This window comes from Sphingomonas sp. Leaf33, assembly GCF_001421785.1.
Taxonomy (GTDB): Bacteria; Pseudomonadota; Alphaproteobacteria; order Sphingomonadales; family Sphingomonadaceae; genus Sphingomonas.
This window is the reverse complement of record NZ_LMLB01000001.1, coordinates 72374-130044: the sequence shown is the minus strand read 5'-3', so window position 1 is coordinate 130044 and position 57671 is coordinate 72374. Positions and strand designations below refer to the sequence as shown.

Here is a 57671-nt window from a genome sequence, read left to right as displayed (position 1 = left end):
AAAACGTCCGCGTGCAGGTGCTGTCGTCGTTCGTCGACGACGATGCTCCTGCCGCCGCCACGCTGCCGGGGACCATGATCGTGAGCGAGCAGGAGCTCGCGGGGATCGTCGGCGAAGAGGAGACAAACGGAATGGAACGCCAGCTCATCACCGGCATCGCCCACGACAAGAACGAGGCGAAGATCACGCTCACCTCCGTCCCCGACAAGCCGGGTGCGGTGGCCAGCGTCTTCTCGCCGCTGGCGGACGCCGACATCAACGTCGACATGATCGTCCAGAACATCGCGCATTCGACCGGACAGAAAGCCGCCTCGACTGACGTGACCTTCACCGTGCCGTCGTCCGACCTGGCGAAGAGCCTGGACGTGCTGGGCCGCGCACAGGCCGACATCGGGTTCGAGTCGCTGGTCCACGACACCCGCGTCGCCAAGATCTCGGTCGTCGGCGTCGGCATGCGCAGCCACGCGGGCGTCGCGTCCAGGATGTTCACGACGCTCGGCGAACGCGGCATCAACATCCAGGCGATCACCACGTCGGAGATCAAGGTGTCGGTCCTGATCCACGAGGACGAGACCGAGCTCGCCGTCCGCGTACTGCACACCGCCTATGGCCTGGATGCGGAGGACGTGGCGGGCTGATCGCCCGCCACCGGCCCATTCCACCAATCGCGGGCCGATCGCCCGGCCGCCTCAGTCGAGGCTTTTCGATGCCTGTTCGAACATGTCCTTCGACAGGCCGGGTGCGGCCAGGATGCGTTCGAGCTCACCGCGCATCAGGCTGGCGCGCTGTGCGTCGAAGCGCTTCCATCGGCCGAGCGGCGGCAGCAGCTTCGCCGCGGTCTGCGGATTGAGCTTGTCGAGCGCGATCAGCTGGTCGCTAAGGAAGCGGTAGCCGCGCCCCGACACGTCGTGGAACGCGCGCTGGTTCGCGCCGAACGCCCCGACCAGCGCCCGTGCGCGGTTGGGGTTGGCGAGCGTGAAGTCGCGGTGGCGGGCCAGGTCCTCGACCATCTGCACCGCGTCGTCGCGCGACGACAGCGCCTGGACCTGGAACCACTTGTCCAGCACCAGCGGATTGTCGGCATAGTGGTTGTAGAAGATGTCCAGCGCCGCCTCGCGCTCGTCCGACGTGCCGCCGACCAGTGTCACCAGCGCACCCTGCCGGTCGGTCATGTTGTCCGCCGCCTCGAACTGCGCGAACGCCAGCGCCGCCGCGTCGCTTGCCCCGGCAGCGGTGATATAGCCGAGCGCGACCGAGCGCAGGCGTCGGCGACCCTTGGCGGCGGGCGAATATTCGAACGCCTGCCCGTCGCAGGCGGCATAGGCGGCGCGCCATTCCGCCTCCAGCGCGCGGCCCAGCTCTGCGCGCAACGCCTCGCGTGCGTGGTGGATGGCGTCGGGATCGACCACCGCCATCTGGTCGCCGACGAAGCTTTCCGACGGCAGCAGCACGGCCTCTGCGATGAAGGCGGCGTCGAGCGCGGGATCGGTCAGCGTCCCCAGCACCGCATCGACCACCGCCTGCGTATCGCCGCGCCCGGTCGCGACCGCGGAGACCAGCGTGTCGAGCATCAACTGCTGCATCGCTTCGTACCGCGCGAACGGATCGTCGTCATGCGCGCTGAGGAACGCCAGGTCTTGGGCCGTCCGGTCGGTCTCGACGATGACGGGCGCGGAAAAGCCGCGGTTGATCGACAGCACCGGGCGTTCGGGCACGGTTTCGAACGCGATCTCGGCCTCGACGCTGTCGAGCAGGAACAGCTGTTCGTCGGTCAGTGCGCGCCCGGTCTCGCCGCCGAACAGCCTGATCCTGAGCGGCAGGACCATCGGCTGCTTGGTCGGCTGGCCCGGCGTCGGCGGCACCCGCTGCGACAGGTGCAGCGTCGCGCGGCCCCCACTGTGCGTCAGTCGCGCGGTAACGCGCGGCGTGCCGGCCTGTGAATACCACAGGCGGAACTGGGTCAGGTCGGCACCGCCGCCCTCTTCCATGCTCGCGACGAAATCCTCGCACGTCGCGGCCTGGCCGTCGAAGCGATCGAAATACAGATCGGTGGCGGCGCGGAACCGATCCGGCCCCAGGATCGTCGCGATCATCCGGATGAGCTCGGCGCCCTTGTTATAGATGGTCGCGGTGTAGAAGTTCGAGATCTCGATATATTCGTCCGGGCGGACCGGATGCGCCAGCGGCCCGGCGTCCTCGGGGAACTGCGCGGCGCGAAGCCCCCGCACATCCTCGATCCGCTTGACCGCGGCGCTCCCCTGGTCGGCCGAGAACCCCTGGTCGCGGTAGACGGTGAAGCCTTCCTTCAGCGACAGCTGGAACCAGTCGCGGCAGGTGATGCGGTTGCCCGACCAGTTGTGGAAATATTCATGCGCCACGACCGCGGCGATGCCGTCGTAATCGTAATCGGTCGCGGTATCGGGGTCGGCCAGGATGTAGCGGCTGTTGAAGATGTTCAGCCCCTTATTCTCCATCGCGCCGAAGTTGAAATCGTCGACCGCGACGATGTTGAACACGTCCAGGTCGTATTCGCGGCCATAGACGCGCTCGTCCCAGCGCATCGACGTCTCCAGCGCCTGGAGCGCGTGGTCGGTCTTGGGCAGGTCGGCTTCGCGAACCCAGATGCCGAGCCGTACCTCGCGGCCCGATCGCGTGACGAAGGTCGATCGGTTCGCGACCAAGTCGCCCGCGACCAGTGCGAACAGGTAGCTCGGCTTGGGGAATGGGTCGTGCCACTCCGCCCAGTGCCGCCCGTCCGCCAGGTCGCCCGCGCCGACCGGATCGCCGTTGGCCAGCAGCACCGGGAAGCGCGTCTTGTCCGCCGTCAGCCTGACGCGGTAGGTCGCGAGCACATCGGGCCGATCGGGAAAGAAGGTGATGCGCCGGAACCCTTGCGCCTCGCACTGGGTGCAGAGCAGCCCGCCGCTCGCATACAGACCCATCAGCTGGGTATTCGTCTCCGGCGCGAGCTCGACGACCGTCTCGATCCGGTGGGTGTCGCCGTCGAGCGGCACGACCAGCGCGCCGTCGTCGAGCACCCAGTCGCTGACCGCCGTTCCGTCGACCGCGACCGACACCGGGGTCAGCGCATCGCCGTCCAGCCGCAGCGGACGGTCGTGCACGCCGTTGCGCACGACGGTCATCACCGCGGTCACGTGCGTCCGCGCCGGGTCCAGGTCGAAATTCAGGTCGATCGTCTCGACCAGCCAGTCGGGGGCGCGATAGTCGCTGCGGCGGATGATGCGCGGGGCGGCGGCGGCGGTGCTCTGGACGTCCATGATGCGGTTCATATGCCCCTTGCGCGCATTTGACAGCCTGCGAATTGCGCGGGCCCCACAAGCGTTGCTACGCAACCGGCCATCGCAATTCTCCCAAAGGACCTGCAAACCTTGGCCAAATCCCGTTTCGCGACCGCCGCGTCGCTGTCGCTCGTGCTCGCCGTTCCCGCCGTCGCCCAGACGGCTCCCGCGCCCGCCGCGGCTACGCCGGCTCCTGCTGCCGCGCCGGCAGTCAACGTGGCGGAGCGCAACGCGATCACCAACGCCGCGCTGTCGCCGGCCGAAGCCGCGATGAAGGCGCACGTCATGTTCCTGGCGTCGGACGCGATGAAGGGCCGCGATGCGGGCAGTCCGGAATACGACATCGCCGCGCAGTATGTCGCGTCGCAGTTCTACGCCGCCGGCCTGCGCCCGATGGGCGACGAGGGCAGCTATCTGCAAAAGGTACCGCTGATCACCGTCAAGGCCAAGGACCAGGGCAGCTTCACCTACCAGCCGGCCAAGGGCGCGGCCGTGCCGATGACCTTCGGCAAGGATTATGTCCCCGGCGCCAATCCGTCGAACCCGGCGACGAAGGTGGACGCGGGCCTCGCCTTCGTCGGCTTCGGCATCGTCGAACCCGGCAGCAAGCGCGACGATTACGCCGGCGTCGATGTGAAGGGCAAGATCGTGCTGCTGTTCGGCGGCGCGCCGGAAAGCCTGCACCCGGAACTGCGCGCACACTTCGGCAGCGCGGCGACCAAGCGCGCGATCGCGATGGCCAAGGGCGCCGTCGGCGTGCTCACCATCGAACCGACGATGGGCATGATCAACATGGCCGCTGCCGGCTACCAGCGCCCGCGCGTGACGTGGGAAAAGGGCGGCATCGGCTTCGATCCCGCACCCGGCGCGCCCGGCCTGGGGCTGATCAGCCAGTCCTTCGCGCAGACGCTGTTCGCCGGCAGCAAGCTCGCCTGGGCGGACGTCGTGAAGGGCGCGGCCTCGGCCGAAACCCGCTTCAAGGCGACCGCGCTGCCGGGCCGCCTGTCGGCTGCGATCAACACCGAATGGACGCCGCTGCCCAGCTCCAACGTCGTCGGCCTGCTACCGGGTAGCGACGCCAAGTTGAAGGACGAGTTTGTCGTCCTCTCCGCCCATCTCGACCACGTCGGCGTCGGTCGCGCGGTGAACGGCGACACCATCTACAACGGTGCCGAGGACAATGCCGTCGGCATCGCCTCGCTGATCGAGGAAGCCAAGAAGTTCAAGGCGAGCGGTACGGCACCCAAGCGCTCGATCCTGTTCCTGGCGGTGACGGCCGAGGAAAAGGGCCTGGTCGGGGCGGAATATTTCGCCAACAATCCGACCGTGCCGAAGGCTGCGATGGTCGCCGACGTCAACCTCGACATGCCGATCATCACCTACAAGTTCGAGGATGTGATCGCGTTCGGCGCCGATCGCTCGACGCTGGGCCCGATCGTCCGCAAGGCCGCCGCATCGATCGGCGTTGGCTTCTCGCCCGATCCGATGCCCGAACAGGGCCTGTTCACCCGCAGCGACCATTATCGCTTCGTCCAGCAGGGCGTGCCGAGCGTGTTCCTGTGGCCGGGCCAGGCGGGTCCGGGCAAGGCCGCGGTCGATGACTTCTTCAAGAACCACTATCACAAGCCCAGCGACGAAGTGTGGCAGATGCCCGCACTCGACTGGAGCCAGGGCGTCCGCTTCGTCGACGTGAACTACGCCATCGCGCGCGAGATCGCCGATGGCGCGGAGCGGCCGAAGTGGAACAAGGGCGACTTCTTCGGCCTGCTGTATGGCGGGTACGGCGCGAAGTAGGTCAACCGGTGCTCCCGCGAAGGCGGGAGCCCAGAGTCCCAGGGTCAGGCCGTCGTTCCGCTTGGCCCTGGGTCCCCGCCTACGCGGGGACACGACGGAATTTTATGCGTCGACTGCGCTCGAGCTGCGTTACGGTTCCCTTCGAATAGGGAGCCCGCATGACCGCCATCACCGCCAACGGCATCACCCTCGAATATGACGACGCCGGCGACCCGTCCGCGCCGGTGGTCCTGCTCATCATGGGGCTGGGCGCCCAGATGACCTTGTGGCCGGTGGAACTGGTCGATGCGCTCATCGCGCGCGGGTTCCGGGTCATCCGCTTCGACAATCGCGACATCGGCCTGTCGACCAAGTTCGATCGCGCCGGCCTGCCCGATCTCGCGCAGCTGATGATGGCGATGATGAGCGGCCGGGTGTTCTCGCCGCCCTATACGCTGGGCGACATGGCCGCCGATGCGGTCGCGCTGCTCGACGCGCTGTCCGTTCCCGCCGCGCATATCGTCGGCGCGTCGATGGGTGGCATGATCGCGCAACTGGTCGCCGCCGAGCACCCGGCGCGCGCTCGCTCGCTCGTGTCGATCATGTCGACGACCGGCAACCCGTCGCTGCCGCCCGCCCGCGCCGAGGCGCTGACGGTGTTGACCGGTCGGCCGATGACCGCCGACCGCGACACGCTGGTCGCACACGGCATCCGCACCGCGCAGGTGATCGGCAGCCCGGCGTATCCGCCCGATCCCGACCGTCTGCGCGCGCGGGTCGAGCGCGAGGTCGATCGTAGCGTCTCGCCCGCCGGCGCCATGCGCCAGATGGCGGCGGTGCTGGCCGACGGCGACCGGCGCGAGCGGCTGCGCCGTATCACCGCACCGACCACCGTCATCCACGGCGACGCCGACCCGCTGGTCCCGGTCGAGGGCGGGCGCGATACCGCCGCGGTCATATCCGGCGCCGAGCTGGTGATCCTGTCCGGCATGGGCCATGACCTGCCCCTGCCGCTGATCGACACCATCGCCGACACGATCGCGGCGACGGCGGCGCGGGCTCGGTAGAGACGGAAGAATGATTCGGGTGCCCGGCAGGGCACACCGAAATCCCTTCTTCTTCTTCGCTTCTTCTGCCCTAAATAGGCGCGAACCTACCGACACAGGGATATCGAGTGGCCGATCCTTACCAGACCCTGGGCGTCGCCCGCGGCGCGAGCGAAGACGAGATCAAGAAGGCGTATCGCAAGCTCGCCAAGCAGCTGCATCCCGACCGCAACAAGGACAATCCCAAGGCGTCGGAGCGCTTCAGCCAGGTCGCGCAGGCGTATGACCTGCTGAGCGACAAGGACAAGCGCGCGCGCTTCGACCGCGGCGAAATCGATGGCGACGGCAATCCGGCCGCCCCGTTCGGCTATGGCCCACGCCCGGGTGCGGGCGCGCGCCAGGGCGGCGGCTTTTCGCCCGATTTCGGCGGGGCGGGCGACACGGGCGAATTCTCCGACATCTTCGAGAGCATCTTCGGCGGCGCGCGGGGAGGCAGTGGCGGTTTCCAGGGCGGCTTCGGCCGGCGTCCGCAGCCCAAGGGCGCCAACGTCCCCTATCGCCTGGTCGTCAGCTTCGAGGATGCCGCCCGCCTGGCCCCCCAGCGCGTTGCCTTGCGCGACGGCAAGACGATCGACCTGAAGCTGCCCGCCGGTGTCGAAAGCGGCACGCAGATGCGCCTGTCGGGCAAGGGCGACGCGGGCCCCGGCGGCAACGGCGACGCGATCGTGACGATCGAGGTCGGCCAGCACCGCTTCTTCACCCGCGACGGCGACGATGTGCGCCTGGACCTGCCGATCAGCCTTGCCGAGGCGGTGCTGGGCGGCAAGGTGCCGGTCCCGACCGTCGAGGGCAATGTGATGCTGACCGTGCCGAAGGGCGCGTCGTCGGGCAAGACGCTGCGCCTGAAGGGCCGCGGCTTCCACAGGAAGGGCGGCGAGCGCGGCGACCAGCTGGTCACGCTGATGATCGAAATCCCGGCGGACGACAGCGAACTGACTGCCTTCGTCGAGGGCTGGTCGGGTCGCACCGCCGGGAACCCGCGCGCCAAGCTGGGCGTCTGATCCCCCACGTGACCGACGTCATCGCCCCCCAGACGCCCGAGGCGCGCGCACATCACAGTGCACGCGCGCGTGCCCGGATGCAGAAGGAGTGGCACAAGCACGGCCCGGGCAGCCGCGCCTGGGAAATCCTGAAGCGCGTGCTGATCGGCGTGTACAACGACGGCTTCATCCACGCCGGCAACATCGCCTATCTGTCGCTGATGACGGTGTTCCCGTTCTTCATCGTCACCACCGCCATCGCCTCGCTCTTCGGCCAGAGCGAGGAGGCGCGCCAGACGGTCGAATCCTTCCTGCACGTGCTGCCGCCCGACGTCGCCGTGATCCTGCGCAAGCCGATCGCCGATGTGCTAACCGCGCGTACCGGCAACCTGCTGCTGCTCGGCGGCATCGTCGGCCTGTGGACAGTCGGCAGCTTCATCGAGACGATCCGCGACATCTTTCGCCGCGCCTACGGCACCGTCTTCGCAAACCCGTTCTGGAAATACCGGCTTGGGTCGGTCGTCGTGATCGTCGGCTCGGTGATCCTCGCGCTCGTGGCCTTTCTGATCCAGGGCGTGCTGACCGCGGCGGAACAGTTCATCTACCAGTTGCTGCCCGTCGCCCGGGGCGTCGCCGGGTGGATCGGCCTCAGCCGTGCGATCCCGGGCCTCGTCATGTTCGGTGCGCTCTACATGCTGTTCTATTCGGTGACGCCGGCCAAGTACCGCTATTCGAACTGCCCGAAATGGCCGGGCGCGCTGTTCACCGCCGGCTGGTGGGTGGCGATGACCGCGTCGCTGCCCAAGATCCTGAGCCTGCTCGGCGGATACGACCTGACCTATGGCAGCCTGGCCGGTGTCGTCGTCATGCTGTTATTCTTCTTCCTGATCGGGCTCGGCATCGTGTTCGGCGCGCATCTGAACGCGGCACTGGCGGAACCGCCCGTTCCTGCGGTAGACGCCCCCGAAACGACGGTGGAAGTGGAAGGGTCGGCAGCGTGACGGGATTGATGCAGGGCAAGCGCGGGCTGATCATGGGGCTGGCGAACGACAAGTCGCTTGCCTGGGGCATCGCCAAACAGTTGAGCGCGGCGGGTGCCGAACTCGCGTTCAGCTACCAGGGCGCGGCGATGGAGAAGCGCGTGCGGCCCCTGGCCGAGGAACTGGGCGTCGCGCGCCTGTTCGACTGCGACGTGTCCGACATGGCGGCGCTTGACGCGACCTTCGACGCGCTGAAGGCGGAATGGCCGACGATCGACTTCGTCGTCCATGCGATCGGCTTTTCCGACAAGTCGCAGCTGCGGGGGCGTTACTACGACACCACGCTCGACAATTTCCTGATGACCATGAACATCTCGGCCTATTCGCTGGTCGCGGTGGCGAAGCGCGCGCGCGAGATGATGCCGGACGGCGGATCGATCCTGACGCTGACCTACTACGGCGCGGAAAAGGTCATCCCGCATTACAACGTCATGGGCGTCGCCAAGGCGGCACTCGAGACGAGCGTGAAGTATCTGGCGGTCGATCTCGGCCGCGAGAACATCCGCGTGAACGCGATCTCCGCCGGCCCGATCCAGACGCTGGCGGCGCGCGGGATCGGCGATTTCAATTACATCCTGAAATGGAACGAGCTGAACGCCCCGATGCGCCGCACCGTATCGATCGACGAGGTCGGCGGCGCCGGCCTGTATCTGCTGAGCAGCCTGTCGTCGGGCGTGACCGGCGAGATCCACCATGTCGACGCCGGCTATAACGTCATCGGCATGAAGGCAGAGGACGCGCCGGATATCGCGCTGGCGTAAATGCCAGTCGTCTTCCGCGACAGCGGTTTTCGCTTCCATTTCTATTCGTTCGAGGGATCGCCGCGGGAGCCGGTGCACGTTCATGTGACCCGACCGGGCGGCACGGCCAAGCTCTGGCTGTTTCCCGAGGTCAGACCCGCGTATAACCGTCGCCTCACCCCCCGCGAACTCCGCACGGTCGAGGAGATCGCCGTCCGCCGGCGACAGGAGATTTTGGATGGCTGGAACGCATATTTCGCCGGAACCGACTGATGTACGTTTCGATGAGGATTCGATTTGGGTCTCGCTCGAGGACGGGCGGACCATCGGCGTTCCGATCGCATGGTTTCCGCGCCTGCTGAAAGGGACACAGGCGGAGCGACAGGATTTCTTCCTGTCGCCAGGCGGTATCCATTGGGAAGGCCTGGACGAGGATATCGCCATCGCTACCTTGCTGGCGGACCGTTGGGAAACCGCACCCGCACGCGCCGCGTGAGCTACGCGATCCGCGCCGCGACCGGTGGGGACGTCGCGGCGATCGAGGCGTTGCTTGCCGCCGCATTCCCGAAAGCCGCCGAGGCGGGGCTGGTGCGCCGACTGTGCATCGATGGCGACATGGTGCTGACGCTGGTCGCCGATGACGAGGACACCGGCGCGCTGGCCGGCATGATCGCGTTCAGCCGGATGACGGTGGAGGTCGACGGAAAGCCGGTTGCTGCCGTCGCGCTGGCACCGATCGCGACCGCCGCGGCGCATCGCGGGCGCGGCATCACCGACCTGCTGATCCGGACGGGCTTGCGCGACCTCCGGTCAGCCGGCGTCGCGCTGTGCTTCGTGCTGGGCGAACCCGATTTCTATGGCCGCCACGGCTTTTCGGCCGATTGGGCGAAGGGCTTCCAGAGCCCCTATGCGGGCGATCATCTGATGGCGGTGCCGTTGCAGGACGGGAAGATGCCCTGCGGCGTGCGCGGAGTCGCGGCGCACGCGGATGCCTTTGCCAGCCTGGGGGAGCACGCATGAGCTACAACAGCTTCGGTCGCGTGTTCCGCTTCACGACCTGGGGCGAAAGCCACGGACCGGCGCTGGGTGTCGTCATCGACGGCTGCCCGCCAGGGATCGCGCTGTCGGAAGGCGACATCCAGCCCTGGCTCGACAAGCGCCGTCCGGGCACCAGCCGCTTCACGACGCAGCGCCGCGAGCCAGACCAGGTGCGCATCCTGTCGGGCGTATTCGAAGGCCGGACGACGGGCACGCCGATCAGCCTGATGATCGAGAATGTCGACCAGCGGTCGAAGGATTATTCGAACGTGGCGCTCGCCTATCGGCCGGGCCATGCCGACTACGCCTATGATGCGAAGTACGGGTTCCGCGACCACCGCGGCGGCGGGCGGTCGTCGGCGCGCGAGACGGCGGCGCGGGTCGCGGCAGGTGCGGTGGCGCGGCTGGTCATCCCCGAGGTGACGATCACCGGTTGGGTCGAGGCGATCGGTGGGGACACGGCGACAGGCTTCGACGCGAGCCAGATCGGCGAGAACCCGTTCTTTGCCGCCGATGTGGCGGCCGCCGCGCGTTGGGAAACGCTGGTGGACGCCGCGCGCAAGTCGGGATCGTCGCTGGGCGCGGTCGTCGCGTGCGAGGCGATCGGCGTTCCCGCCGGGTGGGGGGCGCCGCTCTATGCCAAGCTCGATTCCGAACTTGCTGCCGCCGCGATGTCGATCAATGCGGTCAAGGGCGTCGAGATCGGCGATGGCTTTGCCGCCGCCACGCTGTCGGGCGAGGACAATGCCGATCCGATGCGCCCCGGTGCGGCGGGGCCGGAATTTCTTGCCAACCACGCCGGCGGCATTGCGGGTGGCATCTCGACCGGGCAGCCGGTGCGGCTGCGCGTCGCGTTCAAGCCGACCAGCTCGATCCTGACCCCGGTCGAGACGATCACACGCGATGGCGACGCGACCGAAATCGCGACGAAGGGCCGTCACGACCCGTGCGTCGGCATCCGCGGCGTGCCGGTCGTCGAGGCGATGATGGCACTCGTCTTGGCCGACCAGAAGCTGCTGCATCGCGCGCAATGCGGCTGAGGCGTGCCTGATCGGAGGTAGGCGGACTCTCCTTTTCCTATGCCGCGCGTTGGTTGGCTACGGATTTCAAAGGAGAGTTGAGATGACCAAGATCCTGATCGCCGGTCTGTTCGCAGCCGGTCTGTCGAGCGCCGCCATCGCGCAGACGACGACGCCGCAAACCGCCCCGAGCGGCCAGATCGTCGCGCCGACGCCGCAGCCCGACCCGGTGACGCCGGAACAGCCCGCCCAGCCGATGATGGCGCCGACCGCACCGACGACCGACCCGATGACTACGACGGCACCGACGGATTCGACCACGACGGCGACCAGCGCGCCGACGACCACCGATGATCCGACCGCGGCACCGACCGATGGCGAGAAGCCGAAGAAGGACAAGAAGCGTCCGCGCTAAGCGCTGAGGCCAGAATGCGAAGCCGCCGCGTCGATCGGGTGATCGGCGCGGCGGTTGTCGTTTTGGGGACTGCCGCTCCGCTCGGGAGCACCCGATCGATCAATCGGCAAACGGATCGCGGACCAGGATCGTGTCGTCACGCTCCGGGCTAGTCGACACCAGCGCCACCGGGCACTGGATCAATTCCTCGACGCGACGGATGTACTTGATCGCCTGCGCGGGCAGTTCGGCCCAGCTGCGCGCACCCGCGGTCGTTTCCGACCAGCCGGCCATCGTTTCCCAGATGGGCTCGACCTGTGCCTGGTCGGCGGCGTGTGCCGGGAAATGGTCGAGCGTCTGGTCGCCCAGCCGGTAGCCGGTGCAGATGCGCACTTCCTCGAACCCGTCGAGCACGTCGAGCTTGGTCAGCGCGATGCCGGTCACGCCCGAGACCGCGACCGACTGGCGCACCAGCACCGCGTCGAACCAGCCGCAGCGACGCTTGCGCCCCGTCACGGTGCCGAATTCATGGCCGCGGATGCCAAGCTGTTCGCCGGTTTCGTCCTCCAGCTCGGTCGGGAACGGCCCTGACCCGACGCGGGTGGTATACGCCTTGGCGATGCCCAGCACGAAGCCGACCGCACTCGGCCCCAGGCCCGAACCCGCCGCTGCCGTGCCGGCGACGGTGTTGGACGAGGTGACGAAGGGATAGGTGCCGTGATCGACGTCGAGCAGCACGCCCTGCGCGCCTTCGAACAGCATCCGCCGGCCCTTGGCTTTTGCCTCCGCCAGCAGCTTCCAGGCGGGCTTGGCATAGGGCAGCACGAAATCGGCGATCTCGCGCAGTTCGCCCAGCAGCCGCTCGCGATCGATCGGCGGCTGGCAGAAGCCGGCGCGGAGAGCATCGTGGTGCGCCGTCAGCCGGTCGAGCTGCGGGCCCAGTGCATCGAGGTGCGCCAGGTCGCACACGCGGATCGCGCGGCGGCCGACCTTGTCCTCATACGCCGGACCGATGCCGCGCCGCGTCGTACCGATCTTGCCCGCGCCGCTCGCATCTTCGCGCAGCGCGTCCAGATCGCGGTGGAACGGCAGGATCAGCGGGCAGGTCTCGGCGATGATGAGCGTGTCGGGCGGAATGGCGACGCCCTGGCCGCCCAGTTTCGCGATCTCGTCGCGCAGGTGCCACGGATCGAGCACGACGCCGTTGCCGATGACGCTGGGCGTGCCGCGGACGATGCCCGATGGCAGCAGCGACAGCTTGTAGACGTTCTCGCCGACGACCAATGTGTGGCCGGCGTTGTGACCGCCCTGGAACCGCACGACCATGTCGGCGCGTTCCGCCAGCCAGTCGACGATCTTGCCCTTGCCCTCGTCGCCCCACTGGGCGCCGATCACCGCGACGTTGGCCAAATCCCGTATCCCCGATCTTGGAAAACCGGCGTGCCCCTAGCTTACGGGGGCGTCGGCGTCGAGCGTTTGGCGCACGCGCATGGCCAGCGTGACGACATCGAAGGGCTTGCGCAGGACCTGCGGCGCCACCGTTTCCGCCGCGTCGCCGTCTTCGCGGGTGTAGCCGCTGGTGAACAACACCGGCAGACCGGGACGGTAGTGGCGCGCCGCGGCGGCAAGCTCGCGCCCGGTCATTTCGGGCATCACCATGTCGGTGAACAGCAGGTCGGGCGCGAGGCCGTCGTCGATCAGCCGCAACGCGCTCGGTCCGTCGGGAGCGGCGGTGACGCGGTAGCCGAGTTCCTCCAGCGCCTCGATCGAGAAATTGCGCACGCGCTCCTCGTCCTCGACGACCAGCACCGATTCGCCGTTGCGCGCGCGCGGCGCCTCGGCACCGGTCGGCGTCGGCGCGGTCGGCACCCGGCCGCTGGCGTCGCGCGGCAGCAGCAGCGTGATGCAGGTGCCCTTGTCGGGCGCGGTGTTGAGCGTGATGTGCCCGCCCGATTGCCGGACGAAGCCGAACACCTGGCTGAGGCCGAGGCCGGTGCCCTTGCCGACCGATTTGGTCGTGAAGAAGGGGTCGAACGCGCGCGCCGCGGTGTCGGCGTCCATGCCGGTGCCGGTGTCGGACACCGCGATCATCACATAGTCGCCCGGCGTCATGCCCGCCGCGGCGGCCCGTGCCGAATCGATCGCGCGATTGCCGGTGGCGATCAGCAGGCGCCCGCCGCGCGGCATCGCGTCACGGGCGTTGACCGCCAGGTTGATCAGCGCGTTTTCCAGCTGGCTGCGATCGGTCCGCGCGAACCACGTGCCCTGGGCGACGTCGGTCTCGACATGGATGCCTTCGCCCAGGGTCCGGTCGAGCAGTTCGGTCATGCCGTCGACCAGCTGGCTGAGGTCGATCGGCACCGGATCGAGCGCGGTCTGGCGCGAGAAGCTGAGCAGGCGCTGCGTCAGCGCCGCCGCGCGGGTCGCGCCGTCGCGCGCCGCCTCGACATAGCGGGCGACATCGGTCCGCCCCTGTGCCACGCGGCGTTCGAGCAGGTCGAGTGCGCCGATGACGACCGCGAGCATGTTGTTGAAGTCGTGCGCGATGCCGCCGGTCAGCTGGCCGACCGCTTCCATTTTCTGCGCCTGACGCAGCTGCGCCTCTGCCGCCATCAGCTGTTCGGTGCGTTCGACGACCGCGTTTTCCAGGTCGATCCGCGACCGCGCCAGCACGTCGCGCGCCTCGACGATCTCCTGAATGTCGGTGCAGGTGCCGAACCACCGGACGATCCGCCCGCCGGCGTCGCGCACCGGCAGCGCACTGCCCAGCACCCACCGGTATGTGCCGCTGCGGTGGCGCAGGCGGTATTCGATGCGGTAGGGGTCACCGGTCGCCAGGCTGTGGGTCCATTGCTCCCACGCGCGGTCCTGGTCGTCCGGATGGAAGATGCCCGCCCAGCCCTCGCCGTCGGTCGATCCGTGCGGCACGCCGGTGAAATCATACCAGCGTTCGTTGAAATAGTCGTGAAAGCCATCGGCCCGGGTCGACCAGACCATCTGGTCGATCGAATTGGCGATGGCGCGGAACTTCGCTTCGCTGTCGGCGAGCGCTGCGACCGCGTTCGCGCGATCGACCGCGTCCCAGGCGGCATCGGCCACCGCCTCGACCAGCGATACTTCATCCGCGCTCCAGTAGCGCGGACGGTCCTGGTTGACGTAGACGCCGGCGACCCATCGACCGTGGCGCATCAGCGGCACGCCGACACCGGCGCCCGCCTCCACCTCCATCCGCTCGTCCACGTGCAGCGCGCGCTTCTCGGCGACGTGATCGTACACGACCCGCGTCTCGCCACCGCGATAGGTGTCGAGCACTTTCCGACCTAGCCGGTCGAGCGGCAGCGTGCCGGTCAGCGGCGTCATTGCCTCGCTGGTCCAGCAGGTGTCGAAGCACAGCGTCTCGCCCTCCACCCGGACGAAGCCGACCCGGTCGGCGGCCAGCCGGCGGCCGATCGCGGCGGCGGCAGTGCGCTGGATATCCTCGGCCGAGCCCAGGCGGCGCATCTGTTCGGTCAGGCGATAGACGAAATCCTGCGCCTCGGTCGCTTCGCGCAGTTCCGCAGCGGCGTCGCGCGCCGCGTCCTCCGCGTTACGCCGGGTCGTGATGTCGAAACTGACGCCGGGAAAGCGGATCGCGCGGCCGTCCGCATCGAAGACTGCGCGGCCTTGCGCGACGACCCAGCGCACCGCGCCGCCGGTGCGGACCAGCCGGTATTCCTCTATGAAGGGTGCCCCGCTCTTTAGCGTCGCGTCGATCCCGGCCTGCACGCGTGGCAGATCGTCGGGATGGATGCCGCTGAAGAACTGCTCGATGGCAGCCCCGTCCACGGCCAGCACCGGATCGACGCCATAGAGCTTCGCAAACCGATCGTCGGCGGTGACGCGGTTCGTCACCACGTCCCAGTCCCAGGTGCCGATGCTGAGCGACGAACCGAGCGCCAGCTGCAATCGTTCCTCGCTCTTGCGCAGTGCGTCCTCGGCGCGCGCGCGGTCGGTGACGTCGTTGGCCTGGACGAAGATGTCTGTAACCTGGCCGTCGATCGCGCGGATCGGCTGATAGACGAAATCGAGCTGGCGGATCTCGCCCAGGCCACCACCTGCGGCAAAGATCGGCACCGGCGCGGCATCGGCACTATAGGGCTCGCCCGTCTCCCACACCCGGCGCAATATGACGTCCAGCCCGGTCTCGACGATCTCGGGCAGCGCCTCGACCAGCGGCTTGCCGATGATGTCGCGGCGACCGACCAGCGCGCCGTATGAGTCGTTGGCGAAATCGAACACGAAATCGGGGCCGTGCAGCAGCGCGACGGCGCTCGGTGCCTGATGGAACAGCTCGCGCAGGCGGCCGACCTCGCGTGTGCTGGTGCGTTCGGCGAGCACCAGCCGGGTCGTCTCGTTGCCCTGGTTGAAGATGCCGACGATGTCGCCGTGCTCGTCACGGATCGGGGTCAGGCTGTAGTTGAAGTACGTATCGACCGGCACGCCGTCGCGCAGGAACGTCAGCGGCTGGTCATAGGCGGCAATGCTCTCGCCGGTCGTCATCACCTGGTCGAATTCCGGCCCGACGACATCCCAGATGTCCTGCCACACCTCGGCGGCGGGCTCGCCCAGACACGCCGGATGCCGCTCGCCCGGGATGACCGACCAGGCGTCGTTGTAGAGCAGCCGCATGTCCGGGCCCCAGTAGACGCAGGTCGGGTGGCTCGACGACAGGCAGACGCCCAGCACGGTCCTGAGCGTCGCCGGCCAGCGCTCGATCGGCCCGAGCGGCGTCTGCGACCAGTCCCGGTCGCGGATGCGCCCGCCCATTTCTCCGCCATGATCGAGGAAGCGCAGGCCCATGGTCACGGCTGGTCGGTCACTCATGCGTATCTGTCAACATGGTCATCGACACCGGCCCTTCCTCCGGGCATTGAACGCCTAGAAACAGGAGACGATGCATGAAGGTTGCAAGCCTGAAGCACGGTCGTGACGGCCGGCTGGTGGTGGTGTCGAACGACCTGGCCTGGTGCGCCGACGCCAGCCACATCGCGCCGACGCTGCAGGCCGCGCTCGACAATTGGGACCAGCTGCTGCCCGACCTGCGCAACCTGCAGACCGATCTCGACCACGAAGTCATCCCGCGCATCCGCTTCCACGAACACGACGCGGCATCGCCGCTGCCGCGCGCGTACCAGTGGGCGGACGGATCGGCCTATGTGAACCATGTCGCGCTGGTACGGCAGGCGCGCTCGGCCGAGATGCCCGACAGCTTCTGGCACGATCCGCTGATGTACCAGGGCGGGTCGGACGGCTTCCTGGCTCCTCGCGATCCCATCCCGCTGGCGGACGAGGCGTGGGGCTGCGACCTGGAGGCCGAAGTGGTGGTCGTGACCGGCGACGTGCCGCAGGGCGCCAGCCGCGAACAGGCGCTGGACGCCATCCTGCTGGTCGGGCTGACCAACGACGTTTCCTTGCGCAACCTGATCCCGGGCGAACTCGCCAAGGGCTTCGGCTTTTTCCAGTCGAAACCCGCCAGTGCGTTTTCGCCGGTGTTCGTGACGCCGGATGCGCTCGGCGACTGGTGGCAGGACGGGAAGCTGCACCGCACGCTAATGGTCGATCTGAACGGCCAGCCCTTTGGCCGCGCCGACGCCGGCATCGACATGACCTTCGATTTCGGCACGCTGGTCGCGCACGCGGCAAAGACCCGCAAGCTGGGGGCGGGCACGATCATCGGGTCGGGCACCGTCAGCAACCGCGACGCCGACGGCGGTCCGGGCAAGCCGATCGCCGAGGGCGGGGTGGGTTATTCCTGCCTGGCCGAAGTGCGCACGGTCGAGACGATCCGCGGCGGCAAGGCCGAGACGCCGTTCCTGAAGAAGGGCGACACGGTGCGAATCTGGGCGGAGGATGACAAGCATCACCCGATCTTTGGCGTTATTGAACAGACCGTCGAATGACCCAATCCTCCCCTGGAAGGGGAGGTGGCAAGCCGAAGGCCTGACGGAGGGGTGTCCAGCTATCCGGACAAGGTGACACCCCTCCGTCGCGCTGACGCGCGCAACCTCCCCTTGCAGGGGAGGATCGATTTAGCGGCAGGCTTTCCACCCCATCGCGCCTCGGTTCGCCTGGTCCAGATGGAAGTGATCCCGGTGCGCCGCATTGTAGTCCGGCGACAGCGTCGTCGCGAACAGCCGGCACGCGCCGTCGCGCACCTCACGTAGGAACGCCGCCTTTTCGTTGCCCTTCGGCCCCGACCCGTCCCAATCGCCGACGACGGTGATCCGCGTCCCGTCGCGCAGGACGAAACCGGCGATGTCGATCGCGTCGGCGGTGGCGTGCTGGCTGTAGTCGCCCGAGCTCCGGCCATATAGCCGCCGGCAATTGTAGCTGCCGAAATGCTCGATCGTGCGGACCGGTGACCCGAAATGCGTCTCCGCCGCCGGCTGGATGACGTTCCATTCGAGCATCGCCATGCCGGCCGCGACCGGACAGGCCATGCCGAGCCCGGCGGGGGCATAGCGCAGCGCCGCCGCGCCGCCGGTCGGCCGCACCCCGTCCGCATAGCCACACTGGTCCTGCGCGGGGCGCAGCGGTTCGAGCGCGGTGTAGCGAACGCCGGCCTTGTCCAGCAGCGCGCGGCACCCGCTGAAATCGTCGCCCAGCGCGGCGAGCTTGCGACCGGTAAACATGCCCGGCTTCTCGGCTAGGTCGAGCGGGGTCCACGGCAGGTCCTGCGGCCGCGACTTCACGACCGCATAGATGGCGAAGACCGCCGCCAGGATCACCGCGGCTACCGTCATCGCGACCAGGAACTGGCGCACGCCCTTCACGCGCGCCGGACCGTGTCGGCAGGTTCGGCGGTGACCGGATAGCCCAGGTCGTCGGGGATGCAGAGATGGCGAACGCTGCCCCGATCCTCGAACCACGGGGTGATCGTGCGGACCGCGTGCGCGCGGGCCTGCGTGACTGCGGAGTGGAAGTCGTCGAACAGCGCCAGCCGCTCCAGATTGCGCCGCGTCGGAAAGATGATCGTCGCGCGGCCCGCATCGGCCTCGGCCAGCATCACCGCGGCCGTCGTCCAGACCAGGCGGCTGTTCTCGGTCGCGTCCACGCTCGGCTCGGGCGCGTCGTCGGGCAGGCGCGCGAGGTAGAAGCGCGTGTCGAAGATGCGGTGGCGCATCCCCAGCGGCAGCCAGCGCGCGAACGGGACCAGTTCCTGCGGGTCGAGCGCGGCTCCCGCCGCCTCCAGCGCGGCGCCGATCGTCGAACCATCGTGGAGCAGCCCGCGCAACCGCGTGATCGTCGCTGCGTCACCCGGCGTCACGCCGGGGGCGACGCCCGCCTCCTCGATCGATTCGCGCACCGCGGCGATCCGTCCTGGTCCGTCTTCGTCGTCCAGCCCCAGTTCGGCCGCCAGCGCATGGTCGCCGGGGTCCACGCGCCCGCCGGGAAACACCATCGCCCCGCCGGCAAAGACCATCGCCGCCGACCGCTCGACCATCAGCAGTTCGGGCGGCGCACCGGCGCGGTCGCGAAAGATCACGACAGTCGCGGCGGGGATGGGGACAGGCTCGTCAGTCATGTGCCGGGGCGAACGCTCAAGCGCCCCGAACGCTTCACGCGCGGCGCAACCGTACGATCGCGGCATCGAGGGCGGAGAGGAAGCGCGAGCGATCCTCCTTCGCGAACGGCTTCGGCCCGCCGATCGGGTCGCCCATCGCCCCGGCGCGAAGGTCGGCCATGATCGCCCGCGTCGCGACTGCCGTGCCGATCGAACTGGCGGTGAACGGCTTGCCGGTGGGGGCAAGCACGGTGGCTCCGGCCTTGATGCAGCGGTCCGCCAGCAGGATGTCGGCGGTGACGACGATCGCGCGGGCATCGCTGTTCTCGGCGATCCAGTCGTCGGCGGCATCGAAGCCGTCCGACACGGTCACCTGCCTGACCAGCGGGTGATCGGGCACGCGCATCCGACTGTTGCTGACGATCGCGACGGGCACGTCGGTGCGCCACGCGACGCGGTAGATTTCTTCCTTCACCGGACAGGCGTCGGCGTCGACAAGGATGCGGAGCATGGGGGCGCGATAGGGGATTTGGGGCGGTCGGCAAAGACGCCGAATTCCAAATACCGTTCGTGCTGAGCTTGTCGAAGCACCGTACTTTGTGCCGCAAAGACGCAGTTTGCGGATCGAAAAGCGGTGCTTTTACAAGCTCAGCACGAACGGAGGAGAGCGCAGTCCTTCGTCTCGGGCTTACCCCCGCCGCGGGCCGCGCGCACCGGCGGGCTTTGCCCGGTACGGCGCGCCGCCGCCGGGGCGCTGCTGCGGGCGGTTGGGGCCGCCGCGCTGGCGGGCGCTGCCGCCGGTCTGCGGGGGCGGGCCGTCGCCGGGGATGATGTTGACCTCGTCCTCGCCGGCGCTGCGCTTCACCGCATCGTAGAAGCGGTCGGCGATCGCGCGCGGCACTTGGAAGCTCGTCTCGGTCTGGCCGATGCGGATCGCGCCGATCTCGGCCTTCGTCACATGGCCGCGGCGGCAGATCAGCGGCAGGATCCAGCGCGCGTCGGCGTTCTGGCGGCGGCCGATGTCCATGCGGAACCACACGGTGTCGTCGAAACCGGCACGGTGGCCCTTCTGCTCCAGCGGCGACAGCGCGGTGCGATCGACCAGCTCCTCGGGGACAGGCAGCGCGTTGCGATGTGAGCGGACCAGCGCCGCGGCGATTTCGGCCGGGGTCTTTTCCGCCATCAGCCGCTCGGCCAGCGCGATATCCTCGTCATCCACCTCGACCGGCGCCAGCAGGTCGGCGAGCAGGCGTTCGTGATCCTGCGCGCGGATGTCCTCGACGGTCGGCGGGTCGCGCCACTCCGCGTTGATCCGTGCGCCCTTCAGCATCATGTCGACGCGGCGGCGGCGCGGGTACGGCACGATCAGGACCGCGGTGCCCTTCTTGCCCGCGCGCCCCGTACGGCCCGAACGGTGCTGCAGCGTCTCGGCATCGCGCGGCATCTCGACATGGACGACGAGGCTCAGCGTCGGCAGATCGATGCCGCGCGCGGCGACGTCGGTCGCGACGCAGACGCGCGCGCGGCGATCGCGCAGCGCCTGCAATGCGGAGTTGCGCTCGTTCTGGCTGTGCTCGCCCGACAGCGCGACCGCGGCGAACCCGCGCTCGACCAAACTGGCGTGCAGGTGGCGGACGTTGTCGCGCGTGGCGCAGAACAGCATCGCCGTCTCCGCCTCGTAGAAGCGCAGCAGGTTGATGACCGCGTGCTCGATGTCCGACGGCGCGACCGGCACCGCAACATAGGCGATGTCGCCGTGACCGCGATCCTCGCCCACCGTCGAGATGCGCAGAGCGTCCCGCTGGTAGCGCTTAGCGAGCGCGACGATCGGCTTGGGCATCGTTGCCGAGAACAGCAGGGTGCGGCGGCCGTCGGGCGTCGTGTCGAGGATGCCTTCCAGATCGTCGCGGAAGCCCATGTCGAGCATCTCGTCGGCTTCGTCGAGCACGGCGACGCGCAAAGATCCCAGGTCGAGCGCGCCGCGCTCCAGATGGTCGCGCAGACGCCCCGGCGTACCGACGACGATATGCGCGCCGCCGTTCAGCGCGCGGCGCTCGCGGCTGGCGTCCATTCCGCCGACGCAGGTGGCGATGCGGGCACCCGCACCGGCATACAGCCAGCCGAGCTCACGGCTGACCTGAAGTGCCAGTTCACGCGTCGGCGCGATGACCAGCGCGAGCGGCGCGCCGGCGGGCGGCAGCTTGCCGTCCTCCAGCAGGTCGGGCGCGGCGGCCAGACCGAAGGCGACGGTCTTGCCCGATCCGGTCTGGGCCGAGACGATCAGGTCGCGGCCGACCGCGGCGTCGGCGGTGGCCTCCGCCTGGACGGGGGTCAGCGCTTCATAGCCACGCGCGGTCAGCGCGTCGGCGAGGACGGTAGGAAGATTTTCGAACGGCATTTGGGCAACCTAATTGGAAAGGATCAAAAAGCGCGTGCGAGGCGCTCGGAACCCGTTTCCAAATGGGCTTGCAGCGTCAGGCAGGGCGAGTGCGTCTGTGTCGAGAGCGGGTGGTGGAGCTGAGGGGAATCGAACCCCTGACCTCTGCAGTGCGATTGCAGCGCTCTCCCATCTGAGCTACAGCCCCGCACTCTCGAGCCCGGCTACGCGTTACGCGCTGTCGGGGCCGCTCCCTTAGCCACAAGCGCGCCGCGATGCAACGCCTCTGGTCGCGCGCGCTTTCGACACGGCGCTGCGGTGCTGCACTTCGTCGCGCGGGTACGCCGGCGGCAAGGAACAAAGAAAGCGGTCGTCCTTTAATTCCTCCAGCAGGCATGGCGACGGGCAACAAGCCGGTCGCGTGTATCCGCGAGCAGTGCAGGAGAACCGTATCATGGCGTACGACCGCAATTACGACTTCCCGAACAATTACGACCGCGACCAGCAGGACTATGGGCGCGATTATGGATCGGGTCGGGACTTCACCTATTCCAGCGCGCGCGAATATCGCTCGGCCGGGGAACTTGGCGGTCGTGACGATCGCAATTTCCGTGGCGGCGGCACAGGCTATGGCGGCCGCGACTCGCGCCCCGACAACTGGGGCAACCGCGAAAGCTACGGCGCGGGCAACCGGGATTACTACGGCAGCAACCGCGACCAGGGCCGTGATTACAACCGTGGCAGCTATGGCCAGCAGCGTTTCGGCGGCGGCAACAACGAGTGGCACGGCTCCTACGGCCATGACGGCCATCGCTTCACCGAAACCAGCGACTACGGCCGCGGCAGCTACGGTCGCGATCGCGACTGGAACCAGCATAACGACCGCGGCGGCAACTGGCAGGGTCAGCAGAGCCAGAACCGTGGCCAGAACCGCGACTATGGCCGCGCGCCGCAGGGCTACGACTATCAGGACCGCGGCTTCATGGCGCGCGCGGGCGACGAAGTCCGCTCGTGGTTCGGCGATGAGGAGGCCGAGCGTCGTCGCGAGTACGACCAGCGCTATGACGAGCGGATGGGCAACACCAACGCCTATGGCCGCGACGACGACTACCATAGCTGGCGCCGTGGCCAGATCGATGCGCTCGACCGCGACTACAGCGAATACCGCCGCGAGAACGGCAAGAAGTTCGAGAACGAGTTCGGTTCGTGGCGGTCAAACCGCCAGACCCAGCGCGATTCGCTGAGCAAGGTGACCGAGCACATGGAAGTGGTCGGATCGGACGGTACGCACGTCGGCACCGTCGACAAGGTGCGCGGTGACCGCATCATCCTGACGAAGACCGACGTCGCCGCCGGTGGCCGCCATCACTCGATCCCGTCGAGCTGGATTTCCTCGGTCGACGACAAGGTGAAGATCACCAAGTCGTCCGACGAAGCCAAGAAGCAGTGGAAGGACGAGGAAGAGTCGGGCGCGATGTTCGGCGATAGCAGCGCGACCGACAATCGCGCCAGCAACCGCGACGCCGACGACACCGGCACGACGAATCTGAACAAGAGCTTCTCCGGCACCTACTGAGGTCGGTTAAGCCCAAGGGTTGGTCCGTCCGTCCCAAGCCGGACGGACCGCAGGCGCGGCCCGGGCAGCAATGCCCGGGCCGTTTTTGCGTGCCCGCCGGTGCTCCGCGCAGAGCCCGGAGTCACAAAACCGGGGATGAAGCAGCGGTGTAGCGCGGCCCCAGGCTTGCTTCTGCGCGGAGGCACGGCGGTGTCCGATCACACCCCCGCCGCCCAGCCGGCGACCCCCGCGACCGCCAGCACCGCGGGCGCCACCCACACACCCTTCACGCGCCAAACGACGGCCAGCGTCACGACGAACAGCGTCGCCGCGACCGGCAGCAGGCTGACCCGCGCGACCGTCGCCGCGCCGATCTGAACCAATGTCGCGGCGATGATCCCGACCACAGCCGCCGCGACGCCGGCGAGCAGCCGGTGGAGTGCGGGTCGCTCGACGATCGCCTCCAGCCGCTCGAAGAAGATCAGCGAAAAGGCAAAGGCGGGCAGGAACATACCGAGCGTGATCGCGACCGCGCCGCTCAAACCGCCGGCGACGTAGCCGACGAAGGTCGCGAAGATCACGAGCGGCGCCGGCAGCACGCCCGCCAGCGCGATCCCGTCGAGGAACGTCGCATCGCTCAGCCAGCCGCGCCCCACCGTGTCGGCGCGGACATAGGGAATGGCGGTATAGGCCCCGCCGAAGGTCAGCAGCCCGCCTTTCAGCCCGGCGATGAACAGCGCCGCCGTCGTTACCGCGCCCGTCGTCGTGGTGATCGCCATCGGGGGCGTCGGGAGCGATGCCGTGAACAGTGCCGCACCGATGGCGAGGGCAACGACGCCCGCCACCCACAGCGGCCGTGCCGCCAGCGCATAGGCCGCTCCGCCCGCCGCCAGCAGGATCGTGAACGGCACACCCGCCAGCGTCGCAGCGAGACAGACGCCGGCGACGGCCCACAGCCAGCGATCCTCCAGCACATGCTCGCCGATCCGCACGACCGCGCGCGCGATGATCGCCAGCACCGCCACCTGTACGCCCAGCAGCGCACTGCCGAGCGCGACATGCCCGGCGATGAACGCGGTGTACGCCCAGCCTGCGAACAGCATCAGGACGAAGCCCGGCAGCATGAAGCCCAGGCCGGCGAGCAATCCGCCCAGCCGCCCGCGCGCGACCATGCCCAGATGCACGCACAGCTCGTGCGCCTCCGGCCCCGGCAGCACCTGCAACACCGCCAGCAATCGGTTGAACCGCCCGCGATCGATCCAGCGTTCGCGCTCGACCAGCGCTTCGCGCACCATCGCGCTCTGCGCCACCGGGCCGCCGAACGCCTGAATGCCGAAGCGCAGGAATTTGAGGAACAGGGCGCCCAGGCCGATGGCGGGGGGACGGGCGGTGGCAGTCTCGATCGTCATATACGCTCCCAAAGGCCGCAGGCGCGTGCCGAGGAGCGGAACTTGGACGGCAGGCCGTCTGACCGGGCGTCCGCATGTCAGGCCCGGTGATGCACGCTAGGCGAATCCCGCAACGCCGGTCAATGGCGCCCGACGATTGGATTGGTCCGCGAACCCATGAACGAGCGGGCCTGTCGAAAATACCGGACCTGCGAGGCGTGGGTGCTTCGGAAGGAATGCACGACGGCGCGTCGTCGTATCCTGGTCCGTCTTCGACGCGAACGTCCGCGATCTTGCCGGAGCCGAAACGGAAAACCGGCCGCAAAAAGCGACAGCTATATGTCAGCTATATGCGATTAGCCGGAATCGCTCTCGAAATGCTACGCGATATGGGCCTAATCGCGCACCCCTAAGGGCATTCGTCACACGGCGCTTGCTGCTCAAAGGGGTTCGAAAATGAAGTTCCATCAGGTGGCCGCTGTCGTGGCGCTCCTCGCGCTACCAGCCACGGCTCAGGCGCAGTCGACGGCAAACGACAAAGCGGAGGCAGCGGCCGAGACGGCGCCGCCTCCTGCGCTCACCGTTAGCGGCTCTGCCACGATCGCCTCCGACTACCGCTTCCGCGGCGTGTCGCAATCCGACCAGGAAATGGCGGTGCAAGGCGGGATCACGATTGCGCACGAGACCGGGCTTTATGTCGGCACATGGGCGTCAAATCTGGCGGGCTGGGGCACGTTCGGCGGCGCCAACATGGAACTCGACCTGATCGGCGGCTACAAGGCAAAGCTCGCCGACACCGCCACGCTGGACGTCGGGCTGACCTGGTACATGTATCCGGGTGGCGCAGACAATACCGACTTCGCCGAACCCTATGCCAGGCTGACCGGCACGACCGGTCCCGCCACGCTGACCGCGGGCGTTGCCTATGCGCCCAAGCAGCAGGCGATCGGCAAGTGGTACAACACCGGGACCGATGCCGCGAACGGCGTCTACAACAATCCCGGCGCGAAGGACGACAACCTCTACCTGTGGGGTGATGGTGCGTTGGGCATCGCCGGTACGCCGATCACGGCCAAGGCGCACATCGGCCATAGCTGGGGACAGGACGGCCTGGGCCCGAACGCGACCGCGGTGTCGCCGACGGGCAAATACTGGGATTGGTCGCTCGGTGCCGATGCCACGTACAAGAACCTGACCTTCAACGTCAGCTACGTCGACACCGACATCTCGAACCGGGGGGCCACGTACCTCCGACCCAGCTTCAGCAAGGGCCAGGACGGCAGCGGCAACATCGCCGGCAGCACCGTCGTGGTCTCGCTGACAGCCGCCTTCTGATCAACGGAGGATATCATGCAGGACCTGCTCTGGATCGCGATCATCATCGGGCTGTTCGCGCTCACGCTCGCCTACGCCCGCCTGTGCGACAAGGCGTGAAGGGGGCTCGGCAATGACGCTTGATCTCTGGCTGGCGGCGCTGACCGCGATCGGCCTTCTCATCTATCTCGTGGCGGTCCTGATCCGTCCCGAACGGTTCTGAAAGGAGGCGATCCATGACACTCCAGGGCTGGTTCCTGATCCTCCTGTTCGTCGGCATCCTGCTGGCGCTCACCAAGCCCGTGGGGCTTTGGCTCCACGCGCTCTACGAAGGCCGGCGTACACCGCTGCACGTCGTGCTCGGTCCCGTCGAGCGCGGCTTCTACAAGCTGTCGGGCATCGATCCGAACGCCGAGCAGGGCTGGCGCCGCTATGCGATCCATATGCTGCTGTTCAACGTGGCATTGCTGATCCTGACCTACGCGGTTCTCCGCCTTCAAGGCGTGCTACCGGGCAACCCGCAGGGTCTGGCCGGGCTTTCGCCCGACCTTGCATTCAACACGGCAGTCAGCTTCACCACCAATACCAACTGGCAGAGCTATGGCGGCGAGGCGACGATGTCGAACCTCAGCCAGATGCTGGGACTGACGATCCACAACTTCCTGTCCGCGGCAACTGGCATCGCGCTTGCCTTTGCGCTGTTCCGCGGCTTTGCACGGCGCGAAGCCAAGGCGATCGGCAACTTCTGGGCGGACGTGACGCGGATCACGCTCTATCTGCTGCTGCCGATCTGCATCGTCTACACGGTGTTCCTCATCGCGAGCGGCGTGCCGCAGACGATGGCGGGCGCAATCGACGTCTCGACGCTGGAGGGCGCGCGCCAGTCGATCCTGCTCGGACCCGTAGCCAGCCAGGAAGCGATCAAGATGCTCGGCACCAACGGTGGCGGCTTCTTCAACGCCAACAGTGCGCATCCGTTCGAAAACCCGACCGCGCTGACCAATCTCGTCCAGATGCTGTCGATCTTCCTGATCGGCTTCGGCCTGACGTGGACGTTCGGCAAGGCGGTCGGCAACACGCGCCAGGGCTGGGCGATCCTGTCGGCGATGGTGATCCTGTTCCTCGCCGGCGTGACCGTGACCTATGCCCAAGAGGCCGCGGGCAACCCGATCCTGCACCAGATCGGTGTTGCGGGCGGCAACATGGAGGGCAAGGAAGTCCGCTTCGGTATTGCCGCTTCCGCGCTGTTCTCCGTCGTGACGACCGCGGCGTCGTGCGGTGCCGTCAACAGCATGCACGACAGCTTCACCGCGCTGGGCGGCATGATCCCGCTGTTCAACATTCAGTTGGGTGAGGTCGTCATCGGCGGCGTGGGCGCGGGCATCTACGGCTTCCTGCTGTTCGCGATCCTGGCGGTGTTCGTCGCCGGGTTGATGGTCGGACGCACGCCGGAATATGTCGGCAAGAAGATCGAGAGCCGCGAGGTCAAGCTTGCCGTGCTCGCGATCGCGGTGCTGCCGCTCGTGATCCTCGGCTTCACGTCGCTGTCTGCGGTCTTGCAACAGGGGGTGGCCGGGCCGCTCAACAAGGGGCCACATGGCTTCTCGGAAATCCTCTACGCCTTCACCAGCGCGGTCGGGAACAACGGTTCGGCCTTCGCGGGTCTGACCGCCAACACGCCATATTATAACGGCCTGCTGGGCGTCGCGATGTGGTTCGGGCGCTTCTTCGTGATCGTGCCGATGCTGGCGATTGCCGGCAGCATGGCGGCGAAGAAGTACACGCCGGAGAGCGCGGGGTCGTTCCCGACCACGGGCGGCCTGTGGGTCGGCCTGCTCGTCGTCATCGTGCTGATCCTGGGCGGTCTCACCTTCCTGCCGAGCCTCGCGCTCGGTCCCATCGCCGATCATCTTGCGATGATCCGCGGCCAGCTGTTCTGACACGGGGGCCATCATGGCAAAGACCCAAACCAAGAGCCTGTTCACCGCCGACCTGGTCGTGCCGGCGATCAAGGCATCGTTCCTGAAGCTCAATCCACGCGACCTGGTCCGCAACCCGGTCATGTTCGTGACCGCGGCGGTGGCCGCGCTGATGACGATCCTGCTCGTCATCGGCCATGACGACCTGACCTTTGCCTTCAAGGCACAGCTGGCGATCTGGCTGTGGTTGACCGTGTTGTTCGGCACCTTCGCCGAGGCACTGGCGGAGGGCCGCGGCAAGGCGCAGGCGGCGTCGCTTCGCGCTACTAAGGCAGAGCTGGTCGCAAAGCGGCTCAAAGGCGATGGCCGCCAGTATGACGAGGTGGCCGCCAGCCAGCTCAAGGTCGGCGACATCGTTCTGGTCGAAACCAACGACCTGATCCCATCGGACGGCGACGTCGTGTCGGGCGTCGCGTCGGTCAACGAGGCCGCAATCACCGGCGAGAGCGCGCCGGTGATCCGCGAAGCGGGCGGCGACCGGTCGGCCGTGACCGCGGGGACGCGCGTCATCTCGGACGAAATCCGCGTGAAGGTGACTGTCGAGCCCGGCAAGGGTTTCCTCGACCGCATGATCGCGCTGGTCGAGGGAGCGGAGCGGCAGAAGACCCCGAACGAGGTCGCGCTGACGATCCTGCTGGTGGGCCTCACGATCATCTTCCTGATCGCGGTCGGCACCATCCCGGGCTTCGCCAGCTACGCCGGTGGCTCGATCCCCGTCGCGATCCTCGCCGCGCTGCTCATTACCCTCATTCCGACGACCATCGCGGCGCTGCTGTCGGCGATCGGCATCGCAGGCATGGATCGACTGGTGCGCTTCAACGTGCTCGCCAAGTCCGGCCGCGCGGTCGAGGCCGCGGGCGACATCGACGTGCTGCTGCTCGACAAGACGGGCACCATCACGATCGGTGACCGGCAGGCGAGCGAGTTCCGCAGCGTCGGCGGCACTAGCGAGGCCGAGCTGGCGGAAGCGGCCCTGCTAGCAAGCCTTGCGGACGAGACGCCCGAGGGTCGCTCGATCGTCGTGCTGGCACGCGACAAGTTCAACCTGCAGCGTCCGATGCCCCAGGGGGCCGAGGTCATTCCATTTACCGCACAGACTCGCGTCTCGGGTCTCCGCTTCGGAGACACGCTGATCCAGAAGGGTGCGGTGGATTCGATCCTGCGCGCTAACGAAGGCTCGGGTGCAACGGCAGCGGCGACCGAGTTGCGCCGCATCACCGACGAGATCGCGCGCGCGGGCGGCACGCCGCTCGCGGTCGCCAAGGACGGCCGCCTGCTCGGCGCGATCTTCCTGAAGGACGTGGTGAAGGCCGGGATCCGCGAGCGCTTCGGCGAGCTGCGCACGATGGGCATCCGCACGGTGATGATCACCGGCGACAACCCGCTGACCGCCGCGGCGATCGCGGCCGAGGCGGGGGTCGACGACTTCCTCGCCCAGGCGACGCCGGAGGACAAGCTGGAGCTGATCCGCAAGGAACAGCAGAGCGGCAAGCTGGTCGCGATGTGCGGCGACGGTACCAACGATGCGCCCGCGCTGGCCCAGGCCGACGTCGGCGTCGCGATGAACACCGGCACGCAGGCGGCGCGCGAGGCGGGCAACATGGTCGATCTCGACAGCGATCCGACCAAGCTGATCGAGGTCGTCGGCCTCGGCAAGCAGCTGCTGATGACGCGCGGGGCGCTGACGACCTTCTCGGTCGCCAACGACGTTGCGAAGTATTTCGCGATCATCCCGGCGATGTTCGTGGCGCTCTATCCAGGGCTCGGCGTACTGAACGTCATGGCACTGGGTAGCCCGCAGAGCGCGATCCTGTCGGCGATCATCTTCAACGCGATCATCATCCCGATGCTGGTCCCGCTGGCGCTGAAGGGCGTGGCCTACAAGCCGATGGCAGCAGGTCCGTTGCTCGCTCGTAACCTCGCCATCTATGGCCTCGGCGGTCTTCTCGCCCCGTTCATCGGTATCAAGATCATCGACCTCGTGGTCGGTGGCCTCGGCCTAGCGTAAGGATCAAGACAATGGGCAAGGACTTCTCCTCCGCGCTGCGGCCCGCGATCGTCATGACGATCCTGTTCGCAGCCCTTCTGGGCCTCGCATACCCACTGGCGATGACCGGCATCGGGCAGGCGATTTTTCCCTCTCAAGCGAACGGCAGTCTGGTCCGCGATGCAGAAGGCAAGGTGGTCGGTTCGACGGTGGTCGGCCAGGCTTTCGTCGCCGAACGCTATTTCCAGACACGGCCCTCGGCAGCCGGCAAGGGCTATGACGGACTGGCGTCATCGGGCTCGAACCTCGGTCCGACGGCCCAGGCACTGGTCGACCGGGTGACGCCTGACGTCGCCAAGCGCCAAGGTGAAGGCGTGAGCGGACCGTTGCCGGCTGACCTCGTCACCGCCAGCGGCTCGGGCCTCGATCCCGACCTGTCGCCGGCGGCAGCGCTGGCGCAGTCCGGGCGTGTTGCCCGGGTCCGCGGGCTGCCCGTCGAGCGCGTTCGCGGCCTCGTGACCGCGAATATCGAAACGTCGCTGCTCGGCGACCCGCACGTAAACGTACTCGCGGTCAATCGCGCGCTCGACGCCGCGGCGCCGGCGCGCTGATGCCGGCGGGATCAGGACCCGACGCGGGCCGTCCCGATCCCGACGCCCTCCTGCGCGCAGCAGCGCAGGAGGGCAGGGGCCGCCTGAAGATTTTCCTCGGTGCAGCGCCCGGCGTCGGCAAAACCTATGAAATGCTCTCCGAAGGCGCGGCCCAGAAGCGTGACGGTATCGACGTCGTCATCGGCGTGGTCGAGACCCACGGTCGAGCCGAAACCGAAGCCCTGATCCGCGGCCACGAAATCATCACGCGTCGCGAAGTGCCGTACGAAGGCCGCACGCTGCGCGAAATGGATCTGGATGCCATCCTTGACCGCCGGCCACGACTCGCGCTCGTGGACGAACTGGCCCACACCAACGCGCCGGGTAGCCGCCATCCCAAGCGTTACCAGGATGTCGAGGAACTGCTGGCGGCGGGCATCGACGTCTATTCGACCGTCAACATCCAGCACGTCGAGAGCCTGAACGACATCGTCGCCAGCTTCACGCGCGTGCGCGTCCGCGAAACGGTGCCCGACAGCATTCTCGAAATGGCGGAAATCGAGGTCGTCGACATTCCGCCCGACGAGCTGATCGAGCGGCTGAAGGCGGGCAAGGTCTATCTGCCCGCCGAGGCGACGCGCGCGCTCGGGCATTTCTTTTCCAAGTCGAACTTGTCGGCGTTGCGCGAACTAGCGCTGCGCCGCGCGGCGCAAGCGGTCGACGCGCGGATGCTCGACGACGTGCGTGCGCTCGGCCTTGGCGGGACATGGGCGGGCAGCGACCGGATCGTCGTGGCGATCAGCGAGCTGCCGGGATGCGATGCGCTGGTCCGTGCCGCCAAGCGTGTCGCGGACGGTCTCCGGGGCCCTTGGACCGCCGTGTTCATCGAGACACCGCGCGCCGCGCACTTCACCGACGAGCAGCATGTCCGCGTCGCCGCCGCGATGACCTTGGCAACGCAACTGGGCGGTGCCGTTGCGACGGTTCCTGCCGAGAATGTCGTCACCGGCATTCAATCGGTTCTGGTCGATCTGCGCGCCACCCAGTTGGTGCTCGGCAAATCGAACCGTTCGCGGTGGTTCGAGCTTATCCACGGCTCCGTCGTCGACAAGCTGGTCCGGGACACGCCTGACGTCACAGTACACGTCCTGCCGATGCCGACTTCTCAGGCGGCACGACAGCGCACCCGGCGGCGAACGGGGAATTGGGGCACGCCGGCGGGGTATGCGATAACGACGGCGATGGTAGCGGCCGTGACCGGGCTCGCGAGCGCGCTGTTCCAGATCCTGAACCTTGGCAACGTGGCATTGCTATACCTGCTGCCGGTCATGGCTGCGGCGAGCTTCTTCGGGCTGCGCACGGGACTTTATGCCGGCATCGCCTCCAGTCTCGCCTATAATTTCTTCTTCCTGCCGCCCACCGGCACGCTGACGATCAGCAATCCGGAGAACCTCGTCTCGGTCTTCGTCCTGCTGGGCATCGCGATCGCGACCAGCCAGTTGACGGCACGGGTAAGAGCGCAGGCGGATCTTGCCACCGCTAGCGCACGCACCAACGCCACGCTGGCAGGATTTCTGCGCCAGATCGCCGGCGTCAACGATCTCGACGTTGCCGCACAGATGATCTGCGACGACGTCCATCGCCTGCTCGACGTGCAGGTCGTGCTGCTCGGGCGCACGGACGGTTCCGACCTCGAGATACTGGCCGCAAGCGATCCTGCCTACCGTCTCGATACGATGGACAATGCCGCGGCCAGTTGGGCGTTCGACACCGGCAGCCCGGCCGGCAAGGGCTCTGGCACACTCGCTGCGTCGGAGTGGCTGTTCCAGCCCATGAAGACGGGCGATCGGGTGCTGGGCGTGCTGGGGGTCGCCAGCGACAAGGTCGGCAGTCCGGTGCGTGCCGATCAGTTGCCGCTCCTCAGCAGTCTGATCGACCAGTCAGCGCTTGTCCTGGAACGCCTTCGCTTGCAGACCGAAATGCGCGACGTCGATGTTGTCCGCACGCGCGACCGTCTGCGGGCGGCATTGCTCTCCTCGGTCAGCCACGACCTGCGCACGCCGCTGACTGCGGTGATCGCTGCTGCGGCACAGCTGCACCATGGCGCGACCCCCGAACTGATCGGCACGATCGAGAGCGAAGCGCAGCGTCTCAACCGCTTCGTCGCCAACCTGCTCGACATGGCCCGTGTGGAGGCTGGCGCGCTGAAGCTGAACGTCGAGGCGACCGATCTGAGTGATGCGGTGACGAGCGCCGCGCATGATGCCAGGCGCGCACTGGAAGGCCATGGCGTGCGCCTCGATGTCCCGCCCGACCTGCCGTTGGTACGCGCCGATCCGCAATTACTGCACCATTGCCTCCTTAACCTCCTCGATAACGCCGGTCGCTACGGCGATCCGGGAACGGAGGTCGTCATCGAAGGCCGCAACCGCTTCGGCGAACTGCGGCTTGCCGTGCTCGATCACGGTCCCGGCCTTCCTCCCGGTCGCGAGGGCGAGGTGTTCGAGACCTTCAAGCGCCTGGAAGGCTCCGATCGCGCGATCGGCGGCACTGGCCTCGGTCTCGCCATCGTCAAGGCATTCGCGGAAGCGATGGGTATGATCGTCGAAGCGACCAACCGGCCGGATGGTAGCGGGGCCGCCTTCGCGCTGGTTTTCCCGCCGGCCCTGATCGTTCATGATATCGAGACCGAAAGCGCCTCCTGACATGCCAGCCAAAGTTCTTGTCGTCGATGACGATGCCGCGATCCGTCGTCTTTTACGTACCACACTCATCCGGGCGGACTATGCCGTCGTCGAGGCGGAGGATGCGAAGGGCGCGCTTCGCCTGGCTGCCGTCGAACACCCAAGCGCGATCCTGCTCGACCTGGGCCTTCCGGACCGCGACGGCCTGGCCATCATCCCGCAGCTTCGCGCGCACGGCGACATCGTCATCCTCGTGGTTTCGGCCAGGGACGCGGTCGACGAGAAGGTCACCGCCCTCGATCTCGGCGCGGACGATTTCGTGAGCAAGCCGTTCGATACCGAAGAGCTTCTTGCCCGCCTGCGGGTAGCCTTACGTCATCAGGGATTGTCGGAGACGACGCAGAAGATCGTGCGCCGGGGCGATCTCAGCATCGATCTCGATCGACGGATCGTCTGCCGCGATGGTGAAGAGCTTCACCTTACCCGGAAGGAGCACGAGGTTCTGGGTGTCCTGGCGCGCCACATCGGGCGCGTGGTGACCCACGAGCGCGTGCTCGCCGCATGCTGGGGGGCGGAGGAAGATCCACGCGTCGAATATCTGCGCATCGTCATCCGCAATCTGCGCCAGAAGCTGGAAGCGCCAGGCCCGGTCGGCAGCGTCATCGCCAACGAACTGGGTGTCGGATATCGGCTCCGCTCCGATCACTGAGTGTCTGCCGGGCGGCGCAACGGCCGCGCCGATCCAGGCTATCTTCATGCTGTCGATCGTGCCGGCTGTGCCTGAATTGCAGCACTACGCGTGCGCTATGCAATTAGCTGGAATCGATCTCGAAATACTATGTCGAGGGCGATAACTGGATTGCCACATCAAGGGTTGTGGCATGGCGGCGTGGCATCGGTCGCGGCGCGCTGACATCGGTCTGCGCGCCACGGGACTTCTTCTTTGCTGGGTGAGTTACACTGCGATGTCGCAGGTGGTCGCCATGCACGTATCGCCACACAAGGCTGGCATCCTTGCCTACGGGATCGCCGCGGTCGGCTTCATCGCGGCGAGCGCCGGCAGCGCACTGACCCTGTGGGGTCGTCATCTTTTCGATGAAATCGAGGTGAGCGCGCGCTGGCGTGGGCGGCCCGATCTGAGCGTCTCAATTCCACCAGGAGGTAACATCGAGATGGACATTCCGGAACCGGCCATGCTCGTGGTCGGCCGTGACATCGACGGCGACTGGACCGTCCGCGAAAGCGCGGGAATGCTCCTGGGTCGCTTCTCATCGGCGCAAGCGGCCCAGCGGTTCGCGGAAGCGGAGCGGAGCGGCGCGGACGGACCTCCATTTCGGTCGCGAGCTCGGCCGGCAGTCCGCGTCGGATCGAGGGGCGGCTGGGCCTGGTCTGCGATCGGACACTGAAAGGCGGCGTGGCTCGTGGGTAGACTGCCACCGCGGTTCGCAGGCGTTCGTCCGGTCGTTTGTTGGATCAAAGTAGGAAAACGTCGTGTACGGGTCCGACGACCGGCTCTTTCTCATCGCTGATTCGTCCCGCCCGTGCCGGCTTCGCGCCTTCCGGCCGGTGGGCCGCGCGGACGCAGATGGGCGACCGGCATAGTGTGACCCTCGTGTGACCTTAGCCACGGCCGTTCGAACCGAGCATGATCGATCCGGACACGTCCCGCCCGGCAAACCTGTGCCTGTGCCGGCAACCGGGCGATTGCGGACAGGCTGGTGTTTCGGGTCTACGCCCGTGTCACGACTCGATTCAGGGAAAGGCGAAACCATGCACGCTCCGATCCGCTGGGGCATGATCGGCTGCGGCGACGTGACCGAACGCAAGAGCGGCCCGGCCTATCGCCTGGCCGCCGGCTCCATGCTCGCCGCAGTCGCCGCGCGCCGCCCGGAAGCGGCGGCCGACTATGCGCGTCGCCACGGCGTGCCGCGCGTCTTCGACGATATAGCGGCGATGATCCGGTCGCCCGACATCGACGCCGTCTATGTCGCGACGCCGCCCGACAGCCATGCCGATTATGCGCTGGCGGTCGCTGCGGCCGGCAAGCCATGCTGCGTCGAAAAGCCGATCGCCCCGTCCCTTGCCGAGGCGCAGCGCATGGTCGCGGCGTTCGAAGCTGCGGGGCAGCCGCTGTTCGTCGCCTATTACCGCCGCGCGCTGCCACGATTCGACCAGGTCCGCGACTGGCTGGCCAGGGGCGCGATCGGCGCAGTGCGGCACATCCACTGGACGCTGACCCGTCCGGCGCGGCCGCCGGACAGCGGCGGCTGGCGGACGGTGCCAGAGGCGGCACCCGGCGGCTATTTCGACGACCTCGCCTGCCATGGCCTCGACCTGTTCGACGATCTGCTCGGCCCGATCGTCGCCGCGGCCGGCCACCGCCACATCCAGTCGGGCGTCGGCGTGGTTCCCGATGCGGTCGCCGCATCGTGGCGGCATCACAGCGGTACGCTGGGCAGCGGCATCTGGAATTTCGCTGCCGACCACAGCCGCGACACGGTGACGATCATCGGGGATCGCGGCGAGATCGACTTCGCGATCTTCGACGGCGGCGCCGTGACACTGCGAGCGGACGGGACGCCGATCGACCGCGCATTCGACGACCCCGATCCCGTCCAGCTGCATCATGTCGAACGCATGACCGCGCAGCTGCTGGGCGGGCCCGCCTATGCCGCGACCGGCGTCGCGGCGGCACGGACCGCGTGGGTGATGGACGCGATCCTGGCCAGCGGCGTGGCCTGATCGACTCAAACCGCGCCCGAGAAGGTGTCGCACTGCGCCGGGTCGCCGGTGTCGAGCCCGCGCTTCAGCCAGCGCATCCGTTCCGCCGACGATCCGTGGGTGAAGCTGTCGGGCACCACCGCGCCGCCGCTCTGCTTCTGCAGCGTGTCGTCGCCGATCGCATTGGCTGCGGTCAGGCCCTCCTCGATATCGCCGGGCTGCAACCGCCCGCTCTGCTTCGCCCATACGCCGGCATAGCAGTCCGCCTGCAATTCCAGCCGGACGGAAGCGGCATTGCCCGCACGCGTGTCGCCGCTGCGCTGGACCTGCGACACCTGCTGCGCCGCGCCGGTCAGGTTCTGGATGTGATGGCCGACTTCATGCGCGATGACATAGGCCTGCGCGGCGTCGCCCTTCGCGCCGAAGCGGTTGGCCAGTTCGTCGAAGAAGCTGGTATCGAGGTACAGGTTGCTGTCGCCCGGGCAGTAGAACGGACCCGCGGTCGCCGACGCCGCGCCGCAACCCGATTGCACGCCGCCCTGATAGAAGCTGAGCGTCGGCGCCTGATAGCGCTGTCCGTTGGCGGCAAAGATCTTTTCCCACACCTGCTCGGTCGATTCGAGCACGCGGCAGGACAGTAGCCGGTCGGCGGTGTTGCAGACCTGCGCGCCCGACTGGCCCGCGGTCGTCGACCCGCCGGTGCGCTGGCCGCCACCACCGCCGGTCAGCGAGCCGAGGCCACCCGACAACAGCAGGAACGCGCCGACGACGGCGATCAGCACGACCGACCCGCAGCCCAGCTTGCCGCGGAACAGGAACGGCAGCAGCAGCCCGAGGATCGGGATCCCGCCGCCGCCCCCCCCGCCGGAACCGAGGTCGCGGACGTTGTCGCTGGGATCGAGATCGTCGAGACGCATCGGCTTGGGCCCCCTGTTCGCACATCGGCGTTCGTTTCTTTTGCGTCACGTAAATGCGCGGAGATGCCGGGAGGTTGCAACCATCTGCGCCGAGCGTCATTGAGGGCGCCGATGGCCGATGCCGATCCCCGCCGCCCGAAGCGCACGCGCGACGCCGCGCTGCCGCTACCCGATTGCGTGGCGCTGGTCCTGCAGGGCGGCGGTGCGCTCGGCAGTTACCAGGCCGGCGTGATCGAGGCGCTGGCCGAGACGGGCATCGAGATCGACTGGGTCGCGGGCATCTCGATCGGCGCGGTCAATGCCGCGATCGTGGCCGGCAACCCGCCCGAGCGGCGCGTCGAGCGGCTGCGAGCGTTCTGGGACCTGACCGCATCGGCACTGCCCAGCTTCCCGATCTTTCCGCAGGATCAGGTTCGCGAGTTCGTCCACGAATGGTCGGCGTGGAGCGTGATGGCGACCGGCGTGCCGGGCTTCTTCACGCCACGCGGACTGCCGCCAACCTTCGCCCCGCCGGGCACCCCCGCCGCGCTCAGCTTCTACGATTCGGCCCCGCTCGCAAAGACGCTCGACACGCTGGTCGACTGGGACCTGCTCAACACCGGGCCGGTCCGCCTGTCGGTCGGCGCGGTCGATGTCGAAAGCGGCAATTTCCGCTACTTCGACACGACCACCACCCGCATCGACGCGCGCCACATCATGGCATCGGGCGCGCTGCCGCCGGGGCTGCCCCCGGTCGAGATCGACGGGCGCTTGTATTGGGACGGCGGGATCGTTTCGAACACGCCGCTGACGCACGTACTCGACCACCAGTCGGCCGAGATGCTCGTCTTCCAGGTCGACCTGTTTTCGGCCAGTGCCGACCGTCCGAAGACGATCATGGACGTGATGGCGCGCGAAAAGGAAATCCGTTTTTCCAGTCGGACGCGCCAGGTGTCGGCCGAACGGCTGACGCTGCGCCGCGAACGCGAGGCGATCCGCCGCCTGATCGCCAAGCTGCCGCCCGAATTGCGCGACGATCCCGACGTGGCGGCGCTGTCGAGCGAGGCCGACGAGATGCCGGTCAGCCTGGTCCACCTGATCTACCGCGCCAATGCCTGGGAAGGCGGCGCGCGCGATTTCGAATTCTCCGCCCGCACGATGCGCGAACACTGGTCCGCCGGTCGCGCCGCCATCGCCGAGACGATGGCCAAGTCGCGGCTGGTCGCAAGCAACATCCTCGACGGGCGGACGGCGGCGTTCGACCTGACGCGGGGGTGACACCAACGGGTATGAAGGAAGCAAGCGCATGTTCCTGAAAGGCAAGACCGCCCTGGTCACCGGCTCCACCTCCGGCATCGGTCTGGCGTACGCCAAGGCGCTGGCAGGCGAAGGGGCCAACGTCGTCATCAACGGCTTCGGCGATAAGGACGCGATCGAGACGGAGCGCGCCGCGCTGGAGGCGGCGAGCGGCGGCAAGGCGCTGTATTCGGTGCACGACCTGACGAAGGTCGACCAGATCGAAGCGATGATGGGCGAGGCGGCGGACACCTTTGGCGGCGTCGACATCCTTATCAACAACGCCGGAATGCAGCATGTCGCGCCGGTCGAGGACTTCCCCGTCGACAAATGGGACCTGATCATCGCGCTGAACCTGACGGCCGCGTTCCACACCACCCGCCTCGCCATCCCGCACATGAAGGATGCCAAGTGGGGGCGGATCATCCAGACGGCGTCCGCGCACAGCCTGGTCGCCTCGCCGTTCAAGTCCGCTTACGTCACCGCCAAGCATGGCCTGGCCGGTTTTAACAAGACCGTCGCGCTGGAGCTCGCCACGTTCGGCGTCACCGCCAACTGCATCTCGCCCGGCTATGTCTGGACGCCGCTTGTCGAAGGGCAGATCCCCGACACGATGAAGGCCAGGGGGCTGACGCGCGATCAGGTCATCAACGACGTGCTGCTGGCCGGCCAGCCGACCAAGCAGTTCGTGACGCCCGAACAGGTCGCGGCGACTGCGCTGTTCCTGTGCGGCGATGCCGCAGCGCAGATCACGGGGGCGAACCTGTCGGTCGACGGCGGCTGGACCGCCGGGTGATGCCGATCGCGCTTCTGATGACCACGCTTGCCGCCTGTACGCCGGCGCAGGATGTTGCCGCGACGCCGCAGACCGGCGCGACGGCGCTTGCGACCGAATGCCGCGTGCCCGCAGACGACAATTGGCGGCTGGCCGCGTCGCCCGACGACCGCACGCGGCTGCGCACCTATCGCGATGCGTGGACCGATGCGCTGGCGATGGTCCGCGCGCGCGGGCAGGGCGGTGTGGTTGCGGAAGCCGGCGTGCTGCTCGAACCCGATCGCGCGCTTGGCACCGATCCCGTGCCGCCAACGGGCACCTACCAGTGCCGCACGATCAAGCTGGGCATCCGCGACGAGGGGCGCCCGGCCACCACGACGCTGCCTGCGGCACCCTGCACCGTTCGCCGCGACGGCGACGTGCTGCGGCTGGCGCAGGGGCAGGGCGCACAGCGGATCAACGGTACGCTGTACCCCGATACGTCCGCGCGCGGGGTCTTTCTCGGCACGCTGGCGCTGACCGACGAGCCGACGCCGCTGCGCTATGGCCAAGACAATCTGCGCGACATGGTCGGGCTGGTCGAACGCGTCGCCGACCGCCGCTGGCGCATCGTCCTGCCGCGTCCTGCGCTCGAATCGACGCTCGACGTGGTCGAGGTGACGCCGGGGAATTGAGTCCGTCGTGCTCCCGCGCAGGCGGGAGTTCAAGGTTCTGGAGGTCGCACATCGTGGCTCTGGGCTCCCGCCTGCGCGGGAGCCGACCTGCCTCAATGCCCGATGCTGCTCCCCAGCGCGGCATGGACCAGCCCGCCGTCGACCGTGATCGTTTCGCCGATCACATAATCGCCCGCGCGGCTTGCGAGATAGATCGCCGCGCCCGCCATGTCCTCGGCCTCGCCGATGCGACCCGCCGGAATGCCCTTGGCAACATGATCGCCGTGGTCGCGCGCCGCCTTGTTCATGTCGCTGGCAAAGGCGCCCGGCGCGATCGACGTGACGTGAATGCCGTCACCGACCAGCCGCGCCGCCATGCGCTTGGTCAGCTGGATCAGCGCCGCCTTCGACGCCTGGTAACTGTACGTCTCCCACGCGTTCAGCCGCATCCCGTCGATCGAGGTGATGTTGATGACCTTTGCCGGTCGCGACCGGGCGGCGCCGGCCTTCAGTGCGTCGTGCAGCGCCTGGGTCAGGAAGAACGGCGATTTCACGTTCAGGTCCATGACCTTGTCCCAGCCGCTTTCGGGAAATTCCTCGAACGGTACGCCCCACGCGGCGCCGGCATTATTGACGAGGATGTCGAGCGCGCTTTCATGCTCGGCCAGTTGACGGCTGAGCGCCTTGCACCCGTCGACGGTCGACACGTCCTGCGGTAGCGCGATGCAGTTCGGCCCCAGTTCCTCGGCGGTCGCGAAACACGCGTCGGCCTTGCGCGCAGAGATGTAGACCTTTGCACCCGATTCGACGAAGCCGCGCGCGATCATCTTGCCGATGCCGCGACTGCCCCCGGTCACGAGCGCGACGCGGCCGTCGAGGCGGAACAGGCTGTTGGTATCCATGGTAACTCCAGATGCTGGCCCTGTCTCCTTCATGAGGAGAGGGTTGGGAGAGAGGGGCATTTCACTACAGCACTTACCGGACTGCCCCTCTCCCGGCTTCACTTCGCTCGCCTGCCCTCTCTCCGGACGGGGAGAGGGCTGAAAGTCATCCGCCGCGCTTCATCGTTTCTCGCGCGATGATCAGCTGCTGGATCTGGCTCGTCCCTTCGTAGATGCGGAACAGCCGCACGTCGCGGTACAGCCGCTCGATCCCGTGGTCGGCGATATAGCCCGCGCCGCCGTAGATCTGCACCGCGCGGTCGGCGACGCGGCCGACCATCTCGGACGCGAAATACTTGGCCGCCGCGCTTTCCAGCACGACGTCCTCGCCGCGATCCTTTTTGTCCGCCGCGTCGAGTACCAGCGCGCGCGCCGCCAGCGCCTCGGTCTTGGCGTCGGCGATCATCGCCTGGATCAGCTGGTGTTCGCCGATCGCCTTGCCGAACTGCTTTCGCTCGAGCGCATAGCCGACGCTGTCGGCGATCAGCCGTTCGGCGACGCCGACGCAGACCGCCGCGATGTGCAGCCGCCCGCGATCGAGCACCCGCATCGCGATCTTGAAGCCTTCGCCCTCCGCGCCCAGCCGGTTGGCGACGGGCACGGCCACGTCGTCGAAATGGACATCAGCGACCTTGGCGCCCTTCTGTCCCATCTTCTTTTCCGGCTCGCCGACGGACACGCCGGGCAGGTCGCGCGGCACGAGAAAGGCCGACACGCCACGCGCCCCGAGATCGTCGCCGGTCCGCGCCATGACGGTGAACAGGTCGGCGCGGTCGGCGTTGGTGATGTAGCGCTTCGTGCCCGACAGCCGGTACACGTCGCCATCGCGAACGGCGCGCGCCTTCACCGCACCCGAATCGGACCCGACATCGGGTTCGGTCAGCGCGAAGCTGGTGACGACCTCACCGCTCGCGATCCGCGGTAGCCACTGCGCCTTTTGCTCAGGCGTGCCGGCCATCACCAGCCCCTGGCTGCCGATGCCGACGTTGGTGCCGAAGGCGGAGCGGAACGCGGGCGTCGTGCGGCCCAGCTCGATCGCGACGCGGACTTCCTCCGCCATCGTCAGGCCCAGGCCGCCGTGTTCCTCGGCGATCGACAGACCGAACAGGCCCATGTCCTTCATGGCGTCGACGATGTCGGCCGGGATGGCGTCGTCCGCCTCGACCTGCGCCTCCAGCGGGCGGAGCCGCTCCGCGACGAAGCGCCGAACGGTGTCGATCAGCGCGTCGAACGTCTCCGTGTCGAGGGCCATGGGTACATCCGCTCCTTTCGATTTGGCCCAAGACTATCGCCCGTTCAGCTAGGTTGCAACCATACCCGATGTTCGAGGCCGGGCAAAGCAGTGACGATTGTGCCGATGGGGGTGACGGGCTGCCCGGCAAGCCGCTAAACCTGCGTCATGCGCTGGTATCATCCCCTGCTCTTCGCCCTGGACGCCGAACAGGCGCACCGCCTGACCATTCGCGCGCTGGCGGCGGCGGGGAAGCGGATGGGCAAGGTCGTGACGAGTCCGCGTCTGGCGAACGTCGTCGCCGGAGTGCATTTCCCCAATCCGGTCGGGCTGGCCGCCGGCGCGGACAAGGACGGCGAGGCGGTCCACGGCTTCCACGGCCTGGGCTTCGGCAGCGTCGAGGTCGGCACGCTGACGCCCGTGCCGCAGGCCGGCAACCCCAAGCCGCGCCTGTTCCGGCTGGTCGAGGACCGCGGCGTCATCAACCGCATGGGGTTCAACAACGGCGGATTGCAGGCCGCGCTCGACCGGTTGCCGAGCGAGCGTGCCGGGGTACTGGGCGTCAACGTCGGCGCGAACAAGGACGCGCTCGACCGCATCGCCGACTACGTGACCGGCGTGCGGCAGGCCGGTCGCTGCGCCGACTATGTCACGATCAACATATCGTCGCCCAATACACCGGGCCTGCGCGACCTGCAGCACGGGGCTGCGCTGGCCGACCTGCTGGCCGCATCGCGCGAGGCAGCGGCGCTCAGCCCGTTGTTCCTGAAGGTCGCCCCCGACCTGGAGCCTGTGCAGATCGACGAGATCGCCCGGGCCGCGATCGACCACGGCATCGACGCGCTGATCGTCAGCAACACGACGATCTCGCGGCCCGCGCTCAGGTCCGGCAATGCGGTGGAGGCGGGCGGTCTGTCCGGCGCACCGCTCGCCCCGCTGGCCGCGCAACGGCTAAAGGATTTCCGCACAGCGACGGGCGGGCGCCTGCCGCTGATCTCCGCCGGCGGCATCGCGTCGGCCGACGCGGCCTATGCCCGCATCCGCGCCGGTGCGAGCCTGGTGCAGGTGTATTCGGCGCTGGTCTACGAAGGGCCGGGGCTGGCGCGGTCGATCGCGACCGGGCTGGACCGCCTGCTGGCGCGCGATGGGTTCGCGACCGTGGCGGAGGCTGTGGGCGCAGCATAACCCGCCGTCGTCCCCGCGCAGGCGGGGGCCCAGTGACCGGCGCCCGCGACAAGCAGCCGCCGTCGCCGTCGTCCCCGCGCAGGCGGGGGCCCATCTCCCGGACGCGAGCGCGGGAATGACGGGAGTTACTTGCGCCCCTCTCGCACCGCGTTAGGGTCTGCCCTCATGAGAGCGTTCGTCCTAACCCTGCTCCCGCTGGCCGCGGCCTGCGCCCCGGTCGCGGATCGTCCGACCGCGCCGTCCGCCCTGCCATCAGCCTCCGCCCCGACGGCGCCACTCGTTTCATCGACACCCGCCGCGACCGGCATGGTCAGCGCCGCGGACCCGCGCGCCGTCGCGGCGGGCGTCGAGATCCTGAAGGCCGGCGGCACCGCGACCGATGCCGCCATCGCCACCATGCTCGCGCTGGGTGTCGTCGAGCCGCAGAGTTCGGGCCTGGGCGGTGGCAGCTTCTGGGTGCGGCATCGCACCGGCGGGCAGCTCGACACCATCGACGCGCGCGAAACCGCGCCGATGGCCGCGGGCCCGCGCCTGTTCTACACCGCCGACGGCCAGCCGATGGACCACCGCGACGCCGTCCCCGGCGGCAAGTCGGTCGGCGTGCCCGGCGCGCTGCGGGGCATGGCACTGGCGCACCGTACCGGCGGCAAGCTTCCCTGGGCGCAGTTGTTCGCCCCGGCGATCCGGCTGGCGAAAGACGGGTGGCAGCTCTCGTCCCGCTTCGTTGACGGGCTCGCCAAGAACGGCACCCACATCGTCCCCGAACTGCGCGCGATCTTCTCGCTAGGCGGCGCGCCGCTCCCCGCCGGCAGCACCGTGCGCAATCCCGAACAGGCCGCGTTCCTCGAACGCCTTGCCGCCCGCGGCGCCGACAGCTTCTACGTCGGTCCCGACGCGCAGAAGCTGGTGACGACCGTCCGCACCGCAGCGCGCAATCCGTCGCAGATGACGACCGGCGACATGGCGAGCTATGCCGCGAAGCCGCGCGACCCGGTCTGCGTGCCGTATCGCACGTACCGGATCTGCGGCATGGGCCCGCCGTCGTCGGGTGGCATCACCGTGCTGATGATCCTGAAGCAGCTCGAACGCTTCGACCTGAAGGCGCTGGGCAGGGATTCTCCCGTCGCATGGCACCTGTTCGCCGAAAGCTCGCGCCTCGCCTATGCCGATCGCAACCTGTACATCGGCGATCCCGACTATGTCCGCGTGCCGGTCGCGGGGATGCTCGACCCCGCCTATCTCGCCGGCCGCTCCGCGCTGATCTCGCCCGACACCACGATGGCGAGCGTGACCGCCGGCACGCCCCCGGGCGCCCCGGCGCGGGTGCGGGCCGAACCGGCCGAGACGCCGGGCACGACCAGCCTGTCGGTCGCCGACCGGTTTGGCAACGTCGTCGCGGTGACGACGACCGTGGAGGGCGTGTTCGGCTCGGGCCTGACGGTGGGCGGCATCGTGCTCAACAACGAGCTGACCGATTTCGACACCGTGCCGGTCAAGGACGGCTATCTCGTCGCCAACCGGGTGGAGGGCGGCAAGCGCCCGCGCAGCTCGATGGCGCCGACGATCGTCTATGACGCGCAGGGGCACGTCCGCCTGTCGGTCGGTGCCGCGGGCGGCCCGACGATCATCGCGCAGATCGCCAAGGCGATCATGGGCGTCGTCGATTTCGACCTGTCCGCGCAGGACGCGATCGCGATGGGCCTGCTTTACGCGCCGGGCCCCGGCGGCGTGGCGGAGGCCGGGACCGAACGCGCGGCAATGGTGCCCGCGCTCCAGGCGCTGGGCGAGCGGGTGAGCGTCGGCGGCCTTGGCCTGAAGGCGAACGCCGTCGAATGGGTCGGCGGGCGCTGGGTCGGCGGCGCGGACCCCCGCAGCGAAGGCGTCGCCGGTGACGAGACCGGCTACGTCACGCAGATCCGGCGGTTCGGCAAGGATTCGACCCGGCCGCCGGAATGAAAATTCCGCTATAGCGAGAGAATATCGGCTGAAGCCGAGCCCAGGAGAGACCATGCCCGCCGCCCCCCGTCAGCTCGAACACTTCCCCAATCTGGTGACGATGTTCTTCACTCGCGCCGCCGAGAAGGGCGACGCCCCGTTCCTGTGGGCGAAATGGGGCGGAACATGGCATTCGACCAGTTGGGCGGACGCCGCGCGCCAGGTGGCGGCGCTCGCGACCGCGCTGAAGGCCGCGGGCCTGCGTGCCGGCGATCGGGTGATGCTGGTCAGCGAGAACCGGCCGGAATGGTGTATCAGCGACCTCGCGATCATGGCCGCGGGCTGCGTCACGGTCCCGACCTACACGACCAACACCGAGCGCGATCACCAGCATATCCTCGAGAATTCGGGCGCCTGCGCGGTCATCGTGTCGACGCAGAAGCTGGCAAAGGTGCTGATGCCTGCGGTGCTGCGCTCGCAGGCGCGGATCGTCATCTCGTTCGATGAATTCCGTCTGGGCCAGCCCGGATCGATCGACTTCCACGACTGGCACACGCTGATCGCCGAGCATCCGACCGATCCCGCCGAGATGGCGAAGTCGGCGACGATGCAACGCGGCGATCTCGCCTGCATCATCTACACCAGCGGCACCGGCGGCGCTCCGCGCGGTGTCATGCAGCACCACGGCGCGATCCTGCACAACGTCAATGGCTGCTGCACCGTCATCTCGGAGGATTTCGGCTGGGAGGACGAGGTGTTCCTGTCGTTCCTGCCGCTCAGCCACGCCTATGAACACACCGGCGGACAGCATTTCCCGATCGGGCTGGGTGCGGAAATCTACTACAGCGAGGGCCTCGACAAGCTCGCCTCCAACATCGAGGAGGTCCGCCCGACGATCATGGTGGTCGTGCCGCGCCTGTTCGAAGTGCTGCGCACGCGCATTTCCAAGGCGATCGAGAAGCAGGGCAAACTCAGCAACTACCTGCTCGATCGCGCGATCAAGATCGGCGGCAAGAAGGCTGCGGGCAAGCGCGCTTCGCCGCTCGACCTGCCGATGAAGCTGGTGCTCGAACGCCTGTTCCGCCCCAAGATCGGCAAGAAATTCGGCGGCCGGATGAAGGCGATGGTGTCGGGCGGCGCACCGCTCAATCCGGAGGTGGGCGTGTTCTTCGAATCGCTCGGCCTCACCTTCCTACAGGGCTATGGCCAGACCGAAGCGGCGCCGGTCATCAGCTGCAATCGTCCCGCCGCCGGCCTACGCCACGACACCGTCGGCCCGCCGCTCGCCAACACCGAAGTCCGCATCGCGGCGGACGGCGAGATCCTGGTCCGCGGCGAACTGGTCATGCACGGCTATTGGCGCAACGAGGACGAGACGGCGCGAGTGCTGAAACCGGACCCGGCGGAGCCCCACAAAGGCGCTTGGCTCCACACCGGCGACATCGGCGAGATCGATGCGAAGGGGCGGATCAAGATCACCGACCGCAAGAAGGACATCATCGTCAACGACAAGGGCGACAATGTCGCGCCGCAAAAGATCGAAGGGATGCTGACGCTCCAGAACGAGATCGTCCAGGCGATGGTCTTCGGCGACCGCAAGCCGTACATGACCGCGGTCATCGTCCCCGATCCCGAATGGACGCAGGAATATTGCGCCAAGTCGGGCAGCGGGTGCAATTTCGCCAAGTTGAAGAACGATCACGGCTTCAAGGCGGCGATCGGCGCGGCAGTCGAACGGGTGAACAAGGACCTGTCGCAGATCGAACGCGTACGCCGCTTCATCCTGGCCGACGAACCGTTCGGAATCGAGAACCAGCAGTTGACCCCCAGCCTGAAGATCCGCCGGCACGTGCTGCGCGAGGCCTATGGCGAGCGGCTGGACGGGTTGTACAAGGGGTAAGGGGCTTCCGGGTCCCGCCAACCGGGGCCATCCCGCGTCGCCGCGCAGCCCGTAGCCTTGCCGTCGCGGTCGGAAGCCCCGCCCCTGCTGCGGGGGCTATCGGGTGGGCTCAATCCCGCGACCAGCGCGCGAAGATCGCGGTCGGCAGGGTCAGCCCGCGCGCTTCCTCGCGCACGCCCAGTTCGCCGCATTCGACCCGGCCCGGCAGGTCGCCGAACTGCTGGCGCACCAGCTCCCCGATCGCCAGCGCCGACAGGCGCACCGCGTACACCGTCAGGAACAGGAACCGCGACTCGGCATCGATCAGGCGGCGGCAGTCGGCGATCAGGCCGGGCAGATGCTCCTCCAGCTTCCACACTTCGCCATTCGGCCCGCGGCCCCATTTTGGCGGATCGAGGATGATGCCGTCGTAGCGGCGACCGCGGCGGACTTCGCGCCCGACGAACTTGGCGGCGTCTTCGACCAGCCAGCGAACCGGCTTTTCGGCCATGCCCGACAGCTGGGCGTTGGCGCGGGCGGCGTCGACGGACTTCTTCGACGCATCGACATGCACCATCCGTGCGCCAGCCGCCGCCAGTGCCAGCGTCCCCACGCCAGTGTAGCCGAACAGGTTGAGGCATTCCGGATCGGCGCCATCGATCCGGTCGCGCATCCAGTCCCACACCGGCGCCATGTCGGGGAAGAAGCCCAGGTGCCGGAACGGGGTGTTCTGGGCAGTGAAGCGGATCTCGCGCCAGCCAAGCGGCCAACCGTCGCGCGGTACGTCGCGCGACAGCTCCCATCGACCGCCGCCGTCTTCGTCCGCGCCGGGAATGAACTCGCCGTCCGCGTCCCAGTCGGCCGAGGCGGGCGCCCACATCGCCTGCGGTTCGGGGCGGACGAAGCGGAAGCGGCCGTAGCGTTCAAGCTTCCGGCCGTGGCCTGAATCAACAAGGCCGTAATCGGCCCAGGGTTCGCCGATGAGAGAGAATAGTTCCTGCATTTCCAAATCCGTTCGCCCTGAGCCTGTCGAAGGGCCGTTCTTCGCGCCGCAGGCGTAGGTCAAGAAAAAGAGCGGCGCTTCGACCGGCGCAGCACGAACGGTAATGTAGAGGCTAGCTCTTCGCCACCGCCCGCTCGGCAATGTAGGCGGTCACCGCTTCGAACGTCGCGTCGAGCGTCACGTAGCGCTCCTCGCGGTCGAACAGGTCGCCGACACGGCCGGGCAGGCTCGGGCGGACCCCGGTCGCACGTTCGACCGCGTCGCCGAACTTCGCCGGATGCGCGGTGGCGAGCGTCACCACGGGCACATCCGCGGGCAGGTCGGTGCGGCGGGCTGCGGCGAGGCCGATGGCGGTGTGCGGATCGATGACTTGCCCGGCCTCGGCGCAGGCCCAGCGCATCGTCTCCGACATGGCGCCGGGCTCGATCCGCGCACTGGTGAAAAGCGCCGACGCGCCTTCGGCCTGGGCATTGGTCAGCCGCATCGCGCGGGTGGCTTCGAACCCACGCATCTGCCCGGAAAGGGCAGCCCCGTCCCGACCGGCGAGATCAAACAGCAGGCGTTCGAAGTTCGAGCTGACTTGGATGTCCATGCTCGGTGCCGCAGTCGGGGTGACGGTGCCGGCGGAATAGTCGCCTGCCGACAGCGCGCGGTGGAGGATGTCGTTGACGTTGGTCGCAACGATCAGGCGGGCGATCGGCAGGCCCATCTTTGCGGCGACATAGCCCGCAAATACGTCGCCGAAGTTGCCGGTGGGCACGGAGAAGGCGACCGCGCGATCGGGCGCGCCCAACCGGACCGCGGCGTAGAAATAATAGACGACCTGCGCCATCAGCCGCGCCCAGTTGATCGAATTGACCGCGCTGAGCGCAAACCGCCCGGAGAAGTCGGCGTCGTTGAACATCGCCTTCACCAGCGCCTGCGCGGTGTCGAAATCGCCGCGGATCGCGATGTTGTGGACGTTGGGGGCAAGTACCGTCGTCATCTGGCGACGCTGGACATCACTGACCCGCCCCTCGGGGTGGAGCATGAAGATATCGACATGCTCGCGCCCCGCCAGCGCGTCGATCGCGGCCGACCCGGTGTCGCCGCTGGTCGCGCCGACGACGGTCAGATGCGTATCGCTGCCGGTCAGGAAGCGTTCGAACAGCAACCCCAGGAACTGGAGCGCGACGTCCTTGAACGCAAGCGTCGGCCCGTGGAACAGCTCCAGCAGGAAATGGCGCTGGTCCAGCTGGACGAGTGGCGTCACCGCAGCGTGGCTGAACCGGCCATATGCGCCCTCGCACATCGTGCGCAGGTCTTCGGGCGTCAGCGCATCGCCGATGAAGGGAGTCATGATCCGCGCGGCGTTTTCCGCATAGGACAGGCCGGCGAGGTCGGCGATGTCCTGCCGGGCGAGCGTCGGCCATGCCTCGGGCACGTACAGCCCGCCGTCGCTGGCGAGCCCGGCGAGCGTCGCATCGCGAAAATCAAGGATCGGGGCGGTGCCGCGGGTGCTGTGGTAACGCATGATCGCGCGGGACTAGCGGGCGGGCAGGCGGGGAGCAAGAAAGCTCGGGGGTAGGGTGAGTAAAGGTGGAGCCGGCCCCTGCCGTTTCGGTCGTCATTCCCGCGAAGGCGGGAATCAATAGTCGCCGAAGGACGTGAGTCTCACGACGGCCAGCCAGAATGTATCCCCGCCTTCGCGGGGATGACGGTGGGGGGTGGTGCAGACCCTTAGCGCGCGCGCCGTCGCCGCACCGCGATGACGTAGATCACGCCCGCAATCCCCGCGAACAGGAACCACTGCACCGCATAGGCCAGGTGATTGTTCGGCACCGCCGACAAGTCGGGTCCCGGATTGGCGGTCAGCCCGATCGGCGGGGCGTCGGACACCAGCATCAGCCGTTTCGGGCTGTGGTCGAACAGGCCGGAGATCAGCGGGCGCGAATCGGGGGCGTGGCTGAGGAAGCCGGTCACCGGGCCGCCCGACCATCCGGGTGTCACGCTGAAGTCGCTGGCGATCCCGAGCTGGACAGGGACGATGCCGGCGCCGGGCGTGCGACAGGCGGCGATGACGCGCCAGCCGGGCTTGCCGTCGGCCGTCCGCCCGCTCTGGCGCGACACGTCGGTGACGGCCAGGCAGTCGATCGCGGATCGGCGGAACAGCAATGTGTCGCCCACACCGCTTGCCGGGAACAGCACGGGCGGGCGGCGGACGTTGGCGGCGAGCTGTGCCAGCGCCGCCTCCTTCTCCTGCTTGCGCGCGAGTTGCCAGACGCCCAGCCCGATCATCGCCGCGATGGCGATGCCGACGATCAGGGTCGGGATGAGGGGCCAGCGTTTCACGCGTCGTCGTCTTTCACTTGCCGTCCCTCGCGCGCGGACTGGCGGTATTCGGCCGCGAGCAGGCCGGCCTTCACGATACGCAGGCCGCCCAGCACGCAGGCGAGCGTCAGCGCGGGCCACAGCAGCAGGTGGACCCAGAACGGCGGTTCGGCGCCGAGTTCAAGCGCGATGGCGAGCACCGTCACCAGCGTGCCCACGCCCAAGGTCAGGAAGGCGGCGGGGCCGTCGCCGACGTTGAAGCTCGCGAAGTCGAGTCCGCAGGCACGGCAGCGGGGCGCGAAGCGGGCGACGCCAGCGAAAAGGGTCTGTGCCCCACAACGGGGACACAGACCCTTGCAAGCCGCCTCGGCCAAGCCGGGCGTGGTCATGATGCCTTAGCCGCCGTGGACCGGCGCGCCCCAGCTGCCCCACACATAGATCGAGACGAACAGGAACAGCCACACGACGTCGACGAAGTGCCAGTACCAAGCCGCGGCTTCGAAGCCGAAATGCTGGCGCGGCGTGAAGTCGCCCTTGTATGCGCGGACCAAGCAGACGGCGAGGAAGATGGTGCCGATCAGCACGTGCACGCCGTGGAAGCCGGTCGCCATGAAGAACGACGCGCCGTAGTTCAGGCCCTTGAACGGGAAGGGCGCATGGACGTACTCGTACGCCTGGATGCTGCTGAACAGCGCGCCCAGCAGGATCGTGCACCACAGACCCTTCTTCAGGCCGTCGCGGTCGCCGTGGATCAGCGCATGGTGTGCCCAAGTCACGGTCGTGCCCGACAGCAGCAGGATGAAGGTGTTGAGCAGCGGCAGTTCGAACGCGTTGATGACTTCCAGGCCCTTGGGCGGCCAGGTCGCGACGCCTTCGGTCAGCAGTTCGACCGTGCCTGCCTCGCCATGCGCGCCGGGCGTGTAGCCGACCATCGCCGGAAACAGCGAAAAGTCGAAGAACGCCCAGAACCAGCCGACGAAGAACATGACTTCGGAGGCGATGAACAGGATCATGCCGTAGCGCAGGTGAAGCTGCACGACGGGCGTGTGATCGCCGGCGTGGGCTTCGCGGATGACGTCGGCCCACCAGAAATACATCGTCGCCAGAACGCCGGCAAAGCCCAGCCCGAAGACGGCAGGGCCGAAATGATGGCCCTTCATCCACAGCAGGCCACCGACGGCCAGCAGGCCGGCGGTCAGCGACCCCATCAGCGGCCAGGGGCTGGGGGGGAGAATATGATAATCGTGGTTCTTGGCACCGGCCATGGTGGCGTCCCTGTTCGACGTGTTTGGCGGATGCTCTAGGGCGGCGACGCGCCGAGGGCAAGACGCCGCGGCCGGACCGTCAGCCCTTCGTCTTGCCGTTCTCGACCGGATAAAAGGTGTAGCTCAAGGTGATCGTATCGATGTCCCGCGCGTCGGGATCGTCCTTGATCTTCGGGTCGACGAAGAAGATGACCGGCATCCGCACCGTCTCGCCGGGCTTCAGCGTCTGTTCGGTGAAGCAGAAACATTCGATCTTGGTGAAGTACTTCCCCGCCTGCGCCGGTGACACGTTGTAGGTCGCGCTGCCGGTTACGGCCTTGTCCGAACGGTTGGTCGCGGTGAAGAATTCCATGTCGCGCGCGCCGATGTCGACCTTTGTCTGTTCGACCTCGGGCTTGAAGGCCCAGGCGAGTTTCGGGCTGACGTTGCTGTCGAACGCAACGGTGATCGTGCGGCCGGTGGCGCCGGGGGCGGTTTCCGCGCGGTTGGTCGTGCCGTTCAGGCCGGTCGCTTCGCAGAACAGATTGTAGAGCGGCACGCTGGCGAATCCCAGGCCAGTCATGCCGCACACGCCGATCGCCGCCAGCAGAGCGGTGCGGTGGGTGCGCTGCATCAGGGGTGCATCCCCGCCTTGATCTTGGAAATCGTGATCGCGAACATCAGGATCACGAACGCGGCCAGCAACACCGCCATCACGATCGAGCGGCTCTTCTGCCGGCGGCGGATTTCGAGTTCGTCGTTGGGGGTCATGCCATCCACCTGTCTGCGACCACGGCCGCGAAAATGAGCGCGAGATACGCGAGACTGAACTTGAACAGCCGCTTTTCGGGCCGCATCGTGTCGCCGTCCGTCGTCGTCCGCGTCGCGACCTGCAGCGCCATCGCGCCGAAGATCGCGGTCAGCACCACCGCGCTGATGCCATAGATGGGGCCGGTCAGCCCCAACGGCCAGGGGGCGATGGCGGCCAGCCCCATCGGAATCGTGTAGAGCCCGATCTGGGTCCGCGTCGCGCGCTCGCCCGCGACCACCGGCAGCATCGGTACGCCCGCGTTGGCGTAATCCATGCGGATGAAGAGAGCAAGCGCCCAGAAATGCGGCGGAGTCCACAGGAACACGGTGGCGAACAGCAGCAGCGGCAGCAGTGCGACCTGCCCGGTCGCCGCGGCCCAGCCGATCAGCGGCGGAAACGCACCCGCCGCACCGCCGATCACGATGTTCTGCGGCGTGCGGCGCTTCAGCCAGACGGTGTACACCAGCACGTAGAACAGGATCGAGATCGCCAGGATACCGGCCGCGGCGTAGTTCACCGCCAGCCCCATCAGCACGACCGAGAAGATCGCCAGGCCGACGCCAAAATGCAGCGCCGCCTGGCGGTCCATCCGGCCGGCCGGCAGCGGGCGCCCCTGCGTCCGCTTCATCACCGCATCGATGTCGGCTTCGTACCACTGATTGAGCGCACCCGCGGCACCGGCGCCGAGCGCGATGCACAGGATGGCAGTGAAGCCCAGCACCGGATCGACCGCGACGGGTGCCGCGAGCATCCCGCACAGGCCGGTGAAGACGACGAGCGTCATCACCCGCGGCTTGGTCAGCGCCAGGAAGTCGCGCCATTCGGCGGGCAGGGTCAGCGGGGTGTCAGCGGCGGTCATGATGTCGCCGCGCGCTATAAGCCGATGTGGGGACAGGGGAAAGGGGCCGTCGTTCGAGGGGGCGACCACCAACGCCGCACGACGAGGCTATCCTGGCGTGTCGAGTGGGGCCAAGGCTCTCCTCTAGCGCGCCGGCACCACCGCCCCGCCGCGTGCCATCGGCAGCGCCTTCTCCGGATTGGCGCCAATCCCCTTTCGCAGCACCACCGGCGCGGGGCAGCCGTCGGAATCGCGGTGAAACACGGTCAGCACCTGTGCCGCAGGCGGCTGTTCGCCCAGCGTCATCGGGCCAGCCATCTTCGTGCCGCGAACCTCGGTCGCCGTTGGGCTGCACTGCGCGGCAGAGGTCGGCTTCGTGACGAGCGTCTCGCCATCCGGCGCGGCCAGCATCAACAGAAATGCCAGGGTCGGCATCATCGATCTCCCATCCAGATCAGCAGCTTTCGTATTTCCAGTTCCGGCGTTTGCCCTCGCGCAGCCACGCGATCGTCTGCGCCACGCGTCCGTCGCGCGTTTCGGGCCGTTTCGCCTCCGCCACCCAGTCGCAATACTCGCGGCGGCAACTCGGTGGAAAGGCGCTAAAGGTTGCTCGGGCTACCGTGTCGTCGGCCAGCGCGGCGGCGAGCGCTTCGGGCACCTCGGCCTCGGGTTTGGCTGGTTTCGCGGCGCGCTTCGTTGGAGCGGCGGCGGCGCGCTCACGGATGATCGCTTCGAATGTCGTGCCATCGGGCAGGTCGGCGAGGCTTTCGATCCGGCCGAACTGACCCATAGCCTCGTCTTCGCGGCCCGTCGTGTCCGCACGATTCCAGAACCCGAAGGTCGCGTGGGCCTTGAACGCCGCCATGTTGGCGAACGGCCGGTCATCGAGCAGGAACGCCGGCATGCCCCATTTGATCGCCTCAGCGACCCGAGGAACGGCGGCGTGCATCCGGTCGCGCAGCCAAATCAGAACAGGCTGTGCAAACGGTGCACGGCCCGAGATGTACACATCGACTCTGGGATCCCGGGGCACGGACGCGATGTTGCGCCCGGCCCCGCTAATCGGTCAACCCTTATGGACGCAGCGCGGTATCGGCGCCGTCGCCCAGTTCCTCGTCGATATCCTCGGCGTCGTCCTCAAAGTCCTCCTGGAGCGCATCTTCCTCCAGGTCCTCTTCGTCGGCGTCGGCCTCGTCGTCTTCCTCGCCGACCTCGTCCGACAGCATTTCGAGGTCGTCGGTGTCGTCGTCGTCGAGCGGATCGTCGCCCAGATCGGGGGCGAGGTCGGTCAGGATGGTGCCGTCGCTGGGGCCGTCGCGCGTCGCCTCCAGGATTTCGGCGCGCTGGCTTTCGTCGAAGCCGTCCTCGTCGAACCCGTCGTCGCCTGCACCCTGTGCCTGAACCTGATGACCACCCATCGTCCGTCTCCCGATCAGAAAAAGCCTGTAGGGGACGAACGGCGCGGGCTCAGCCCTGTTCCACGGCCGCGCGATGAGTCGAGCCGTCGTACGCCGGACGGAACAGCCGTCCGCGTTCGGCGAACAGGACGATGACCAGCGCGCTCAGACCCATCGCGGTGAAGCCGGTGTAGAGCGGGATGGTCGTGCCGTCGTAATGCTGGCCGACATACGCGCCGATCAGCGCCGCGCCCAAGGTCGAGACGAAGCCCTGGATGCTGGCGGCGGTACCGGCGATGTCGCCCATATGCTCCATCGCCATCGCCGAGAAGTTGGAGGTGGCGAGGCCAAAGCACATCATCATCAGCGCTTGCACGATGATGAAGTTGGTCAGCGTCTCGGCGCCCGACAGCGCGATGGCGAGGTGGGCGACCGCAAAGACGATGAAGCCCAGCAGCGCGGTGTGCGAGATGAGCCGCGTGCCCATCTTCATCACGATCCGCGAGTTGAGGAACGACCCGATCGCCATCGTGCCGGCGACCGAAGCGAAGACGATCGCGAGCAGGTTCGGCACCTTGAACACGTCGAACACGATCTGCTGGATCGATCCGATGAACCCGAACAGCGCGCCCTGCAGCATCGTCGCCGCCAGCGTGTAGCCCAGCGCATAGCGGTCCTTCAGGATACGCGAAGCACCGGTGCCGAGCGAGCCGAGCGTGAAAGGCTTGCGATCCTCCTCCGCCAGCGTCTCGGGCATCCGCGCCAGGAACCACAGCAGGATGACAAGGGTCGCGAGCGCAATGGCGCCGAAGATCCAGCGCCAGCTGCCGACCAGCAGGATCAGCTGTCCGAAGGTCGGGGCGAGCACGGGGGCGGCCATGAAGAAGATGAAGGCGAGACTCATGACGCGCGCCATCGCGCGACCGGCGTAACAGTCGCGCACCAGCGCCACCGTCACCGTCCGCGCGCCCGCGACCATCGCGCCCGAGGCGGCACGCGCGGCGAGCAGCAGCACGAAGCTGCCCGACACCGCCGCCAGCAGGTTCATCGCGATATACCCGACCAGCGCGACGATCAGCACCGGCCGCCGCCCGAACCGGTCGGTGGCCGGGCCATAGACCAGCATCGCGAAGGCAAACCCGACCATGAAGGCGGTGACGACGAACTGCCGCTGGTTGTCGGTCGCCACGCCCAGATCGGCGGCGATCGCGGGCAGCGCGGGCAGCATCGAGTCGATTCCGAGCGCGGTCAGCGCCATCAGCGCGGCGACCAGCGCGACGAACTCCGCGAACGGGATCGGCGCACGGTTCACCTGCGGCTGGTCGGGGGAGAGGGTGGTCATCATGAGGCGGCAGGCTTTACGAAGGGCGGACGGAACGGTCGACCCCTCCCAACCTACGTCGTCGCGCAACGATCCGTCCGGACTTGCCTGTACGACGGGTGTAGTGCGCGGTTAAGCCGCCTGTTGGCGGATGGACGACGACAGTTTTCGCACGGGGCTTGCACTCGGCACCACGCATCCAAAATGCAAAAATGGCCAGGTCTGCCGAACCGCCGATCGTCGCCTCAGCGGAGGGGCCGATCCACAACGGCTAATCGCGGCACAAAAAAAGGGCGGACCGAAGCCCGCCCCTCTTCTCTCACGCGCCCTGCGGGGCGGGGTTGCCGAACGGCCCGCTTGGCCGCTTGGTCTTGGGGATCGACGTTCCGCTGACCGGGACCGTCGTCGCCTTCGTACCCGGGTCCGGCCGGTCGATGTCCTCGCCCGCAATCAGTCGCTTGATCTCCTCGCCCGACAGCGTCTCATATTCGAGCAACGCCTTGGCGAGCAGATGGAGCTGATCGACGTGCTTGCTCAGCAATTCCTTCGCGCGGGTCAGGCCGCCCTCGACGATGCCCTTGATCTCGTCGTCGATCAGCTGTGCGGTCGCGTTCGACATCCGCACCGGCTGGCTCGACGAATAGCCGAGGAACGATTCGCCTTCGGGCTGGGCGTATTCGACCGGTCCGACCTTGTCCGACATGCCCCATTTGGTGACCATGTCGCGGGCGAGGCCGGTGGCATACTGGATGTCGCCGCTCGCGCCCGACGACACCTTGTCGTAGCCGAAGATGATCTCCTCGGCGACGCGGCCGCCCATGCTGACCGCCAGGTTCGCGTACATTTTGTCGCGGTGATAGCTGTACGAATCGCGCTCCGGCAGACGCATGACCATGCCCAGCGCACGGCCGCGCGGGATGATCGTCGCCTTGTGGATCGGGTCGCTCGCCGGCTCGTGGATGCTGACGATCGCGTGGCCCGCCTCGTGGTACGCGGTCATCCGCTTCTCGTCCTCGGTCATGACCATGCTGCGACGCTCGGCGCCCATCATGACCTTGTCCTTGGCTTCCTCGAATTCGAGCATCGCGACCAGGCGCTTGCCCTTGCGCGCCGCGGTCAGTGCCGCCTCGTTGACCAGGTTGGCGAGGTCGGCGCCCGAGAAGCCCGGCGTGCCGCGCGCGATCACGCGCGAATCGACGTCGGGGGCCAGCGGCACCTTCTTCATGTGCACTTCGAGGATCTTGATGCGCCCCTCGATATCCGGGCGCGGCACGACGACCTGGCGGTCGAAGCGGCCCGGACGCAGCAGCGCAGGATCGAGCACGTCGGGGCGGTTGGTCGCCGCGACGATGATGATGCCCTCGTTCGCCTCGAAGCCATCCATTTCGACGAGCAGCTGGTTCAGCGTCTGCTCGCGCTCGTCGTTGCCGTTGCCGAGACCGGCGCCGCGGTGACGGCCGACCGCGTCGATTTCGTCGATAAACACGATGCACGGCGCCGATTTCTTGGCCTGTTCGAACATGTCGCGGACGCGGGATGCGCCCACGCCGACGAACATCTCGACGAAGTCCGAACCTGAAATCGTGAAGAACGGCACCCCCGCCTCACCCGCGATCGCGCGGGCGAGCAGCGTCTTGCCGGTGCCGGGCGATCCGACCAGCAGCGCGCCCTTCGGAATCTTGCCGCCCAGCCGTGCGAACTTCGACGGGTCCTTCAGGAACTCGACGACTTCCTGCAGCTCCTCGCGCGCCTCGTCGATGCCGGCGACGTCGTCGAAGGTCACGCGCCCTTCCTTCTGCGTCAGCATTTTCGCGCGTGACTTGCCGAAGCCCATCGCGCCGCCGGCGCCGGAATTCTTCTGCATCTGGCGCACGACGAAGAAGGCGATGCCGATGAACAGCAGGAACGGCAGCGACTGGACCAGCAGCGCCGCCCAGATCGACGAGCCTTCCTCGGCGCGCGCCGACACCGTCACGCCCTTCTGGCGCAGCGTCGGGATCAGCGTCGTGTCGGGCACCGGCAGCGGTCGTGTGCGGAAAGCGTCGCCCGCGGTCGTCTTGCCGACAATCACGTCACGGCTGATCGCGACTTCCTTCACGGTGCCTTCGTCCACCCGGTCGAGGAACGTCGAATAGGCGATCTCGCTCGACGCGCCGACCGATCCGCGACTGTCGAACAATTGCACGAACAGCGCCAAGGCCAGCAGGATGCCGACCCAGATCATCAGGCTCTTCATCCAGGGATTGCCGCCGCCACCGGGGGAGGGCTGCTTGTCGTTGTCGTTCATTGCGCTGTGGGCACCTTTCTTCGCTCGATAAGATAGGCGTCGCCAAGTTAATGGCAATGGAACAGCGTCGATGAGGGTTTAAAGTCGGTCAGGACGGGGTCGTGACGGAGCCGATTTTGGTTCGGGGCAAGAAGCGAGGAGC

General features: G+C 67.8%; 52 protein-coding genes and 1 tRNA gene (1 of these 53 cut by a window edge). 28 read left to right on the top strand and 25 right to left on the bottom strand.

What is annotated here, in order from left to right:
• Positions 1-638 carry the 3' end of an aspartate kinase gene (locus ASE86_RS00645; protein WP_056421608.1) on the top strand. It extends 664 nt beyond the left edge of the window, so 638 of the gene's 1302 nt are visible here — the last part of the coding sequence; the start codon falls outside the window, past its left edge; it ends in the stop codon at positions 636-638.
• A 51-nt stretch (positions 639-689) separates the two neighbouring features.
• Here ASE86_RS00645 and pepN read toward each other — a convergent pair whose 3' ends face one another.
• Positions 690-3281: an aminopeptidase N gene (gene pepN, locus ASE86_RS00640; protein WP_156347115.1), complete on the bottom strand. Its 2592-nt coding sequence runs from the start codon at positions 3279-3281 to the stop codon at positions 690-692.
• Between the two features lie 108 nt (positions 3282-3389).
• On the opposite strand from pepN, the gene ASE86_RS00635 reads away from it, so the two are divergent.
• The 10 genes from ASE86_RS00635 (at position 3390) to ASE86_RS00590 (ending at position 11410) form a co-directional block, all read left to right on the top strand.
• Positions 3390-5093, top strand: a complete 1704-nt coding sequence (locus tag ASE86_RS00635) for a M28 family metallopeptidase (RefSeq protein WP_082441572.1) — start codon at positions 3390-3392, stop codon at positions 5091-5093.
• 158 nt (positions 5094-5251) lie between these two features.
• Positions 5252-6139 carry an alpha/beta hydrolase gene (locus ASE86_RS00630; protein ID WP_056421607.1) on the top strand — a complete coding sequence of 296 codons (888 nt, stop codon included), beginning with the start codon at positions 5252-5254 and terminating at the stop codon, positions 6137-6139.
• A 107-nt stretch (positions 6140-6246) separates the two neighbouring features.
• On the top strand, positions 6247-7179 hold the full coding sequence (locus ASE86_RS00625) for a DnaJ C-terminal domain-containing protein (protein ID WP_056421606.1): 933 nt from the start codon (positions 6247-6249) through the stop codon (positions 7177-7179).
• Positions 7180-7187: 8 nt separating this feature from the next.
• The gene (locus tag ASE86_RS00620) at positions 7188-8159 is read left to right on the top strand and encodes a YihY/virulence factor BrkB family protein (RefSeq protein ID WP_082441570.1); all 972 of its coding nucleotides are present in this window, start codon (positions 7188-7190) and stop codon (positions 8157-8159) included.
• 8 nt (positions 8160-8167) lie between these two features.
• Positions 8168-8959, top strand: coding sequence for an enoyl-ACP reductase FabI (gene fabI / locus ASE86_RS00615; RefSeq protein ID WP_056421604.1), 792 nt, complete (start codon positions 8168-8170; stop codon positions 8957-8959).
• On the top strand, positions 8960-9211 hold the full coding sequence (locus ASE86_RS00610) for a DUF4160 domain-containing protein (protein ID WP_056421603.1): 252 nt from the start codon (positions 8960-8962) through the stop codon (positions 9209-9211).
• A complete protein-coding gene (locus ASE86_RS00605) occupies positions 9177-9434 on the top strand; it encodes a DUF2442 domain-containing protein (RefSeq protein ID WP_156346990.1) in 258 nt (85 codons plus the stop codon). The genes ASE86_RS00610 and ASE86_RS00605 overlap by 35 nt, the downstream gene beginning before the upstream one ends.
• Positions 9431-9958 carry a GNAT family N-acetyltransferase gene (locus tag ASE86_RS00600; protein WP_056426338.1) on the top strand — a complete coding sequence of 176 codons (528 nt, stop codon included), beginning with the start codon at positions 9431-9433 and terminating at the stop codon, positions 9956-9958. Before ASE86_RS00605 ends, ASE86_RS00600 begins: the two co-directional genes overlap by 4 nt.
• A complete protein-coding gene (gene aroC / locus ASE86_RS00595; protein WP_056421602.1) occupies positions 9955-11016 on the top strand; it encodes a chorismate synthase in 1062 nt (353 codons plus the stop codon). The genes ASE86_RS00600 and aroC overlap by 4 nt, the downstream gene beginning before the upstream one ends.
• 82 nt (positions 11017-11098) lie before the next feature.
• The gene (locus ASE86_RS00590; RefSeq protein WP_056421601.1) at positions 11099-11410 is read left to right on the top strand and encodes a hypothetical protein; all 312 of its coding nucleotides are present in this window, start codon (positions 11099-11101) and stop codon (positions 11408-11410) included.
• A gap of 99 nt (positions 11411-11509) precedes the next feature.
• Here ASE86_RS00590 and ASE86_RS00585 read toward each other — a convergent pair whose 3' ends face one another.
• Together ASE86_RS00585 and ASE86_RS00580 are read right to left on the bottom strand one after the other, a co-directional pair.
• Positions 11510-12799, bottom strand: coding sequence for an adenylosuccinate synthase (locus tag ASE86_RS00585; protein WP_056421600.1), 1290 nt, complete (start codon positions 12797-12799; stop codon positions 11510-11512).
• A 36-nt stretch (positions 12800-12835) separates the two neighbouring features.
• On the bottom strand, positions 12836-16252 hold the full coding sequence (locus ASE86_RS00580) for a PAS domain-containing protein (RefSeq protein WP_235523945.1): 3417 nt from the start codon (positions 16250-16252) through the stop codon (positions 12836-12838).
• Between the two features lie 74 nt (positions 16253-16326).
• Between ASE86_RS00580 and ASE86_RS00575 the strand changes: the two genes are divergently transcribed.
• A complete protein-coding gene (locus tag ASE86_RS00575) occupies positions 16327-17328 on the top strand; it encodes a fumarylacetoacetate hydrolase family protein (RefSeq protein WP_056421599.1) in 1002 nt (333 codons plus the stop codon).
• A gap of 129 nt (positions 17329-17457) precedes the next feature.
• Here the strand turns inward: ASE86_RS00575 and ASE86_RS00570 are convergent, their stop codons facing one another.
• The 5 genes from ASE86_RS00570 to ASE86_RS00550 form a co-directional block, all read right to left on the bottom strand.
• Complete coding sequence (locus ASE86_RS00570) at positions 17458-18171, bottom strand: extensin family protein (RefSeq protein ID WP_082441808.1); 714 nt, start codon at positions 18169-18171, stop codon at positions 17458-17460.
• A gap of 26 nt (positions 18172-18197) precedes the next feature.
• Entirely contained in the window at positions 18198-18953 is a 756-nt protein-coding gene (locus tag ASE86_RS00565; protein WP_056421598.1) for an NUDIX hydrolase, read from the bottom strand.
• Between the two features lie 34 nt (positions 18954-18987).
• On the bottom strand, positions 18988-19443 hold the full coding sequence (locus ASE86_RS00560; protein ID WP_056421597.1) for a YaiI/YqxD family protein: 456 nt from the start codon (positions 19441-19443) through the stop codon (positions 18988-18990).
• 177 nt (positions 19444-19620) lie between these two features.
• On the bottom strand, positions 19621-21330 hold the full coding sequence (locus tag ASE86_RS00555; protein ID WP_056421596.1) for a DEAD/DEAH box helicase: 1710 nt from the start codon (positions 21328-21330) through the stop codon (positions 19621-19623).
• 111 nt (positions 21331-21441) lie between these two features.
• A tRNA-Ala gene (locus ASE86_RS00550) sits at positions 21442-21517 on the bottom strand.
• A gap of 246 nt (positions 21518-21763) precedes the next feature.
• On the opposite strand from ASE86_RS00550, the gene ASE86_RS00545 reads away from it, so the two are divergent.
• Positions 21764-22885 carry a DUF2171 domain-containing protein gene (locus ASE86_RS00545; protein WP_056421595.1) on the top strand — a complete coding sequence of 374 codons (1122 nt, stop codon included), beginning with the start codon at positions 21764-21766 and terminating at the stop codon, positions 22883-22885.
• A 197-nt stretch (positions 22886-23082) separates the two neighbouring features.
• Here ASE86_RS00545 and chrA read toward each other — a convergent pair whose 3' ends face one another.
• Positions 23083-24273, bottom strand: a complete 1191-nt coding sequence (gene chrA / locus ASE86_RS00540) for a chromate efflux transporter (RefSeq protein WP_056421594.1) — start codon at positions 24271-24273, stop codon at positions 23083-23085.
• A gap of 435 nt (positions 24274-24708) precedes the next feature.
• On the opposite strand from chrA, the gene ASE86_RS00535 reads away from it, so the two are divergent.
• From ASE86_RS00535 to ASE86_RS00495, 9 genes are all read left to right on the top strand, one after another.
• Positions 24709-25587 carry a TorF family putative porin gene (locus ASE86_RS00535; RefSeq protein WP_056421593.1) on the top strand — a complete coding sequence of 293 codons (879 nt, stop codon included), beginning with the start codon at positions 24709-24711 and terminating at the stop codon, positions 25585-25587.
• A gap of 112 nt (positions 25588-25699) precedes the next feature.
• Positions 25700-25789, top strand: coding sequence for a K(+)-transporting ATPase subunit F (gene kdpF, locus ASE86_RS00530; protein WP_056421592.1), 90 nt, complete (start codon positions 25700-25702; stop codon positions 25787-25789).
• Between the two features lie 13 nt (positions 25790-25802).
• The gene (gene kdpA / locus ASE86_RS00525) at positions 25803-27506 is read left to right on the top strand and encodes a potassium-transporting ATPase subunit KdpA (protein ID WP_056421591.1); all 1704 of its coding nucleotides are present in this window, start codon (positions 25803-25805) and stop codon (positions 27504-27506) included.
• A 13-nt stretch (positions 27507-27519) separates the two neighbouring features.
• Positions 27520-29553 carry a potassium-transporting ATPase subunit KdpB gene (gene kdpB, locus ASE86_RS00520; protein WP_056421590.1) on the top strand — a complete coding sequence of 678 codons (2034 nt, stop codon included), beginning with the start codon at positions 27520-27522 and terminating at the stop codon, positions 29551-29553.
• An 11-nt stretch (positions 29554-29564) separates the two neighbouring features.
• Entirely contained in the window at positions 29565-30143 is a 579-nt protein-coding gene (gene kdpC, locus ASE86_RS00515; RefSeq protein WP_056421589.1) for a potassium-transporting ATPase subunit KdpC, read from the top strand.
• Positions 30143-32827: a sensor histidine kinase gene (locus ASE86_RS00510; protein ID WP_056421588.1), complete on the top strand. Its 2685-nt coding sequence runs from the start codon at positions 30143-30145 to the stop codon at positions 32825-32827. The genes kdpC and ASE86_RS00510 overlap by 1 nt, the downstream gene beginning before the upstream one ends.
• Position 32828: 1 nt before the next feature.
• The gene (locus tag ASE86_RS00505) at positions 32829-33515 is read left to right on the top strand and encodes a response regulator transcription factor (protein ID WP_056421587.1); all 687 of its coding nucleotides are present in this window, start codon (positions 32829-32831) and stop codon (positions 33513-33515) included.
• Positions 33516-33687: 172 nt separating this feature from the next.
• Entirely contained in the window at positions 33688-34212 is a 525-nt protein-coding gene (locus ASE86_RS00500; RefSeq protein ID WP_156346989.1) for a hypothetical protein, read from the top strand.
• Between the two features lie 364 nt (positions 34213-34576).
• Positions 34577-35548: a Gfo/Idh/MocA family protein gene (locus ASE86_RS00495; RefSeq protein WP_056421585.1), complete on the top strand. Its 972-nt coding sequence runs from the start codon at positions 34577-34579 to the stop codon at positions 35546-35548.
• A gap of 5 nt (positions 35549-35553) precedes the next feature.
• On the opposite strand, the gene ASE86_RS00490 is transcribed toward ASE86_RS00495, so the two are convergent.
• A complete protein-coding gene (locus tag ASE86_RS00490; protein WP_056421584.1) occupies positions 35554-36444 on the bottom strand; it encodes a neutral zinc metallopeptidase in 891 nt (296 codons plus the stop codon).
• 111 nt (positions 36445-36555) lie between these two features.
• On the opposite strand from ASE86_RS00490, the gene ASE86_RS00485 reads away from it, so the two are divergent.
• From ASE86_RS00485 to ASE86_RS00475, 3 genes are read left to right on the top strand one after another with little or no spacing between them, the layout of a single operon-like run.
• A complete protein-coding gene (locus ASE86_RS00485) occupies positions 36556-37701 on the top strand; it encodes a patatin-like phospholipase family protein (protein WP_056421583.1) in 1146 nt (381 codons plus the stop codon).
• Between the two features lie 28 nt (positions 37702-37729).
• Entirely contained in the window at positions 37730-38515 is a 786-nt protein-coding gene (locus tag ASE86_RS00480; RefSeq protein ID WP_056421582.1) for a 3-hydroxybutyrate dehydrogenase, read from the top strand.
• 17 nt (positions 38516-38532) lie between these two features.
• Positions 38533-39168, top strand: coding sequence for a DUF4893 domain-containing protein (locus ASE86_RS00475; protein WP_082441807.1), 636 nt, complete (start codon positions 38533-38535; stop codon positions 39166-39168).
• 92 nt (positions 39169-39260) lie between these two features.
• On the opposite strand, the gene ASE86_RS00470 is transcribed toward ASE86_RS00475, so the two are convergent.
• Both ASE86_RS00470 and ASE86_RS00465 read right to left on the bottom strand, forming a co-directional pair.
• Positions 39261-40049: an SDR family oxidoreductase gene (locus ASE86_RS00470; RefSeq protein WP_056421581.1), complete on the bottom strand. Its 789-nt coding sequence runs from the start codon at positions 40047-40049 to the stop codon at positions 39261-39263.
• 145 nt (positions 40050-40194) lie between these two features.
• Positions 40195-41340: an acyl-CoA dehydrogenase family protein gene (locus ASE86_RS00465; RefSeq protein ID WP_056421580.1), complete on the bottom strand. Its 1146-nt coding sequence runs from the start codon at positions 41338-41340 to the stop codon at positions 40195-40197.
• A gap of 147 nt (positions 41341-41487) precedes the next feature.
• Here ASE86_RS00465 and ASE86_RS00460 point away from each other — a divergent pair, with 147 nt between their 5' ends.
• The 3 genes from ASE86_RS00460 to ASE86_RS00450 all read left to right on the top strand — a co-directional run bounded on the left by ASE86_RS00460 (position 41488) and on the right by ASE86_RS00450 (position 46339).
• Entirely contained in the window at positions 41488-42504 is a 1017-nt protein-coding gene (locus ASE86_RS00460; RefSeq protein ID WP_056421579.1) for a quinone-dependent dihydroorotate dehydrogenase, read from the top strand.
• 165 nt (positions 42505-42669) lie between these two features.
• Positions 42670-44460 carry a gamma-glutamyltransferase gene (gene ggt, locus ASE86_RS00455; protein WP_414881248.1) on the top strand — a complete coding sequence of 597 codons (1791 nt, stop codon included), beginning with the start codon at positions 42670-42672 and terminating at the stop codon, positions 44458-44460.
• 52 nt (positions 44461-44512) lie between these two features.
• Positions 44513-46339: an AMP-dependent synthetase/ligase gene (locus ASE86_RS00450; protein ID WP_056421577.1), complete on the top strand. Its 1827-nt coding sequence runs from the start codon at positions 44513-44515 to the stop codon at positions 46337-46339.
• Between the two features lie 109 nt (positions 46340-46448).
• On the opposite strand, the gene ASE86_RS00445 is transcribed toward ASE86_RS00450, so the two are convergent.
• From ASE86_RS00445 to ftsH, 13 genes are all read right to left on the bottom strand, one after another.
• The gene (locus ASE86_RS00445; RefSeq protein WP_056421576.1) at positions 46449-47321 is read right to left on the bottom strand and encodes a class I SAM-dependent methyltransferase; all 873 of its coding nucleotides are present in this window, start codon (positions 47319-47321) and stop codon (positions 46449-46451) included.
• Between the two features lie 112 nt (positions 47322-47433).
• Complete coding sequence (thrC, locus tag ASE86_RS00440) at positions 47434-48834, bottom strand: threonine synthase (RefSeq protein WP_056421575.1); 1401 nt, start codon at positions 48832-48834, stop codon at positions 47434-47436.
• A gap of 206 nt (positions 48835-49040) precedes the next feature.
• Entirely contained in the window at positions 49041-49652 is a 612-nt protein-coding gene (locus tag ASE86_RS00435; protein ID WP_056421574.1) for an SURF1 family protein, read from the bottom strand.
• Positions 49649-50020: a DUF983 domain-containing protein gene (locus ASE86_RS00430; protein WP_056421573.1), complete on the bottom strand. Its 372-nt coding sequence runs from the start codon at positions 50018-50020 to the stop codon at positions 49649-49651. The genes ASE86_RS00435 and ASE86_RS00430 overlap by 4 nt, the downstream gene beginning before the upstream one ends.
• 6 nt (positions 50021-50026) lie before the next feature.
• Positions 50027-50896, bottom strand: coding sequence for a cytochrome c oxidase subunit 3 (locus ASE86_RS00425; protein WP_056421572.1), 870 nt, complete (start codon positions 50894-50896; stop codon positions 50027-50029).
• Positions 50897-50975: 79 nt separating this feature from the next.
• A complete protein-coding gene (locus ASE86_RS00420; protein ID WP_056421571.1) occupies positions 50976-51509 on the bottom strand; it encodes a cytochrome c oxidase assembly protein in 534 nt (177 codons plus the stop codon).
• Positions 51509-51646, bottom strand: a complete 138-nt coding sequence (locus ASE86_RS16270; protein ID WP_200911468.1) for a hypothetical protein — start codon at positions 51644-51646, stop codon at positions 51509-51511. Before ASE86_RS16270 ends, ASE86_RS00420 begins: the two co-directional genes overlap by 1 nt.
• On the bottom strand, positions 51643-52545 hold the full coding sequence (locus ASE86_RS00415) for a heme o synthase (protein ID WP_056421570.1): 903 nt from the start codon (positions 52543-52545) through the stop codon (positions 51643-51645). Before ASE86_RS00415 ends, ASE86_RS16270 begins: the two co-directional genes overlap by 4 nt.
• A 123-nt stretch (positions 52546-52668) precedes the next feature.
• Positions 52669-52962: a hypothetical protein gene (locus ASE86_RS00410; protein WP_156346988.1), complete on the bottom strand. Its 294-nt coding sequence runs from the start codon at positions 52960-52962 to the stop codon at positions 52669-52671.
• Positions 52963-52978: 16 nt separating this feature from the next.
• Positions 52979-53533 (bottom strand): YdeI/OmpD-associated family protein, encoded by a 555-nt coding sequence (locus tag ASE86_RS00405; RefSeq protein ID WP_268795317.1) that lies wholly within the window; start codon positions 53531-53533, stop codon positions 52979-52981.
• 64 nt (positions 53534-53597) lie between these two features.
• Complete coding sequence (locus ASE86_RS00400) at positions 53598-53942, bottom strand: hypothetical protein (protein WP_056421567.1); 345 nt, start codon at positions 53940-53942, stop codon at positions 53598-53600.
• Between the two features lie 49 nt (positions 53943-53991).
• Positions 53992-55266: a multidrug effflux MFS transporter gene (locus tag ASE86_RS00395; protein ID WP_056421566.1), complete on the bottom strand. Its 1275-nt coding sequence runs from the start codon at positions 55264-55266 to the stop codon at positions 53992-53994.
• 295 nt (positions 55267-55561) lie between these two features.
• On the bottom strand, positions 55562-57529 hold the full coding sequence (ftsH, locus tag ASE86_RS00390) for an ATP-dependent zinc metalloprotease FtsH (RefSeq protein ID WP_056421565.1): 1968 nt from the start codon (positions 57527-57529) through the stop codon (positions 55562-55564).
• Positions 57530-57671 lie beyond the last annotated feature (142 nt).

Excerpts from the sequence above, each read along its gene's own strand:
- ASE86_RS00630 (WP_056421607.1), top strand. The coding sequence starts at position 5,252 with ATGACCGCCATCACCGCCAACGGCATCACCCTCGAATATGACGACGCC.
- fabI (WP_056421604.1), top strand. The coding sequence starts at position 8,168 with ATGCAGGGCAAGCGCGGGCTGATCATGGGGCTGGCGAACGACAAGTCG.
- ASE86_RS00610 (WP_056421603.1), top strand. The coding sequence starts at position 8,960 with ATGCCAGTCGTCTTCCGCGACAGCGGTTTTCGCTTCCATTTCTATTCG.
- ASE86_RS00605 (WP_156346990.1), top strand. The coding sequence starts at position 9,177 with ATGGCTGGAACGCATATTTCGCCGGAACCGACTGATGTACGTTTCGAT.
- aroC (WP_056421602.1), top strand. The coding sequence starts at position 9,955 with ATGAGCTACAACAGCTTCGGTCGCGTGTTCCGCTTCACGACCTGGGGC.
- ASE86_RS00590 (WP_056421601.1), top strand. The coding sequence starts at position 11,099 with ATGACCAAGATCCTGATCGCCGGTCTGTTCGCAGCCGGTCTGTCGAGC.
- ASE86_RS00580 (WP_235523945.1), bottom strand. The coding sequence starts at position 16,252 with ATGAGTGACCGACCAGCCGTGACCATGGGCCTGCGCTTCCTCGATCAT.
- ASE86_RS00575 (WP_056421599.1), top strand. The coding sequence starts at position 16,327 with ATGAAGGTTGCAAGCCTGAAGCACGGTCGTGACGGCCGGCTGGTGGTG.
- ASE86_RS00570 (WP_082441808.1), bottom strand. The coding sequence starts at position 18,171 with ATGACGGTAGCCGCGGTGATCCTGGCGGCGGTCTTCGCCATCTATGCG.
- ASE86_RS00565 (WP_056421598.1), bottom strand. The coding sequence starts at position 18,953 with ATGACTGACGAGCCTGTCCCCATCCCCGCCGCGACTGTCGTGATCTTT.
- ASE86_RS00560 (WP_056421597.1), bottom strand. The coding sequence starts at position 19,443 with ATGCTCCGCATCCTTGTCGACGCCGACGCCTGTCCGGTGAAGGAAGAA.
- ASE86_RS00555 (WP_056421596.1), bottom strand. The coding sequence starts at position 21,330 with ATGCCGTTCGAAAATCTTCCTACCGTCCTCGCCGACGCGCTGACCGCG.
- ASE86_RS00545 (WP_056421595.1), top strand. The coding sequence starts at position 21,764 with ATGGCGTACGACCGCAATTACGACTTCCCGAACAATTACGACCGCGAC.
- chrA (WP_056421594.1), bottom strand. The coding sequence starts at position 24,273 with ATGACGATCGAGACTGCCACCGCCCGTCCCCCCGCCATCGGCCTGGGC.
- ASE86_RS00535 (WP_056421593.1), top strand. The coding sequence starts at position 24,709 with ATGAAGTTCCATCAGGTGGCCGCTGTCGTGGCGCTCCTCGCGCTACCA.
- kdpF (WP_056421592.1), top strand. The coding sequence starts at position 25,700 with ATGACGCTTGATCTCTGGCTGGCGGCGCTGACCGCGATCGGCCTTCTC.
- kdpA (WP_056421591.1), top strand. The coding sequence starts at position 25,803 with ATGACACTCCAGGGCTGGTTCCTGATCCTCCTGTTCGTCGGCATCCTG.
- kdpB (WP_056421590.1), top strand. The coding sequence starts at position 27,520 with ATGGCAAAGACCCAAACCAAGAGCCTGTTCACCGCCGACCTGGTCGTG.
- kdpC (WP_056421589.1), top strand. The coding sequence starts at position 29,565 with ATGGGCAAGGACTTCTCCTCCGCGCTGCGGCCCGCGATCGTCATGACG.
- ASE86_RS00510 (WP_056421588.1), top strand. The coding sequence starts at position 30,143 with ATGCCGGCGGGATCAGGACCCGACGCGGGCCGTCCCGATCCCGACGCC.
- ASE86_RS00505 (WP_056421587.1), top strand. The coding sequence starts at position 32,829 with ATGCCAGCCAAAGTTCTTGTCGTCGATGACGATGCCGCGATCCGTCGT.
- ASE86_RS00500 (WP_156346989.1), top strand. The coding sequence starts at position 33,688 with ATGGCGGCGTGGCATCGGTCGCGGCGCGCTGACATCGGTCTGCGCGCC.
- ASE86_RS00495 (WP_056421585.1), top strand. The coding sequence starts at position 34,577 with ATGCACGCTCCGATCCGCTGGGGCATGATCGGCTGCGGCGACGTGACC.
- ASE86_RS00490 (WP_056421584.1), bottom strand. The coding sequence starts at position 36,444 with ATGCGTCTCGACGATCTCGATCCCAGCGACAACGTCCGCGACCTCGGT.
- ASE86_RS00485 (WP_056421583.1), top strand. The coding sequence starts at position 36,556 with ATGGCCGATGCCGATCCCCGCCGCCCGAAGCGCACGCGCGACGCCGCG.
- ASE86_RS00480 (WP_056421582.1), top strand. The coding sequence starts at position 37,730 with ATGTTCCTGAAAGGCAAGACCGCCCTGGTCACCGGCTCCACCTCCGGC.
- ASE86_RS00475 (WP_082441807.1), top strand. The coding sequence starts at position 38,533 with ATGACCACGCTTGCCGCCTGTACGCCGGCGCAGGATGTTGCCGCGACG.
- ASE86_RS00470 (WP_056421581.1), bottom strand. The coding sequence starts at position 40,049 with ATGGATACCAACAGCCTGTTCCGCCTCGACGGCCGCGTCGCGCTCGTG.
- ASE86_RS00465 (WP_056421580.1), bottom strand. The coding sequence starts at position 41,340 with ATGGCCCTCGACACGGAGACGTTCGACGCGCTGATCGACACCGTTCGG.
- ASE86_RS00460 (WP_056421579.1), top strand. The coding sequence starts at position 41,488 with ATGCGCTGGTATCATCCCCTGCTCTTCGCCCTGGACGCCGAACAGGCG.
- ggt (WP_414881248.1), top strand. The coding sequence starts at position 42,670 with ATGAGAGCGTTCGTCCTAACCCTGCTCCCGCTGGCCGCGGCCTGCGCC.
- ASE86_RS00450 (WP_056421577.1), top strand. The coding sequence starts at position 44,513 with ATGCCCGCCGCCCCCCGTCAGCTCGAACACTTCCCCAATCTGGTGACG.
- ASE86_RS00445 (WP_056421576.1), bottom strand. The coding sequence starts at position 47,321 with ATGCAGGAACTATTCTCTCTCATCGGCGAACCCTGGGCCGATTACGGC.
- thrC (WP_056421575.1), bottom strand. The coding sequence starts at position 48,834 with ATGCGTTACCACAGCACCCGCGGCACCGCCCCGATCCTTGATTTTCGC.
- ASE86_RS00430 (WP_056421573.1), bottom strand. The coding sequence starts at position 50,020 with ATGACCACGCCCGGCTTGGCCGAGGCGGCTTGCAAGGGTCTGTGTCCC.
- ASE86_RS00425 (WP_056421572.1), bottom strand. The coding sequence starts at position 50,896 with ATGGCCGGTGCCAAGAACCACGATTATCATATTCTCCCCCCCAGCCCC.
- ASE86_RS00420 (WP_056421571.1), bottom strand. The coding sequence starts at position 51,509 with ATGCAGCGCACCCACCGCACCGCTCTGCTGGCGGCGATCGGCGTGTGC.
- ASE86_RS16270 (WP_200911468.1), bottom strand. The coding sequence starts at position 51,646 with ATGACCCCCAACGACGAACTCGAAATCCGCCGCCGGCAGAAGAGCCGC.
- ASE86_RS00415 (WP_056421570.1), bottom strand. The coding sequence starts at position 52,545 with ATGACCGCCGCTGACACCCCGCTGACCCTGCCCGCCGAATGGCGCGAC.
- ASE86_RS00410 (WP_156346988.1), bottom strand. The coding sequence starts at position 52,962 with ATGATGCCGACCCTGGCATTTCTGTTGATGCTGGCCGCGCCGGATGGC.
- ASE86_RS00400 (WP_056421567.1), bottom strand. The coding sequence starts at position 53,942 with ATGGGTGGTCATCAGGTTCAGGCACAGGGTGCAGGCGACGACGGGTTC.
- ASE86_RS00395 (WP_056421566.1), bottom strand. The coding sequence starts at position 55,266 with ATGATGACCACCCTCTCCCCCGACCAGCCGCAGGTGAACCGTGCGCCG.
- ftsH (WP_056421565.1), bottom strand. The coding sequence starts at position 57,529 with ATGAACGACAACGACAAGCAGCCCTCCCCCGGTGGCGGCGGCAATCCC.